The sequence below is a fragment of the Halorubrum hochsteinianum genome, assembly GCF_023702125.1.
Classification (GTDB): Archaea; Halobacteriota; Halobacteria; order Halobacteriales; family Haloferacaceae; genus Halorubrum; species Halorubrum hochsteinianum.
In genome coordinates, this window is record NZ_CP098415.1 from 1,338,149 (window position 1) to 1,392,455 (window position 54,307).

Below are 54,307 nucleotides of genomic sequence, written 5' to 3' on the forward strand. Positions count from 1 at the left end.
TCAGCCGGCAGAGCTTCCGGAAGGAGACCACGTCGCGGGTGACCCGAGCCATCGGCCCGTCGGCGTCGGGCGCGTCTTCGTCGTCCTCGTCGACGGGGTCCAGGATGACGAGCGCGTAGGAGGGACTGTCGCCGCGGACGTCGCCGCTGTGGACGTCGACGCCGAACACCGGCCGGTCGCGGGCGCGGATGGTCCGGGTTGTCACGTACCGAGGTAGGTCGTTGCCGCGTATATACCCCACGCCGGGCCGCGGTCCCCCGGGCCGGGCGGACGAGAGCTCAGAGGACGCCGGGCTCGTCGCCGACCTGCTGCCGCCGACCGCCGATGACCCGCGGCGTCCCGCCGGTCTGGATGATGTTGAACGCGGTCATCAGGTCGGACCGCGAGATGAGGCCGACGAGTTCGCCGTCGGCGTCGACGACGGGCAGTCGCCCGACGCCGTGTTCCTGCATGGTCTGGAGCGCGGTCAGGGCGTCGGCGTTCGGATCGGCGGCGACCAGGTCGGTCGCCATCACGTCGTCGACGCGGTAGGCGTCGCGCTCCACCTCGCGGACCGACCGCGCGTCTTCGAGGGTGACCATCCCGACGAGCTCGTCGCCGTCGAGGACGGGGTAGCCCGTGTGGCGCTCCTTGAACATCCGGCTCATCAGCTCCGCGACCGACGCGTCTCCGCTCACCGTGTGGAGGTCCTCGCGGGGGGTCATCACGTCGCCGACAGTCACGTCCTCGAAGGCGGCCTTCAGCGTCGTCTGCTGGGCCTCGCCGGAGGCGGCGATGTAGACGAAGAAGGCGAGGACGATGAGCAGCAACTGGAAGGTGAACAGGCCGATGACCCCCATCAGGAACGCGAACACCTTCCCGACGGAGGCGGCCCGCTGGGTCGCCTGCGCATGCGGCTGGTTCCGCGCGAGGAGCGCCCGGAGCACGCGCCCGCCGTCCATCGGGAACGCGGGGAGCATGTTGAAGACGGCGAGGACGACGTTCAGCAGCGCGAGGTAGCCGAAGACGAAGAGGGCGGCGTTCACCCCGACGGAGGCCCCCGTCCCGGTGGGCAGGGCGAAGACGACCCCGTAGCAGACGACCCCGACCGCGACGCTGACCAGCGGCCCGGCGATCGCGATCCAGAACTCGTGTTTCCAGTCCTCGGGGAACTCCTCGAAGCTGGCGAGGCCGCCGAGCAGCCACAGGGTGATCGACTCGATCTGGTAGCCGTAGCGCATCGCGACCAGCGAGTGGCCGAACTCGTGGAGCAACACCCCGACGAACAGCCCGATGGCGGCCGCCAGCCCGAGGAACCACGGCGCGGGTCCCGACGCGAGCACGGCCGCGTCGACCCCGAGCCCCGCGGTCTCGTTCATCACCTCGACGATCGTTCCGACCTGCTGCCCGATGAGGTACGCGAACAGCGGTAAGACGAACAGAAACGTCCAGTTGAGCCTGATCGGAATGCCGAACGCGCTCCCGATCTTGATTCCACGCATGCCAGCGAGTTCGGTCGGTGCCCGGTTAAGTAACGGGGTTCACCCGGCGATCAGTCACCTCGCGGACCCCTGCCGGTCGGTAAGCGATTAAGTGCGTACCATCCATCACGGACGCCATGAGCGACGCAACCGAACCCGATCCGGTCGTGAAACGCGGCGGCGACGTCGCGTCCGAACCCGTCGACGCCGCCGACGGCCTCTCGAAGGCGGTCCTCCTCGACGAGTCGGACGGGGCCCCGAACTTCGCCATGCGGCGGTTCGAACTCGCGCCGGGCGCGGCCGTCCCGCGCCACACCAACGCGGTCGAACACGAGCAGTACGTCCTCGCCGGCGAGTACGTCGTCGGCGTCGGCGACGAAGAGCGGACGGTCTCGCCCGGCGACGCCCTGCTGATCCCCGCCGGCGTCGAACACTGGTACCGCAACGAGGGCGACGAGCCCGGCGCGTTCATCTGCGTCGTTCCCGACGGCGACGACACGATCGAACTCGTCGAGTAGGCGCTCGGGAGCCGCCGTGACCCCGTCTGACCGGGGTTACTCCAGCGTGCCGACCCGGTCGGCGACGTAGCCGAACTGGTCGCGGTAGCCGTTCGGCGACAGCAGCACGGGGTAGAACGGCTCGTCGGCGAGGAGGGGTTCGCCGTCGGCGGCCGCGAACCGCTCGCCGGACTCGACGCGCTCGAAGTTGCGCGCGAACACCTCGTAGCTGTCGGCGGCGGGCTTCGGGATCCGGTCGCGGAGCCGGAACACCGAGACGTCCTCGCGGCCGCCGGCGTCTAACACGTCGTCGGCACCGGGCGCGGAGATGGCCCCGGTCGCGGCGAGGAACGCGCGGGCGAGCCAGTAGGCGTTGTCGGCGGCGCGCTCGGAGCCCTGGAGGCCGGCCTCCACTTCGAGGGTGTGCGGGTGTTCGATGAGTCGCCCCTCGGTGAACGCGTCGGTCTGGATCACGGCGTCGACCGGCAGGTGCGGCGCGACGGCGCGGGTCACCTCGTCCATCGAGTCGATGACGGCGAACGGCTCCGCGTACGACTGCGTCGAGTGGATCGCGAGGGTCGTACACCCCTCCAGCGCGTCGAGGAGGGCGGCCGCGAGCCGCACCTCGTGGGCCTCGGCGTCGGGGTTCCCGGGGAACGCACGGTTGAGGTCGGCGTCGAGGTAGCGCTCGCCGGCCGCGAGCGCCGCCTCGTTGGCGACGATCAGTCGGACCGGGCGCTCGGGGTCGATGTCGGCGTCGAGCAGGCGCTCGACGGCGCGAGCGCCGCAGGGCTCGTCGCCGTGGATCGCGCCGACGACGGCGACCTCCGGCTCCCCGTCGCCCAGATCGTGGACTTCCATACGGTCCACAGGCGCGCGGCGGGTAAGTGGCGTTCGGATCGCCGGCGGACCGACGCACACCCGCCGCTCGCCCCTTCAGTGCGTCTCGTCGACCCGCTCCGCGTACTCGTAGTCGGCGGGGTACGCCGGCGGCCGCGCGTCGTCGAGGCGGATCCGCCACCCGTCGACCGCGGCGGGGTCGTCGAGCGCGGCCCGGAGCGTCTCGCGCACGTCGTCGACGTCGACCCCGTAGAAGTCGCTCGGGACCCCGTCGAGGTACTGGAGCGCGGTCTCGAACAGCGACCGCATCCCGGCGTCGCTCTCGAAGTCGACGCGCTTGTGCGCGCCGGCGGCGACCTGAACCATCCCGTGGAGGAACGCGCTCTCCGCGGTGCCGCGCCCGTAGTTGTACCACTCGTCCTCGAAGCAGTCGTGGCTCTCGTGGTACGCGCCGTCGTTGAACAGCCGGACGCCGTGTTCCGTCGCGCGGCGGAGCGTCGCGTGCTCCCAGTAGCCGCCGACCACCCGCGCGTCGGGCGGACCGCCGGAAGACTCCCCCGTATCGTCCGACGGCGCGGCCGACGAGTCGCCCGCGTGCCACCCGGTCGGGTCCCCGAGCGGCGGGGCGACGCCCGGGTCGCGGGTGTGCTCGTCCATGTGCGCGGCGTTCGCGCGGGAGGGACCTAACCGTTTCGCGGCGGCGGTCGTCGGTTCGTCCCGCGGGGGCGGCGGTCGGTTGCCGCTATCCGAGGAACACTTGAGCGCTCGGCCCGTGGCGGTCGTATGAAGTCCGCCCCGGGATCGACGCCGATCGACCACGCCGAGTCGATCGTGAACGCGCTCGGCGACGGGGCGTACGTCCTCGACGCCGAGCGGAACCGGGTGTTCATCAACGACCGCCTCCGCGAGGTGACCGAGTTCGACGAGGCGGTCCTCCACGGCGAGCACCCGGAGCGGCTCGTCGAGGAGGGGTACTGGAGCGCCGAGATGGGCGACCGCTACCGGGTCGCGGCCGACCGCGTCCTCTCCGGCGAGGCCGACGACGAGCGGGTCCAGCTCGCGACGACGCTCGGCGACGGCAGCGAGGTGACTACCGAGACGCGGCTGACGCCCATCGAGCGTGGCGGGGAGGTCGTCGGCGCGGTCGGCGTCATCCGCGACGTCACGGACCGGGTCGAACGCGAACGGGAGTTAGAGCGGCTCAACGAGCGGCTCGAACGCCTCGCCGGATCCCTCTCGCACGACCTGCGGAACCCGCTGTCGGTCGCCCGCGGCTACGTCGACCTCGCTCGGGAGACGGGCAGCACGGAGCGGCTGGCGGCCGCCGAGGAAGCGCTCGACCGGATCGAGTCGATGCTCGGCGAGGCGCTCGTGATGGCCCGCGACCCGGACGCCGTCGAGACCGAGGACGCCGCCGTCGACCTCGACGACATCGCGGCCGACTGCCTGGAGTCGGGCGACTTCGGTGATCGCCCCGCGGACGCCGAGATCGTCGTCGAGGACTCGGGGCCGGTCACGGGGGACCCGACGCTGCTCCGGCGGGCGGTCGGGAACCTGATCGGCAACGCCTTCGACCACGCTGACGACGCCCCGACCGTCCGGGTCGGGGTCGACGACCGCGGCCTGTACGTCGCCGACGACGGGCCGGGGCTCCCGGACGACGAGCGCGAGGCGCTGACCGAGTTCGGCGTCTCCCGCGGCGGCGGCACCGGGATCGGACTCGCCATCGTCGAGCGCGTCGCGGCCGCGCACGGCTGGACCCTGGAGGTCGACGAGTCGGCGACCGGCGGTTTCCGCGCCACGCTGGTCGGCGCGGAACCGACGAAATAAAGAACGACGCCGTCGAACGACCGACCGCGTGCGAGGGTAGCCAAGCCCGGAAACGGCGGCGGATTCAAGCTCCGCTCCTGTAGAGGTCCGTGGGTTCAAATCCCTCCCCTCGCATCGCCGGGGTCAACCCCCCGTGATGCGGAAGGCGCTCTCGGAGCGTTCTTCCCTCGCAAAACTTCACTCGAAGCCCGCGAGCGACCGCTCTCTCCTCATTTACGCGGCGGCGCGTGCCTGTGAGCGGTCGCCCTCGGCGACCGCGAGACAGCACGCGCGAGGGAGTCGGCGGCGACCATCGGGAGCCGCCGACGAGGCTGGGGAGGCGTGAGGTGCTGTGCTGGGCGGTTCGGGGGCGTCGATCACAACGGTTGTTTCGTAGTACCGAGCGACTGGGGCTTTGGAGGCGTTCGGGCCGACTCCCGTTCACCGATTCGCAGATCCCCCCGACTCGACGAGCATCTCTCACGCCGCCACAGCCGCGTTTTGATAGCGGATCGACACGTCCAAAACGACACGAACGTTCAGCAAAATACGGCGTCCGAAACGGTTTTGCCGCCCCCTGACGGACGGTCGATATGCCAGCAGATCCCGACACGGGGTACGACCCCTCGCTGGGTCGGAAGTTCGTGTTCGTCACGGGCGGAGTGATGTCCGGGCTGGGCAAGGGCATCACCGCCGCCAGCACCGGGCGACTCCTCGCCAACGCGGGCTTCGACGTGACCGCCGTCAAGGTGGACCCGTACCTCAACGTCGACGCCGGGACGATGAACCCGTACGAACACGGCGAGGTGTACGTCCTCAAGGACGGCGGCGAGGTCGACCTCGATCTGGGCAACTACGAGCGCTTCCTCGGGACCGACATGACGTTCGACCACAACGTCACCACGGGGAAGACGTACGAGCACGTCATCGAGCGCGAGCGCGCCGGCGACTACCTCGGCAAGACAGTCCAGATCATCCCGCACGTCACCGACGACATCAAGCGCCGGATCCGCGAGGCGGCCGAGGGCTCCGACGTCTGTCTCGTCGAGATCGGCGGGACGGTCGGCGACATCGAGTCGATGCCGTTCTTAGAGGCGCTGCGCCAGTTCGCCCACGAGGAGGACGACGAGGACATCCTCTTCACCCACGTCACCCTCGTCCCGTACTCGAAGAACGGCGAGCAGAAGACCAAGCCCACCCAGCACTCCGTGAAAGAGCTGCGCTCGATCGGCCTCCAGCCCGACATCCTCGTCGGGCGCTCCGAGGACCGGCTGGACCCGGAGACGAAAGAGAAGATCGCCCTGTTCTGCGACGTGCCCACCGACGCCGTCTTCTCGAACCCCGACGTCGAGGACATCTACCACGTCCCGCTGATGGTCGAAGACGAGGGGTTAGACGAGCACGTGATGCAGCGGCTCGGCCTCGAAGAGGAGGCGCTCCCGAAGGAGGACCGGTCGACCGAGTGGCGCGATCTGGTCACCCGCGACCGGGACGAGGAGATCGACGTGGCGCTCGTCGGCAAGTACGCCCTCGAAGACGCGTACATGTCGATCCACGAGGCGCTGAAACATGCCGGGATCCAGACGGAGACCGAGGTGAACGTGCTGTGGGTCGACGCCGACGAGACCACCGACCGCCACGAGGAGCGCCTCGCCGCGGCCGACGCCGTCGTCGTCCCCGGCGGGTTCGGCTCCCGCGGCACGGACGGGAAGATCGAGGCGGTCCGGTACGCCCGCGAGAACGGCGTGCCCTTCCTCGGGCTCTGCTTGGGCTTCCAGATGGCCGTCGTCGACCACGCGCGCAACGTCCTCGGGCTGGCGGGCGCGCACTCCGCCGAGATCGACCCCGACACGCCCCACCCCGTCATCGACCTCCTCCCCGACCAGTACGAGACGGAGGACATGGGCGGGACGATGCGGCTCGGCGCGCACGAGACCGACATCGAACCGGACACGCTCGCGGCGCGGGTGTACGACGCCGACTCCTGTACCGAGCGCCACCGCCACCGCTACGAGGTGAACCCCGAGTACATCGACGCGCTGGAGGCGGACGGACTCGTCTTCTCCGGGCGCGCGGACAACCGGATGGAGATCTTAGAGCGCCCCGACCACCCGTTCTTCTTCGGGACGCAGGCCCACCCCGAGTTCCGGTCGCGCCCGGACCGCGCGAGTCCCCCGTTCGTCGCGCTCGTCGAGGCGGCGCTGGAATCGACGGACACAACCGAGCGGAACGCGGACGTGAGGCTATAGATGGTCGAGACGGAGGAATTCATCGCGGAGGCGAAAGCGGAGATCCGGGAGGCGATCGGCGACGCGAACGCCGTGATCGCCCTCTCCGGCGGAGTCGACTCCTCGGTCGCCGCGACGCTCGCGTACGAGGCGGTCGGCGACCAGCTCACCCCCGTCTACGTCGACACGGGGCTGATGCGGAAAGGGGAGACCGAAGAGATCCGCGACACCTTCTCGTTCATGGAATCGCTGCGGGTGATCGATGCGCAGGACCGGTTCTTCGACCGCCTCGCCGGCGTCACCGACCCGGAGGAGAAGCGCCACGTCATCGGCGAGGGGTTCATCGACGAGTTCGAGACGGTCGCCCGCGACGTCGACGCCGACTACCTCGTTCAGGGGACGATCTACCCCGACCGGATCGAGTCCGAGGGGAACATCAAGTCGCACCACAACGTCGGCGGGCTCCCGGAGGTCGTCGACTTCGAGGGGATCGTCGAGCCGGTGCGCGACCTCTACAAGGACGAGGTCCGCGAGGTCGCTCGCGCGCTCGGCCTCGAAGAGATCATCTCCGAGCGGATGCCGTTCCCCGGCCCCGGGCTCGCCGTCCGGATCGTCGGCGAGGTGACGCCCGAGAAGGCCGCGGTCGCCCGCGAGGCGACCCACGTCGTCGAGGAGGAGCTGGAGGAGTACGACCCGTGGCAGGCGTTCGCCGCGGTCCTCGGGAAGGCGACCGGCGTCAAGGGGGACAACCGCGTCCACGGCTGGGTGGTCGCCGTCCGCTCCGTCGAGAGCCGCGACGGGATGACCGCCCGCGCGCAGGAGCTGGACTGGAGCACGCTCCAGCGGATCCAGAGCCGGATCACGGGCGAAAACGAGAACGTGGCGCGCGTCGTCTACGACGTGACTCACAAGCCGCCCGCGACGATCGAGTACGAGTGATGGCGGACCGGATAACCGCCGTCGTCGCCGGCCCGGACGAGCGCGGTCTCGGGGAAGAGTTGGCGGCGCTCGGCGTCGAGATAACCCGCATCGACGGGCTCGTCACGAGGGCGAAGCTCGACGCCGCCGGAATCGCCGACGCCGACCTGTTCGTCCTCACGGACGTCGAGGAGGCGACGGGGATCCCGGTCGCGAAGGAGCTGAACCCCGACGTCCGGATCGTGACGTACGCGAGCCGGTCGCTGCCGGAGTTCGTCGCGACCGTCGCCGACATCGCGGTCGACCCCGACCTGCTGGGCCCCGAGACGGTGGCCGAGGAGCTGCTCGCGGACGACGACGCGGCCGACGCGGAGTCGGACGACGCGGAGTCGGACGACGAGTCGGAGCCGTGACCGGGGACGACGGAGGCGACGGCGCGGGAACCACAGGCGACGCGGAACCGGACGACGCCGAGGCGACCGTTTCGGTCACGCTCTACACCCGCGAGGACTGCTCGCTCTGCGTCGTCGCCCGCGAGACGATCGAGTCGGTCGCCGCCGACCTCGACGGCGTCGCGGTCGACCTCGACGAGGTCGACGTCGACACCGATCCCGAACTGGCCGACGAGTACGGCGAGCGCGTCCCGTACGTGCTGGTCGACGGCCACCCGGCGTTCAAGTACGAGGTCGACGAGCGCGACCTGCGCTTGAAGCTGCTGTCGGCGACCTGATTGCGGAAAGAGAAAGTCGAACCGCGACCGACCGCTCCGCTACTTCTCGACCGTCTCCGCGCCGGGTGAGTTCGCCTTCACCCGCGTCACGGCCTCGACCGCGTTCGACCGGGAGGCGTACCCCTCGCCGGAGTCGGCGAGGACGTTGCCGTTGCGGTGGCGGAGCCGCCAGCGCGGCTTCCCGCTCGCGTCCTCGAACAGCTCGAACCGGGCCTTGCTCCCGCGGAGGGCCGCCGCCTCGGCGCGCGCGGATTCGAGTTCGGACTCGGTCTCCGACAGCTCCGCCCGGGTCGTCTCCAGCTCCGCGCCCGTCTCCTCGGCGGTCGCCGTCGCCGCGGCCGCCTCGCCCCGCATCCGGTCGTAGTCCTCGCGGACCGGGTCGGAGAGCAGCGGGACGACCGTCCCCGCCAGCCCGATGAGGAGGAGTCCGACGCCGTACAGCCCGATCACGGTCGCGTCGCCGGACGCGGTGAACCACCTGTCCGGGAAGATGTTCACGAACCACACGACGCCGACGACGCTCACCGCCGTGCCGAGGTAGCCGAGGTAGGTCCCGGCCCGCCGGAGCGGGAACCGGATCACGGCCCCGAGCATCACGAACACCGGTGCCAGCGCCGCCAGCGCGTACCCGATCCCGCGCGTCGTCGTCGCCGACTCGGTGAGGAGGAACACCGCGACCCCGGCCAGCCCGAGCAACACCCCGAACCCGAACAGCCAGTAGCCGTTCACCTCGTCGTTCGTGGTCGGCGTCCCGATCCGTCGCTCGTACAGTCCGCCGCCGTTCGATTCGCTATCAGTTGCCATACCCGGGGAGACTCCGGCTATCTGTTTATAAGTGGGGGTAGATGCGCGCCGGCCCACCGGCCCCGCTCGACTACCGCGACCCGAGCGTTTACCCGTCGAACGGTCCCTGTTGGGACGTATGTACGTGCTTCGAGGCGGACGCGTCGCGGACGTAGACGGGACTCGCAAAGCGGACGTCGCGGTCGCGGACGGCGAGATCGTCGCGGTCGGCGACCCGGAGACGGTCGACGCCGCGGTCGACGAGGCGGACGGCGAGGCGGCGACGGTCGAGGCCGACGGAAAGGTCGTCGCGCCCGGGCTGATCGACGCGCACGTCCACGTGATGATGGACGGACGCCCGGACGTCTCGACCGCGGTCTCCGACAGCGACTACACGGCGAGCTACCGGACCGCGGGCAACCTCGAAGCGGCGGTCGAGGCCGGCGTCACGACCGTCCGCGACCTCGGGAGCCGGGGGACGCTCGCGCTCGACGCCGGCGAGGCGGTCGCCGCCGGCGACCTCACCGGGCCGCGGGTGCTCGCGTGCGGCCGCAACGTGATCATGACCGGCGGGCACGGCAACTGGTTCGGACGCGAGGCCGACGGCCCAGCTGAGGTGCGGAAGGCGGCCCGCGAACAGCTGAAGGCGGGCGCTGACGTGCTCAAGTGTATGGCCACCGGCGGCGTCCTCACCGAGGGCGCGGTGACGGGCGCGCCCGAGCTGACGCCGGAAGAGCTGGAGGCGTTCACCGACGCGGCCGCCCCCACGAACACCCCGACGGCGGCCCACGCCCACGGCGAGGAGGGGATCAAGAACGCGGTCGAGGCCGGCATCTCCAGCGTCGAACACGGGACGTTCATGGACCGGGAGGCGGCCGAGATGATGGCCGCGCGCGGCACCTACTGGGTGCCGACCGCGAGCGCGCTCCGCGGCATCGTCGAGAACGGCGTGGAGGCCGGCATCCCCGAGGACGCGGTCGCGAAGGCCGAGGACGCCGCCGACCGCTTTGACGACGCGTGGGACCACGCGCTCGACGCGGACGTCCTCATCGCGATGGGGACCGACGCGGGCACCCCGTTCAATTTCTTCCGGGATATTCCGCGGGAGCTCGAGTACATGGTCGAGTACGGGCTCTCGCCGGAGCGGGCGCTGGAGGCCGCCACCGCCAACGCCGCGGACCTGCTCGGCCTCGACGACGTGGGTCGGGTCGCCGAGGGGTGCCGAGCCGACCTCGTCGTCCTCGACGGCGACCCGACCGAGGACGTGACCGCGTGGCGGGAGCCGGACGCGGTGTTCGCTCGCGGCGAGCGGGTCGTCTGAGCGGGACGGCCACGACCGTCAGTCCGGTGACTCCGCGGCCGTCGAGCGGTTCCTTTTACCCGGTGCCGGCCCCAGTTTCCGCCGATGACCACCTCGTCGACGCGGCACGCGGACCCGGACGAGAACCCGTACGTCGAGGAGCCGCCGACCGACTTCGACCCGGTCGACGACCTCTCGCCCGAGGCGGCCGCCGAGCAGGCCGAACTGCTCCGGGCGGCGGTCCGCGAACACGACCACCGGTACTACGTCGAGGCCGACCCGCTCGTCTCGGACGAGACGTACGACGCCCTGTTCGCCCGGCTGCGGGACCTCGAAGACGCGTTCGACCTCCCGACGGAGAACTCCCCGACCCGGCGGGTCGGCGGCGAGCCGCTCGACGAACTGGAGACCGTCGAACACGTCGCGCCGATGCTCTCGATCGACAACGACACCGACGCGGCGGCGGTCCGCGAGTTCGACGAGCGCGTCCGGGAGGGGCTGGCGGCCGCGGCCGAGTCGGGCGAGCTCCCCGGGTTCGACCCCGACGACCTCGCGTACGTCTGCGAGCCGAAGTTCGACGGCCTCTCGATCGAGGTGATCTACGAGGACGGCGAGTACGTCCGCGCGGCGACCCGCGGCGACGGCCGCGAGGGCGACGACGTCACCGAGCAGGTCCGCACGATCCCCTCCGTCCCCGGCCGCCTGCGCGGCGACGACCACCCCGACCGACTCGCGGTCCGCGGGGAGGTGTACATGCCCCGCGACGCCTTCGAGGCGTACAACGAGGAACTGATCGAGCGCGGCGAGGAGCCGTTCGCGAACCCCCGGAACGCGGCCGCCGGCACGCTCCGACAGCTCGACCCCGGGGTCGTCGCCGAGCGCCCCCTCGACGTCTTCTTCTTCGACGTGCTGGCGTGGGAGACGGACGGCGACGGCTCGAACGCATCGGAGCGTCCCGAGCGCCACCGCGACGCGCTGGACCTGTTCGAGTCGCTCGGGCTCCGCCGGAACGACCGCGTCGCCGTCGTCGACGGGATCGGGGCCGCGATCGACTACCGCGACGAGATCCTCGCCGCCCGCGAGGAGCTGAACTACGCGGTCGACGGCGTCGTGATAAAGGTCGACGCGCTCGCGCACCGCGAGGCGCTCGGGACCACGTCGCGCGCGCCCCGCTGGGCGTTCGCGCACAAGTTCCCCCCGCGGACCGCGACGACGACCGTCGAGGGCGTGACGGTCCAGGTGGGTCGCACCGGGCGGCTCACGCCCGTCGCCGAGCTCGACCCCGTCGACGTCGGCGGCGTCACCGTCTCGCGCGCGACGCTCCACAACCCTGCGGAGATCGAGGCGCTCGGCGTGAACGTCGGCGACCGCGTCCGGATCTACCGCGCCGGCGACGTGATCCCCTACGTCCCCGAGGTCGTCGAGAAGCGCAGCGAAGGGACCTACGAGTTCCCCGACGCCTGTCCCGTCTGCGGGGCCCCGGTCGAGCGCGACGGCCCGCTCGCGTTCTGTACCGGCGGGCTCGGCTGCCCGGCGCAACTCGAACGGGCGGTCGAACACTGGGCGCGCCGCGACGCGCTCGACGTGGAGGGGCTCGGCCCCGAACGGGTCGAACAGCTCCGCGAGGCCGGCCTCGTGGCGTCGCTGCCGGACCTCTACGACCTGACCGTCGACGACCTCGCCGCGCTGGAGGGGTGGGGCGAGACGAGCGCCGAGAACCTGATCGCCGAACTCGAAGCGACCCGGAACCCGCCACTTGACGACTTCCTCGCGGGGCTCGGGATCCCGGACGTCGGCGCGACGACCGCCCGGGCGCTCGCGGCGCACTTCGGGACGCTCGATTCCCTCCTCGACGCGGACGAGGCGGCCCTCCGCGAGGTCGACGACGTGGGGCCCGAGGTGGCCGAATCGATCCGGACCTTCCTCGACAACGAGGAGAACCGCGCCGCGATCGAGGGGCTCCGCGAGCGCGGCGTCGACCCCGAGCCGTTCGAGACGGACGCGGGCGACGGCCCGGCCGACGCGCTCGATGGACTCACCTTCGTGTTCACCGGGTCGCTGTCGGTCCCCCGGAGCGACGCGCAGTCGCACGTCGAGGCGCGCGGCGCGAACGCCACGTCGAGCGTCTCCGGCAACACCGACTACCTCGTCGCCGGCGAGAGCCCCGGCCGGTCGAAGCGCGACGACGCCAAGACGGAGGACGTCCCCGTCATCGACGAGGGGGAGTTCGCCGCCCTGCTCGCCGACCGCGGCGTCGCGTGGCCGCCCGAGAACGACGCGTAGCGTCGAGCGCCGTCAGCGCCGGTCGAAAAACGGGCTCTCGCGCGCCGCGACCCACAACCCTTTATCACGTACCGCCGGAACCGGAAGGCATGACCGCGATCGAACTGCGGGGCGTTCGGAAGGAGTTCGCCGGCGTCACGGCCGTCCGCGACCTCGATCTCACCGTCGAGGACGGCGAGGTGTACGGGTTCCTCGGCCCGAACGGCGCGGGCAAGTCGACGACGATCGACATGCTCTTAGACCTCGTGCGCCCGACCGCGGGGACGGTCCGCGTCCTCGACGCGGACGTCGCGACCGACGGCGTCGAGATCCGACGGCGGACCGGCGTGCTCCCGGACGGGTTCTCGGTGTACGACCGCCTCTCCGGGCGGCGACACGTCGAGTTCGCCGTCGAGTCGAAGGACGCCGACGACGACCCGGACGCGCTGCTCGACCGGGTCGGTCTCGCCGGCGACGGCGACCGCCCGGCCGGCGAGTACTCGAAGGGGATGCGCCAGCGACTCGCCCTGGCGATGGCGCTCGTCGACGACCCGGACCTGCTGATCCTCGACGAGCCTTCCTCCGGCCTCGACCCGGCCGGCGCGAAGGCGATGCGCGAGATAGTCCGCGACGAGGCCGACCGGGGGGCGACCGTCTTCTTCTCCTCGCACATCCTCGAACAGGTCGACGCTGTCTGCGACCGGGTCGGCATCCTCCGCGACGGCGAACTGGTCGCCGAGGACTCCGTCGAGGGGCTCCGCGAGGCCGTCGGCGGCGAGGAGACGCTCGAAGTCGCGGCCGCGGGTGCCGACGACGCCGCGGTCGACGCCGTCCGCGCGCTCGCGGGCGTCTCCGGCGTCACCCGCGACGGCGACGAGCTGGTGGTGAACTGCGCCAGCGACGCGAAGACCGACGTGATCGCCGCCCTCGAAGACGCGGGCGTCACGGTCGACGACTTCCACACCCGGGAGGCCTCGCTGGAGGACCTCTTCCTGGCGTACACCGAGGGCGACGCGGCCGGCTCCGAGTCGGACGGGACCGACTCGCGGTCGGAACCGGCGGACCCGGACACTCCCGACGACGACGCCGCGACCGAGGAGGTGGACTCGTGAGCCTCCCCGCAGTCGCTCGCAAGGACCTCCGCGAGACGGTCCAGTCGCGCGGGATGATCGCGCTGATCGCGCTGTTCTCGCTGCTCGTCTCGCTGCTCGCGTTCTTCGTCCGCCCCACCGCCCAGAACGAGCAGTTCGCCACGGAGGTGTTGCTGAGCGTCTTCGTCGGTCCGGTCCTCGTGACGTACCTCGTCCCGCTGGTCGGCGTCGTCGTCGGCTACAGCGCCGTCAGCGGCGAGCGCGAGTCGGGGTCGCTGAAACTGCTCCTGTCGCTGCCGCACTCCCGGGCCGACGTGGTGTTCGGGAAGGTGGTCGGCCGCGGGGCGGCGCTCTCGCTCGCGGTGTTCGCCGGCTTCCTGCTGCCGGCGGCCGTGCTGATCGTCGCGCCGGTGACGTTCAACGCCGGCGCGTTCCTCGGCTACACCGTGTTCGCGGCCGCGCTCGGCGTCGTGTTCGTCGCCATCTCGGTTGGCTGTTCGGCCGCCTCGTCGACCCAGTTGCGCGCGCTCATCGCGAGCATCGGCGTCTACGTGCTGTTCGTCCTCCTGTGGAGCCTCGTCACCGGCCGCCTGCTCGACGCCGCCGGCCCGGTCGTCGACGCGCTGCCGGCGTCGGCGGCACAGATCCAGGTGTTCCTCCGGGTGTCGAACCCGACCACGGCGATCGAGGTGCTGTCGCGCGAGTTCCTCGCCGGGCGGCTGTTCGCCGGCGAGACCACGAACCGGCAGCTCTCGGCGGCCGCGATGCTGGTGTTCTGGACGGTCGCGCCGCCGCTCGCCGGACTGCTGAAGTTCGACGCGGACGACCTCTGAGCGGCCGCGGTTCGCCCCGCCGCCGCTCGCGGATTGCTCGCCGCAGGATATGGGCTCGGGCGGGTTCGAACCGGAGAAAGACGGTCGTCTCGCTCCGCTCGACGCTGCGTCTTTCAGGGTTCGAACCACGCTCCGCCGTACCTGCGGCTCGCGGATTGCTCGCCGCAGGACATGGGCTCGGGCGGGTTCGAACCGCCGATCTCAGCCTTGTAAAGGCCGCGTCATAACCAGCTAGACCACGAGCCCTCACCCGTCTGAACCCGCCGAGAGCGGAAAACGATTTCCTTCCGCGCCGCGAACTCCGACCGTGAACCGCCGTTACGCCGTCGCGCTCGCGGGCGCGCTCCTCGCCGCCCTCGCCGTCGGTGCCGCCCTGAGTTCCCCCGCCCTCCTCATCACCGGCTACGACACGACCACGGTCGAGGCCGTCGACGGCGACACCGGCGACTCGCTGGCGACCGTCGACGCCCGCGTCGCCGACGGCGTCGTGAAACAGTACGTCGGGCTCTCCGCCACCGAGGACCTCCCCGAGGGCGAGGGGATGCTGTTCGTCCACGACGAGGAGGCGGAGCGCGCCTACGTGATGCGCGACATGGCCTTCCCGCTCGACATCGTCTTCGCGGACGCGAACGGGACCGTCACCCGGATCCACGGGGCCGAACCCGAGTCGCGGCCGCTCACGCGCTACGAGGGCACCGGGCGGTACGTCCTCGAAGTGCCGCGCGGGTGGAGCGACCGCCACGGCGTCGACCCGGGCGATCGGCTGGTGATCGACGGGGCGTGAGACCGCCGCCGACCGGGCGCGGTCACCCGACGAAACCGCTTTCCGCCTCGCAGGCGTCGCCTCGGCCATGACCGGACTCGCTCGCCGGGTCGCGTGGAACCTCCGCCACCGCTGGCGGCGGATGTTCGCCCTCTGCGTCGTCGGTGCCGGCGTCGCCGCCCCGATCCTCTCCGGCCTCTGGTGGACGCTCCCGCTGGTGTGGTTCTTCGGCCTCTTCGTCGCGCTCCCGGTCCTCCACACGCTGGTGAAGCCGATCCCGGACGACGACGCCGACTCCGAGAACGCCACGGGCGACCCCGCGCTCGACGCCCTCCGCGAGCGGTACGCCAACGGCGAGATCGACGAGCGCGAGTTCGAGCGGAAACTCGACCGCCTGCTGGAGACCGAGGACGCCGAGGTCGCCGACTCGGGCGAGGGTGCCGTCGCTGACAGGGTGCGCGAGGGCGTCCGACGCGAACTGGAACGGATACGGGAGTGAAAGGCCCCGCCGGCTCCGGCCGGCGGGAGACCGAGGCGGCGCGTCGACCGTTACTCGTCGATTTCGCGGTTGTGAACCGCTTCGCCGGAGTTCCCGTCGAAGAGGTGGATCGTCTCTTCCGGGATCTCGATCGTGATCTCGTCGCCGGCCGCGACCTGCTGGAGGCCGCCGACGGTGGCGATGAACGTCTCGCCCTCCGGCGCGTCCTCGAACCGGAGGTAGACGGTGTTCTCGTCGCCCATCGGCTCGACGACCTCGACGACCGTCGAGAAGGTGTACTCGCCGGTCGCGTCGCCGGCCAGCGAGATGTCCTCGGGGCGGACCCCGAGGGTGAGGTCGGTCGCGTCGCCCACGTCGTCGAGCGTCGACGCCGAGAGCGGGTAGTCGAACACGGAGCCGACGAGGGTCTCGCCGTCCCGCCGAACGTCGAAGAAGTTCATCGACGGGTCTCCGATGAACCCGGCGACGAACCGGTTCGCCGGCTCGTGGTAACACTCCAGCGGGGTCGCGACCTGCTGGAGCTCGCCGGCGTTCAGGATGGCGATCCGGTCGCCCATCGTCATCGCCTCGGTCTGGTCGTGCGTGACGTACATCGTCGTCACGTCCAGCTCGTCTTGGAGCCGCTGGAGCTCCGTCCGCATCTCCGACCGGAGCTTCGCGTCGAGGTTGCTGAGCGGCTCGTCCATCAGGAACACCTCCGGGTCGCGGACGATCGCTCGCCCGAGCGCGACCCGCTGTCGCTGCCCGCCGGAGAGGTCCGAGGGCTTCCGGTCGAGCAGCTCGGAGATCCCCATCGTCCCCGCGGCGTCGGTGACGCGCTCCTCAATCTCGGCGTCGGAGAGGTCCGTCGACTCCTCCAACCCGAACGCCATGTTCCCCTGAACCGTCATGTGGGGGTACAGCGCGTACGACTGGAACACCATCGCGATGTCCCGGTGTTGCGGCTTCACGTCGTTGATGGTCTCGCCCGCGAGTCGGATCTCGCCGCTGGAGATCGTCTCTAACCCCGCCACCATCCGCAGCGTCGTCGACTTGCCGCACCCGGAGGGGCCGACGACGACGAGGAACTCGCCGTCGCGCATCTCGATGTCGACGTCGTCGACGGCGACGATCTCGCCGTCGCCGTCGGGGAACACCTTGGTCACGCCGTCGAGTTCGAGCGTTCCCATGCTATCGCCCCCGTTCGACGGCGCGGCGGTTCGAGAGCGATACGTCAGGTCGGGTACGTGGTTGCTGTCGGATCATAGATTGCTGCTGGCGAACGGTCGCGATCACGTCGCCACCCCCTCGGCGAACTCCTCGCCGAACGCAATGTACACCGCGAGCGTCGGCAGGGCGGCGATGAACGCGCCCGCCATTCGGAGCGCGAAGTCCTGGCCTTCGAGCGACGTGCCCAGCCCGGCGAGGATCAGGACGATCGGCGCGGCCGCGCTGGACTCCGTCTGGACCAACACGAGCGTGAACAGGAGGTCGTTCCAGATCTGGGTGAACTGATAGATCAGGACCACCGCGAACATCGGTCCCGAGAGCGGGAGGACGATCCGGCGGTAGATGCGGCGAATGGACGCGCCGTCCAGCCGCGCCGCCTCGATCATCTCCCCGCTCATGTTCTTGTAGTACGACCTGAACAGGACGGTACAGATCGGCAGGCCGTAGGCCACGTGGGTGACGATGAGCTCGACGATGCCCACGTAATCGTCGTTGATCCCCAGACTCCACAGGAACCCCAGCGACTCCTCGATGGGAACCATCGACCAGAACTGCGAGAGGGGCACGAGCACGGCCTGATACGGGATGAATATCCCCGCGACGAACAGCGCGAGGATCGGCGCTTTGTACTTCGGCTTCCAGTCCGACTGCGTGATCCCGTAGGCAGCGAAGCTCCCGAGCAGCGCCGAGATGACGGTCGCGGGGATCGCGTACAGCGCGCTGTTCACGAGTCCGCGTCCGAGCGCGTCGAACGCGGCCTGCCACTTTCCGAGGGTGAATGTGCCCCCGGTCGGCGGCGCGAACGGAAGCGATCCGGTGACGCCGCTGGAGGTCTTAAACGAGGTGACGAGTCCGGACTCGATCGGGATCAGGAAGAACGCCAGCATCCCGAGCAGCCCGAGATACAGGAGGACTCGGTACCCGTCGACCCCCGAGAGCGCCCCGTCGGACGCCCCGGCGCTCGTCTCCGATACCGTTCCGCCGTCGGTTCGTGCGTCGTCGCTCATAGGTTGCCTCTGTTGTACTGGTAGTAGAGGTACGGACCGACGATGCCGAGCGTCATCAGGAACAGCGCGATGGCTATCGCCGACGCGTACGCCCAGTTCAGGTTCGCGTACGCCTCACGAACCATCTTGGTCGCGAGGATGTCCGCCCCGTTCGGTGGCCGGTAGCCGCCCACCAGCGAGTACAGGAAGTCGAACGCCTTCAGCGCGAACACCATCAGGACGACGGACGCGCTGATCGTCGACCCCTTCAGCTGGGGGATGATCACGCGCCAGTACATCCGGACCGTCGACGCGCCGTCGACCTTCGCCGCCTCGTAGTGCTCGCTCGGAATGGCGCGCAGGCCCGCGAGGTACACGACCATCGCGTACCCGGCGAACTGCCACATCAGCGCGAACATCACCGCCCAGAGGACGATGTCCGGGTTCCCGAGCCAGTCGACCCGGCCGAGCCCGAGCGAAGAGATGACGATGTTGATGACCCCGTTGTTGAAGTTGAACATCCACGCCCAGAACTGGGCGGTGACGACGAACGAGAGGCTCATCGGCAGCAGATAGATCGTTCGGAACGTGTTCTCGAATCGGATGTTCCGGTCGACCAGAATCGCCAGCCCGAGCCCGAGCCCGAGCGTCACCAGGGTGAACCCGACGAGCAGGATGAAGGTGTTGACCGCGGCGTCGACGAAGCCACTCTCCGCCAGCGCCCGGGTGTACATTTCGAGGTCCAGATCGCCGTAGTTAGGGTTTCCGAAGCCGCTGAAGTCCGTCAGCGATATCAGGAAGTTCCAGATGATCGCCCCGTAGACGAACAGGCCCACCAGCAGGAACGGCGGGAGCCAGAACTGCGACGACTCGACGAAGTCGCTGCCGAAGCGGTCGTTCAATGCGGCGATCGGACTGAATCCGGACTCGCTCGCGTCCTCGGTGACGCCGCCGTCCGTGACTGCGTCGCCACTGTCGTCACCGGTGTCAGTGTTCCGTGTCATATGGTTCGTCGTGTGCCGAAACCGCCGAAATCCGGTCGCATCGTGGACCGGAGTTAGTTGGAGACCGCGTCGACGAAGCCTTCGGTGGCGGCGTCGACGTTGTACGGTCCGGAGAACTCGCTGGAGATCACGTCGTTCAGCGCCGTCATCGTCTCCGAGGGGACGCCCAGCCCGTGCTGGAGGTTCGGGGGACGCTCCTCGGCGCTGGCGAAGTCTTCCTGCGTCTCCTGGAGGTACGGGCCGAACTCGCTCATGTCGATGTCGGTCCGCGTCGGGATCGAGCCCTTATACTGGTTGAACGCGACCTGTGCCGCCTCGCTCCCGACGAACGCCATGAACTGGTCCGTCACGCCCGGCGACGGGTTGTCGGACGGGTAGAGGAACGAGTCGAAGTGGAGCATGTACATGCCCTCCGAGCCGGGGTACGTCTTGAAGCCCCAGTCCTCGTCGTAATTGAAGTCCTCGGCGTTCCGGTAGGCACCGGCCGCCCAGTTCCCCTGATGGATGAACGCCGCGTTCCCCTCGATGATGTTCTGGTTGGACTCCGTGAGCCCGATCGAGGAGGCGTCCTCGTTGATGTAGTTCCCGAGGATCTCGGCAAGCGACTCGAAGGTCGCGCGGACGGCCTCCTCGTCGGGGCTCCCGTCGAGGAAGTTCATGTACGCCTCGTACCCCTCCTGGCCGAGCATCGTCGAGGAGAACAGCTGGGTCGTCGTCCAGGTGCCGCTCGCGCCGTGGGTCATCGGAATCGCGTCCGTCTCGCTCTGGACCGTTTCCAGCGCGTCGATGAGCGCGGACACGCTCGTCAGGGAGTCGGGGTCGACGCCCGCATCCTCGACGACCGAGGTGTTGTAGAACAGACAGTTCAGCCGGTGGGAACCGAGCGGAACCGCGCGGTACGCGCCGTTCTGCTGGTGGAGATCGACGGCCTCCTGGACCATCACGTCCTCGAAGCCCTCCTCCTCCCAGACGCTCCCGACGTCGCCCAGAACGCCCTCGTAGCGCTGGAGGTTCGGGCCGGGCCAGCCGGCGAACGCGCTCGGCGGCTCGTTGTTCTGGAGCCGGTTCGCCACGACCGCGTCGAGGTTCTGGTTCCCGCCGCCCCCGATCGGGTTGAACTCGTGTTCGATGTCGGGATACTCCTCTTCGAAGGCCTCGACGAGCGCTTCCGCGGCCGTCGCGCCGTCGCCGCCGGTCCACGCGTGAAGGACCTCGAGCGTGCCTCCGCTTCCCCCGTCGCCGCCGTCGCCGCCGTCGCCGCCGTCACCGCCGCCCGAACAGCCGGCGAGACCCGCGAGGGTCGCCGCCCCCGTCGCTCCGACGAAGTGTCGCCGCGATAACCGCTTGTCTTGGTCTGTCATGGTACTTCACGGTAGACAATGGACGATTGCCATATATACTTACTCATTACTCTAGAACAATTTCTGAAACGCCGCCGAGCCCCATCACTCGGTTGTATTCCCCCGATTTCCGTTTTCGGACCCGGCGGGACCGTGCCGATACCGGCGCGAGATTGAGGAGCTCCGGGGCCGGACCGGAAGCGATCGACGCCGGACTCGGACTGGTTCCGACACCGGACCGACGGGCATACTACGGTCCGGCGGATGGGCACACGCATGCGCCCCTCGATCGCCGCGGTCTCGTATCCCGTCGCCGGCGAGGCTGGGGAGCGGCCGCTCCTCGCCGTCTGGCTGCTGCTCGCGCTCTCGGTCGTCGTGCCGGTCCTCCCGGCGATCCCCGTCGTCGGCTACCTCGTCCGCGCGCTGGCCGCCAGCGAGCGCGGCGACTCCCTACCGCCGTTCCTCGCCGACGGGCGGACGCTCCTCCGCCGGTCGCTCGGCGGACTGGTCGTCTGTCTGGCCCTCCTCGGCGTTCCGTTCGCCGCGCTCCTCGTGACCGTCTACGGCATCGTCACGCTGGAACCCGGCGCGAACGCGCCCGTCGGTCGCATCCTCGCCGGGTCGACCGCCGTCCTCTTCGTCGGACTCCTCGGGACGTACCTCGCGCCGGTGGCCCTGACGGCGTACGGCCGCGGCGGCTCCCTCAGACGGGCGTTCTCCTCCGAGACGCTCCGGCCGGTGGCCGGTCACGCCGCCTACTTCTTCGGGTGGACGCTCGGGTTCACCGCGCTCGTCGTCACGGTCGGCGTCGGCGGCGCGCTGTTCACGCTCTCGCGGATCGGGCCGCTCGCCGGCACCTTCGTCCTCGCTTACGGCCTCCTCGTGACCGTGTACCTCTGGGGTCGCGCGGTCGAGCGCGCGAGACGAAGGTGAGCCGACGCCGCGAACCGAGCCGACGCTGCGAACTGCGGCGACGCCGTGACCGACCGATTCTTGACCGCGCGGTCCCGACGTGCCGGTAATGCAGGGACCGCTCTGGACGGACACGCACGCGCCGGACCTCGACGAGATCCGGCAGGACGAGGCCCGCGACCGCCTCCGTCGGGCCGTCGACGAGCCGATGAACCTCGTCGTTCAGGGGCCGCCGGGCGTCGGGAAGACGGCGGCGGCCCGGGCGCTCGCCGACGCCTCTCACGCGGACCCGGAGGCCGACCTGATCGAGATCAACGTCGCCGACTTCTTCGGCCGGACGAAAAAGGAGATCCGGACCGACCCGCGGTTCGAGGGGTTCCTCGAGGGGCGGAGCCGGATGGCGAAACGCGACATGATAAACCGCGTGCTGAAGGAGTCCGCGTCGTACGCGCCGATGTCCGGCGAGTACAAGACGGTCCTGCTGGACAACGCCGAGGCGATCCGCGAGGACTTCCAGCAGGCGCTGCGCCGCGTGATGGAGAAGCACCACCGGACCACGCAGTTCGTGATCGCCACCCGCCAGCCCTCGAAGCTGATCGCGCCGATCCGGTCGCGCTGTTTCCCGGTCCGCGTGCGCTCGCCGACGACCGACGAGACGATCGACGTCCTCGAAGCGATCTGCGACCGCGAGGGCGTCGACTACGACGGCGACGGGCTGGAGTTCGTCGCCAGCGCGGCGGGCGGCGACCTCCGCGAGGCGATCCTCTCCGCGCAGGCGACCGCGGTCGAGAGCGACGAGATCACCATGTCGACCGCCTACGAGACGCTCGGCGAGGTCGGCGACGACGACGCGCTCCGCGGGGCGCTCGCCGACGCCCGGAACGGCGACCTGAAGGACGCCCGCTCGACGCTCGACGACCTGCTCGACGAGGGGTACGACGGGCAGGAACTGCTCCGCGAGACGCTCCGGGTCGCCCGCGCCGGCTCCGAGTACGGCGGCGACGACCTCGCGCGGCTCCACGCGCTCGCTGGCGAGGCCGACCTCGACCTCTCCGACGGGCTCGACGACACGACCCACCTCGTCCACCTGCTGGCGGCGTGGGCGGCCGGGCGGACCGAGCTCTCGCCCGCGCTGCGGGACGCGGAGGTCGCGCCGTGAGTCGGACCCCGCCGCTCGCCCGGCTCCTCCCGTTCCCGGTGGTCGACGCCGCGTGGGACCTGGCGCTCGTCCCGGCGCTCGCGGGCGCGGTGGCGCTCCCGCTCGTCCCGCCGGTCGGGGTCGCGCTCGTCGCGCTCGCGGTCGGGGTCCTCTGGTTCCACCGCGACCCGGAACGGCACCCGCCGACGGGCGACGACGCCGTCGTCTCCCCGGCCGACGGCACCGTCTCCGTGGTGCGCGAGGAGGGGTCGCGGCTCCGCGTCGGCGTGTTCATGAACGTCACCGACGTCCACGTCAACCGCGCGCCGCTCGCGGGCGAGGTCCGCGAGGTGCGCCACCGCCCTGGCGCGAACCGCCCGGCGTTCGACAAGGAGTCGGACCGCAACGAGCAGGTCGCGGTCGACTTCGGCGAGTACGAACTGCTCGTCATCGCGGGCTGGTTCGCCCGCCGGATCCACCCGTCGGTCGAGGCGGGCGACCGCGTCGAGCGCGGCGACCGCGTCGGCCACGTCTCGTTCGGCTCCCGCGCGGACGTGGTGCTGCCCGCGGACGTGACACGCGACGACCTGCTCGTCACCGAGGGCGACAGCGTGCGCGCGGGCGAGACCATCGTCGCGGAGCGACCGGGCGACGACCGCTGACCCGGTCCCTCCGGACCGCCTCCGTCGGGTCCGGGCATACGCTTTTGTTTCGCGGCGGTGACTGGTTCCGTGTATGTCGGACGAGACCATCCACGAGTCGAGGCGGTCGCGGACGCGACAGGGACTGGCCACGTACCTCCGCCGGATCGCCCGGGCGCTGGGTCGCGGCGACCCGGTCCCGGTCGACGAGGACGGCACGGTGACGGTCGACGCGGCCGCGACCGGCGACGTCGAGGTCGAACTCGAACGCGAGGACGGCACGGTCCACTTCGAGGTCGAGATGGAGTGGCCGGAGGAGGAGGCCGTCGTCGACGAGGACGCGGCCGCGAGCAAGGCGACGTTCGAGCTGTACGCCGACAGCGCCGGCGACTTCCGCTGGCGGCTCCGCCACGACAACGGGAACATCATCGCCGACGGCGGCGAGGGGTACTCGGACAAGCGCGACGCCCGGTCGGGGATCGAGAGCGTCCAGCGCAACGCGCCCGGCGCGCACGTCGTCGACGTCTCCCGCGACGAGGAAGCACCGGACGAGGGCGGCAGCGACGCGACCTTCGAGCTGTTCCGCGACAGCGCCGACGAGTACCGCTGGCGGCTCCGCCACGACAACGGCAACGTCGTCGCCGACGGCGGGCAGGGGTACTCTTCCAAGCAGAAGGCGAAGCAGGGCCTCCGCAGCGTCAAGTCGAACGCCCCCGGCGCGGCCGTCGAGGAGTCCGACGAGTAGCTCTCGCGGTCGGACCTCCCTCCGTCGACGCCCGCACCGACCGCGGACCGCACCGCTTATTCGCCGGCCCTCACTACCTCTCGCCGACATGGACGCGCTCGACGCCAAGTACCCGTTCTTCGCGAGCGCCCGCGAGGCGGTCGCGGCGGCCGCGGTGTCTCTGCCGGAGCTCGTCGCGGCCGACGCCCCCGCCGTCGAGCGCGCCCGCGAGCGGGTCGAACGCGCCCTCCTCGAAGGGACCGTCGCCTCCGAGAGCGGCGCGTTCCCGGGCGAGTCGGCGTACGACGCCCAGGCGGAGCTGCTCTCGTACCCCATTGCGCGGATCCTCGTCTCCCTGCTCGACTCCGACCCGGCCATCGAGAAGTACGCGGCGGCGGAGGCGGCGACCGCGATGGAGCGGGTCCGCCGCGACCTCGACGCCGATGACGAACTGCGGTCCGTCTCGTCCGCGACGGTCACGCTCGACGACCTGCTCGCCGAGTTCGACCTCGCGGACGCCGTCCGCCCCGACGCGACCACCCCGGTCGGCGTCGGTCGGGGGGTCGCGGGCGGCGGCGCGGCGGGAACCGGGAGCGCCGGCCGCGACCCGAGCCACTACCGGATCGACGTCGGGCCGTACCTCCGGCTCACCTCGCCCGACTGGGGCGACTCGTGGCGGCTCGTCAACCGCGCGCTCGCCGACGGCGCGGTGCGCGTCTCGCGCGACGAGCTGCTCGTCGCGCTGGAGGCCGCCGTCGAGGAGCGCGTCGCCGAGGGGCTCCCCTTCGAGCTGGCGGCCGACGAGGGGATTGGCGAGGCGCTGGAGTCGCGGGTCGCCGACCTCAGGCGGCTGCTCTCCGAGCGCACCTACGCCGAGCCGCCCGACGTCGTCGCGCCCGACCTGTTCCCGCCGTGTATGACCAACCTCATCGAGAAGGCCGAGCGCGACGCCGCGCTCTCCGCTCCGGAGTCGTTCGCGCTGATGGCGTTCCTCGTCGGCATCGGCATGACGCCGGACGAGGTGGTCGCCTTCTGTACGGACACCAGCCTCGACGCCGAGGGGATCCGCTACCAGACCGAGTACCTGACCGACGACCGGGGCACCCAGTACCCGCCGCCGACCTGCGAGACGCTCGCGAACTACGGGATCTGTCACAACGAGGACGACCACATGCAGGTCGCGGCCGACCCGCTCTCGTATTACGAGAAGCGGGTGGCCGCCGCCGACGACGTGACCGACTGGCGGGCCGGGCGGGAGGCGGACGACCCGAGCGAGGCGTGACGCCGACGCGCCGCGACGACCGCTGACGGAGCGAGAAAACGGAGCGGACCGCCTATGACTCGTCGTTCGCGCGCATCAGGTACGTACCGACGCCGGCCATCAGGAGGACGAACCCGGCCAACAGCGCGACGAGCGCGAGCGCGCCCGCCTCCGGGAGGACGGTCGATCCGCCGAAGGTGACCCCGATGCCGACCAGCGCGACGATGAACACCGCGGCCGCCGCCAGCGAGACGGTGATCTGCCGACGGAGCTCCGCGTCGATTTCCATGGCTGCGGCTTCCCGTCGCCACTAAAAAAGGACTTCGATGGCCGCGCCGCCCGCCTCACTTCGCCAAGTGCGTGATGTCCCGTCGCAGGGTGTAGCCGCGCGGGACCCCGACGACCCCCAGACACTCGCCGCACAGCACTCGCTCGTAGTCGCGGTTGGTCTCCTTCTCCAACAGTGAGACGTCCGCGAGCGGGAACACCGACTCGCAGCGATCGCACTCCGCCTTGTCGCCGTCGACGATCTTCATCGACTTCCCGTTCCGGCGATCGGCACATAAATTCGCGGACGGCGTTATCACTCGGGATAGCGAGGGCCGATAAAAAATCGAGTCGCGGGTCGGCGCGGTCGGGGTCCGAGCGGTTCCGGCGTTAACCGAAGAGCTCGCCGAGACCCTCGCCGCCGTCGCCGTCTTCCTCGTCGTCCTCGTCGGCCGCTTCCTCGGCGGCGTCTGCCTCGTCGTCCTCGTCGTCGTCGCCGTCGTCGGCGGACGCGTCGGCGTCGGCGGAACCGCCCGCGGCCGCGCCGGCGGCGGGTGCCGCGGCGGCCGTCTCGATGGCCTCCTCGATGTCGACGTCCTCCAGCGCGGCGACGAGCGCCTTGACGCGGGACTCCTCGACGTCGACGCCGGCGGCTTCCAGCACGCCGGTGACGTTGTCTTCGTTGATCTCTGCTCCAGTCTCGTTCAGGATGAGCGCAGCGTAAACGTATTCCATTGGTGTGTACCTCGTGTTATCCGAACATCGCGCCGAGTCCGTCGCCGCCGTCGCCGCCGTCGTCCTCGTCGTCGGCGTCGTCGGTGGCCTCCTCGGCGTCTTCCGTCTCTTCGTCCGCCTGTTCCTCCTCGTCGGCGTCGTCGGCCGCCGGCTCGGTCGCCGGCGCGGCCTCGACGCCCTGAAGCTCCTCGGGGAGCGCCTCCTCGTCGTCGATCTGCGCCGCGAGCGCGCGGAGCTGGGCGTCGGCCTTCCCGATCAGGTCGGGCACGACGTCCGGGCTCTCGATCTCCGCGAACAGGCCGACGGACTTCGCCTCGCCGGACGCCTTCGCGAGAAGGGTGCCGGCGGTGGCGGCCGTCGGGTACGCGGCGTTGACCGAGAGGTTGCGCGCGCCGGCCGCGGCGGACTGGATGTCCGCGCGGTACTCGTCGACGTCGATTTCGAGCTCGTCCGGCTCGAACAGGACGCCCTCGGAGTAGACGGCGCGCAGGTCCAGCCCGACCTCCTTCGGCTCGATGCCGAGTTCGACGAGGACGTTCGCGAGGTCGGCGTCGACGACCTCGCCCTCCGTCAGCACCGTCGAGTCCTCGGTGACCTTGATCGAGCCGTCCTGGATGCGGGCGGCCGCGCCCACGGTCTGGAGCTCGCCGACGAACGGCCCCGGGTCGACGCCGGTGTCGCCCTCGGGGATCACGATGTCGTTGGGAGCCACCTCGCCCTCGTTGATCGGGGCGGGGGTCTTCGAGGCTTCGAGCTGCTTGAAGAGGCCGAACGGGTTGTCGTTGGTGCCGACGAGCGCCACCTGACCGCTGACGTACTCCGTCAGCGCCTCGACCCCGTCGTCGACCTCCTCCAGCGCTCGGTTCGTGAGCGTGTTGCGGCTCATGCGGACGGCGGCCGAGCCGTGAAGCTCCCGGCGCATGGCCTGGAGCTGGCGGCTCGGAATGCCGGCCACGCCGACGATCCCGACCGAGTTGTACGAGTCGATGAAGTCGACGAGCTCGTCGACCTCCTCGCGTTTCCACTCGGGGATCGTCTCGGTCTTGCGGACCGAGCTCATACGGGCACCTCCTTCGCGGGACCCATCGTGGTCTTCACGTAGATCCCGTCGATGTTGAGCGGCCCCTTCTCGAGGTCTGCTTCGAGTCGCCGGATGATGACGTCGATGTTGTCCGAGATCGCGTCAGCGCCCATGTCCTCGGCACCGACGCGGGTGTGGAACGTGCGCCGGTCGCGCGACCGGAGCTGCACCGTGTTCTTCATCCGGTTGACTGTGTCGACGACGTCGTCGTCCGGCTGTAGTGGGGTAGGCATCTTCCCGCGCGGACCGAGGACGGTACCGAGGTACCGACCGATGTCCTGCATCAGGTTGGCCTCCGCGACGAAGAAGTCGGTATCGTCGGCCAGGTCCTTTGCGCGGTCGTCGTCGTCTCCTAAGTCTTCGAGGTCGTCGCTGTCGAGCACTTCGTCAGCGACCTCCTCTGCGCGGACGGCGGTTTCGCCCTCCGCGAAGACGACGATCTGTGTCTCCTGCCCCGTTCCAGCCGGCAGCACGACGGACTCGTCGATACGGTTCGACGGATCGTTGAGGTCGAGGTCTCGCAGGTTGATCGCGATGTCCACGGTCTCGCGGAAGTTCCGCTCGGGCGCATCGTCGAGTGCGAGGGTTACGGCCTCTTGTATTGTGTCTGCCATTTTCACCTCCGTAGTACGCAGGTCGCTCCTACGGGTCAGTGAAACAGGCGAAGCCTGTCTCAACGGAGAGTGGTTCATCGGAGGGTTAAAACCGTCGAACCGCCCGCGGCCGTGTGAACCGGAGACAGGGCCTGTGCGGGCGGTCGCGGTCGAGGCCGGGCGGCGCGACGGCGGAACCGACCGGCTGCGCCGGTGGTTCGGCGGGACCGACCGCCCGTCCACGCCGGCAGTTCGACGCGCGTCGAAGCCGAAAACGTCGGATAGGGGAACCCTTTTGACGGCGCTCGCCGACCCACGAGGTAATGACGCAGGGTGGTCCGCCGTGACGATGGACGACCGCATCGAAGACCTCCGCGAGCGCCGCGAGCGGGCGGCGAAGGGCGGGGGCGAAGACCGGATCCAGTCGCAACACGACAAGGGGAAGATGACCGCCCGCGAGCGGATCGACTACTTCCTCGACGACGGCACCTTCCACGAGTTCGACCGGTTCCGCACCCACCGCAACCACACCTTCGGGATGGAGGAGAAACAGATCCCGGGCGACGGCGTGGTGACCGGCTACGGCGAGGTGAACGGCCGGAAGACGTTCGTGTTCGCGCACGACTTCACCGTCTTCGGCGGGTCGCTCGGCGAGGTGTTCGCCGAGAAGGTGTGCAAGGTGATGGACAAGGCGATGGACGTGGGCGCGCCCGTCGTCGGGCTCAACGACTCCGCCGGCGCGCGGATCCAGGAGGGGGTCGCCTCGCTCGGCGGCTTCGCGGAGATATTCCGGCGCAACACGGAGGCGTCGGGCGTCATCCCCCAGATATCGGCGATCATGGGCCCGTGCGCCGGCGGCGCGGTGTACTCGCCCGCCATCACGGACTTCACGTTCATGGTGAAAGACACCTCGCACATGTTCATCACCGGGCCGGACGTCATCGAGACGGTCACCGGCGAGGAGGTGAGCTTCGAGGAGCTGGGCGGCGCGGTCACCCACTCGTCGACCTCCGGCGTCGCGCACTTCGCCGAGGAGAGCGAGGAGGACGCCCTCGACAACATCGCGCGGCTCCTGTCGTACCTCCCCGCGAACAACGTCGAGGACCCGCCGCGCGTCGAGCCGTGGGACGACCCCGAGCGCGCCGACGACGAGCTGGCCGAGATCGTCCCCGACGCGCCGCGCAAGCCGTACGACATGAAAGACGTGATCGGCAGCGTCGCCGACGAGGGCTCGTTCTTCGAGGTGCAGGAGAACTTCGCGAAGAACATCGTCGTCGGCTTCGCCCGCCTCGACGGCCACTCCGTCGGGGTCGTCGCGAACAACCCCCGCGTGAACGCCGGCACCCTCGACATCGAGGCGAGCCAGAAGGGCGCGCGGTTCGTCCGCTTCTGTGACGCGTTCAACATCCCCATCGTCACCTTCGAGGACGTGCCCGGATTCATGCCCGGCACCGACCAGGAACACAACGGGATCATCCGCCACGGCGCGAAGCTGCTGTACGCCTTCTCGGAGGCGACCGTCCCGCTGCTCACCGTCATCACCCGGAAGGCGTACGGCGGGGCCTACTGCGTGATGTCGTCGAAGCACATCGGCGGCGACGTGAACTACGCGTGGCCGACCGCCGAGATCGCGGTGATGGGGCCGAAGGGGGCCGTCAACGTCCTCTACCGGGAGGAGCTGGCCGAGGCGGACGATCCGGACGCGCGCAGACAGGAGCTCATCGACGAGTACCGCGAGGAGTTCGCGAACCCCTACACCGCCGCCGACCGCGGCTTCGTCGACGACGTGATCGAGCCGACCGAGACCCGTGCGCGCCTCGTCGAGGACCTGAAGATGCTGAAGGGGAAGAGCACGGACCAGCCCGCCAAGAAGCACGGCAACATCCCGATCTGATGGCGGTCGACGACGACCCGGTCGACGGGGAGACCGCCGGCGGTGAAGAGGCGGCCGTCGACGGGGAAGCGGCCGGCGGCGAGGGGACTGACCCCGCGGCGGCCGCGCTCGCCGGCCTGTCGATTCCCGACGACGCCGGCGACGACGAGGCGGCCGCCATCGCGGCGGCGGTGGCCGCCCACCTGCGCGACGGCGAACTCGCCGCCGCGGCCGCCGCGGGGGACGGGGACGACGGCCGCGAGGAGGACCGGTGGGGGCTCGCCGGCCGGATCGACCGGCTCCACCGACGCCGGGTTCGCGTGCCCGCCGACGCGCCGAAAGATCCGTGGACCGCGGCGGGGCGGAGCGACCGGTTCTGAGCGTCCGTCGCGCCGAACGCTCCCTCGCGAGACCCGACCGATCGCCGGACCGACCGGTATCGGGATCCGGACACGTCGAACGGAACTCCCGGACGCGGAGGCGTCCGGCCGCGCGCATTCCCCCGACGACGCGGCGTCGGACCGTCGCGCCGTCGACTCGGCCCTGACTCAGGGCGCGTTCGTAGGTACGCCCGCTGACATATATACCTGTGGTAACGCGTCTCTCGGTCGCGCGCTCAGCGCGCTCCCTCGTCGCCGGTCGGGTCGTCGTCCCCGCCCAGCCCCTCCGACGGCTCCCGGCCGCCGAGGAGTCGGTTGAGGACGGTCGGCACGACGACGACGAACGCGAGGAGCGCGCCGATCCGGATCGGCAGCGACGCGTCGGTGACGACCGTGAGGCCGAGGTAGACGGCGGCACCGGCCAGCGTCGACGGCAGCACGTACGGGTTTCCCGCGTCGAGCATACCTCGTCGTGTCGCCCGGTGTCCCCTTAACCGTCTCGACACGTTCCGCCGGTCGGCGTCGAGCGCCCCCGCGCCCCGGCGCGGACCGACAGAGTTTGGTAGCAGTTCGTGGAAGAACCGACAGGAATGTTCGATAAGGTTCTCGTGGCGAACCGCGGCGAGATCGCGGTCCGAGTGATGCGCGCCTGTGCGGAGCTCGGCGTCGACACCGTCGCCGTCTACAGCGACGCCGACAAACACGGCGGCCACGTCCGGTACGCGGACGAGGCGTACAACGTCGGGCCGGCGCGCGCGGCCGACTCGTACCTCGACGGCGAGGCGGTCGTCGAGGCGGCGCGCGCGGCCGACGCCGACGCGATCCACCCAGGCTACGGCTTCCTCGCGGAGAACGCCGACTTCGCGGCCCGCGTCGAAGCGGCCGACGGGATCACGTGGATCGGCCCCGAGAGCGACGCGATGGAGCGCCTCGGAGAGAAGACCCACGCCCGCCGCGTGATGGACGACGCGGGCGTCCCGATCGTCCCCGGGACGACGGAGCCGGTCACCGACGTCGAGGCGGTGACCGAGTTCGGCGACGAGTACGGCTACCCGGTCGCGATCAAAGCCGAGGGCGGCGGCGGCGGGCGCGGCATGAAGGTCGTCGAGAGCGCCGACGAGGCCGCGGACGCGCTCGAATCGGCGAAACGCGAGGGGGAGGCGTACTTCTCGAACGACTCGGTGTACCTCGAACGCTACCTCAAGACCCCCCGCCACGTCGAGGTCCAGATCGTGGCGGACGACCCGGACGGGTCGGTGAGCGAGAGCGACGTGGTCCACCTCGGCGAGCGGGACTGCTCGCTCCAGCGCCGCCACCAGAAGGTGATCGAGGAGGGGCCCTCCCCCGCGCTCTCCGACGAACTGCGCGAGCGGATCGGCGAGGCCGCGCGTCGGGGCGTCGCCGCCGCCGACTACACCAACGCCGGGACGGTCGAGTTCCTCGTCGAGGAGGACCCCGACCGCGACCCGTCGGAGCCGCTCGGCCCGGAGACGAACTTCTACTTCCTCGAAGTCAACACCCGGATCCAGGTCGAACACACCGTCACGGAGGAGCTGACGGGGATCGACATCGTCAAAGAGCAGCTCAGGGTCGCCAGCGGCGAGGGCCTCTCCGTCTCGCAGGACGACGTGGAGCTTGAGGGGCACGCGATCGAGTTCCGGATCAACGCCGAGAACGCGGCGAACGACTTCCAGCCCGCCAACGAGGGGTCGCTGGAGACGTACGACCCGCCGGGCGGGATCGGGGTTCGCGTCGACGACGCGCTCCGGCAGGGCGACGAGCTGGTCACCGACTACGACTCGATGATCGCGAAGCTAATCGTGTGGGCCCCGGACCGCGAGGAGTGTCTCGCGCGGTCGAAGCGCGCGCTCGCCGAGTACGACATCGACGGCGTCGTCACCATCGTCCCCTTCCACCGGCTCATGCTCGACGATCAGCGCTTCGTCGACGGCACGCACACGACGAAGTACCTCGACGAGGAGTTGGACGCCGACCTCGTCGCCGACGCGCAGGAGCGGTGGGGCTCCGAGACGGCGTCCGCGGGCGACGACGACGAGGAGGTGACGGAACGCGAGTTCACCGTCGAGGTGAACGGCAAGCGCTTCGAGGTCGAACTGGAGGAGCGCGGCGCGCCCGCCGTCCCGGTCCCGGAGAGTGGCGGCGGCGCGGGCGGCACCCAGCGCCCGCCGCAGGCGAAATCTGACGACGGCGGCGACGACGGGGTCGACGTCGCCGAGGGCGGCGAGTCGATCGACGCGGAGATGCAGGGGACGATCCTCTCGGTCGACGTGAGCGAGGGCGACGAGGTCGCCGCCGGCGACGTGGTCTGCGTCCTCGAAGCGATGAAGATGGAGAACGACGTGGTCGCCGAGCGCGGCGGCACCGTCGCGAGCGTCCACGTCGGCGAAGGCGACAGCGTCGACATGGGCGATGTCCTGATCGTGCTGGAGTAATCCGCCACACGCCGCGAGAACCCGTCTTTTCCACTCCGTCGGCGCGTGCCTGCGAGGCCGCCTCGCGGCCGAGCAGCACGCGCGAGGGAGTCGCTGGCGGCCGGAGCGGAGCGACGGCCGTCAGCGACGAGGCTGGGGAGGTGTGAGGTGCTGCCGCGGTGCGGAACGGGGCGGGAATCGAAGGGGCAGTCGCGAGGATGAAGCACGACGAAGCAAGCACCGCAGGAGCGAACGAAGTGAGCGACGAGGAGCGCAGGGAGTCGCGCGAGTCCTCGCGACTGGGGCTTCGGTGGTCTCGGTCAGAAAATAGATTTCGTCGCAGCGAGCGGCCGGGGCTTCGGCGGTCATGCCGGCCAGTGATCGATAATCGGCAACGTATTATCGAGGAGTTTCATCCGGAAAAGAATTTCATCGAGGGCGATCAACGGCCGGTATGCCCTCCCCGCGTCGCGTCGTCGAGGCGTGGATCGCCCTCTGTCTCACCGTCGGGCAGCTCACGTCGTTTGCCGTCCGAACCGCGTCGTCCGTCTCGCCGACCCTCGAAGGAATAGCCGGACTCGCCGCTTCCCTCGCCGCCGCGCTCGGCCTGCTCCGACTGCGTCCCGAACTGGACATCGGACGGCTCTAGCGGTTCGCGTTCACCGCCTGGGGCCTTCTCATCCTGATGATGGTCGCCTCGCTCGGCGGCCGACTGATCGGCGTCTCCTTCGACGCGTACGAGTCGTACTCGTTCCCGCTCGCGGTCGTGGTCGCACTCCTCATGGAACCCGTCTACGAGTCCGGGGCGCTGCCGTGGACGTGACCGCCGGATCCGACGTTCGCGTCCCACCGAGCCGCCCCCGTTTCGAGCCGACCGACGGGATTTAACCGACCGCCCGAAAAGGAGGGTACATGGAGCCGGTCGACGACTGGCGCGCCGCGATCGAGGCGGCCGGAGAGCTGACCGGCCCGATCGCCGCGGGCATCGTCGACGAACACGGCGACCGCGGGCAGCGCGCGATCGAGGCCGTCGGCGAGGGGCGGGTGAAACAGTACCGCGACTTCACCGTCGTCGTCGGCCACGAGGACGAGTACGTGGTCGAGGACGGCGAGTGCGACTGCGCCGACGCGACGTACAACCTCGACCCCGATGACCCCTCCGAGCGCTGCTGGCACGCCATCGCGGTCGACGTCGCGGACGCGCTCGACGCCGTCGACCACCACGACATGTGGTACTCCGAGGTCCGCGAGTTCCTCTGAGCCCCGCCCGGCGCGCGCTCCCCGTCGGTCTCATCCTCTCGGCCGCTCTCGTCCGCGTTCCCACCCGTTCTCATCAGTCGCCGCTCATCCGTGTGAATCGGCCGTTTTCGCAAATTTCGGTCTGGGAGTCGAAAACGTTTACAACGGCGGCCGGTCTCCCCTACGGTATGGCGGACTGTCCACTCGCCGACGAATGCCCCAGTTTCGACGAACGGATCGAGGGAATGGGGTGTCAACACTACGGCAACAAAGGCGGCGCGGAGTGGTGTAACCACTACGACATGCCGATCTACGAGCTGAAACAGCAGCCGGTCCAGCCCGGCGAGGTCGTCACCGTCGAGGTCGACGACATCCACGAGAGCGGTGCCGGCGTCGGCCGCACCGACGACGGGTTCATCGTCCTCGTCGACGGCCTGCTCCCCCCGGCGCGCGCCGAGGTGAAGATCCACCGGGTGAAGTCCAGCCACGCGACGGCACAGGACGTGGTCGAGCGCCTCCCCGACGACCCGGAAGACGAGGAGGCCGACGACGCGACCGACGCGGACGACGGCGAGATCGACGCGGACGACGACGAGAACCACCGCCGCGACCGCCCGGACCGCGAGCGACTCGGCAGCCGCGAGAACTTCTGGGGCAAGTGACCGGCGTCTCGGGGTGACCCCCGCCCCACGGACAGTCCGGACGCCGCCGATTGCGACGCGAACTTCTGACGCTACGTTGCTGTGGTGGTCTGAAACCACCGGACCGGATCGACGCGAACTCGAGTGAACTCATGCCCGTCCACTGCGACGCAGTCGCTTCTACGGACACGACCGCCGAAGCCCCAGCCGCGAGGACTCGCGCGGCTCGCTGTGGTCCTCAGTCGCTCACTCCGTTCGCTCCTTGCGGTCCTTGCTTCGCCGGGCTTCGTCCTCGCGGCTGCCCCTTCGAGTCCCGCCCCACACAGCACCGCAGCCTCACACCTCCCCAGCCTCGTCAGTCGGCCTCCGCTTCGCTCCGGCCGACTGACTCCCTCGCGCGTGCTCCTCACGCCCTGACGGGCGTTCGGAGGCACGCGCCGGATCGATGGGGATCGGTCCGTCCGCCGCCCGCCGAAACCGCCGTTTTTTGACCGCCCGGCCCGTCGGTGATCACATGGTGGCAGACGACGGGCACCCCGACCCCGCGGACGTCGACGCCGACTCGGTCCTCGACCGGGCGGGGTTCGACGCCGACGAGAGCGTGCTCACCCGCCGACAGGCGGAGGTGCTGGCGCTCCGCGAGCGCGGGCTCCGGCAGTCGGACATCGCGGACCGGCTCGGCACCTCGCGTGCGAACGTCTCCAGCGTCGAGGCGAGCGCCCGCGACAACGTCGAGAGCGCCCGCGAGACGGTCGCGTTCGCTGAGGCGCTGTCAGCGCCGGTCCGCGTCGAGATCGAGGCGGGGACCGACCTCTACGACGCCCCCAAGCGCGTGTACGACGCCTGCGACGAGGCCGGCGTGAAGGTGAACCAGACCGCGCCGGAGCTGATGCGAGCGATCGGCGACCGCGCGGGCGACGCGGTCCACGGCCGCGAGGTCCGCCGCCGGCTGTTCGTCACGGTCGCGGCGGACGGACAGATCCGGGTCCGACGACCGTAACCGGCGCTCGAACGCGTTCGCCCCGATTCTCACTCCTCGACGCTCCGCTTCTCACTCGCCGTCGATCCGCTCGGCGACGCCGACGAGCGTCGCGCCCGCGGTGACGGTCGACTCCCGGGCGACCGAGTACGCGATCCCGTCGCGGTCGGCGCGCGCGACCTGAAGCGTCTCGAACGTCGTCGGGTCGAACACCTCGCCGACGCGCTCCCCGTCCTCGACCCGATCCCCGACGGCGAGGTTCGGTTCGGGGACGAACAGCCCGGAGTCGTCGGCGATCACCCGACCGAGGTGGTTGCGCGCGACGGTCCCGTCCCACGGGTCGGGGTCGCCGCCGAGCAGCCCCTCGCGCCGCAACACGCCGAGCATCCCCGTCACGCCGGTCGCGACCGCCTCCGGAACGACCTCCCGGCTGTGGGCGAGTTCGGGCGTGATCGTCGGGATCCCCTCGCGGGTGGCGGCGACGCGGAACTTCCCGGCGAACCCGCGTTCGTCCCACTCCGTGTCCGCGTCGTCCCCGGCCGCCTCCGCGAGCAGGAGGTCGGTGCCGAACGCCTCCGCCAGCCCGCGGCAGTCCTCGTCGCCGCGCATGTACACCGTGTGCGTCGCCATCGCCGGCGACCCGGTGTGGAGGTCGACGACCGCGTCGGCCTCGCTCGCGAACGCCCAGAGCCGGGCCGCCATCCGCTCGTGGAGCGATCCCTCGGGGTCGCCGGGCCAACACCGGTTCATGTTCGGCTGCCGCGAATCGAGCGACTCCGGCGTCGTGTACGACACGCGGTCGAACGTGAGCGGGTCGGCGACGGGGACCGTCACGAGCGTCCCGTCGAGGTCGGCGGCCGACGGTTCCTCCCCGCCGCCGGGCTCGGGGGCGTCCGCGGCTTCGGACGCCGCCCCGACGAGCCGGTCGTGGAGTCGCCGGAGGACCGCGGCCCCGTTCACCTCGCGGCCGTGCTGTGCCGCCTGCGCGTACACGACCGGCGAGTCCGCCGGTGCGTCGAGTTCGGGGCCGTCGTCGCCGTCGACGAGTTCGCCCTCGCCGTACGCGTGGACGGTCGTCCGGATCGGCACGCCCGAGGGGAGCCGAGCGAGGGTGAGGCTGCGACTGGTGTGCATGCGTCCCGGTCGGTCCGGCTCCGGGTTATACGTCCGGGATGCGGTCCGGGCGAGCGCGCGGCGGTTCCGCCGCCGCGGCCGCCTCCACCACCCGATTGCCTCCACCACCTGACCGTCTCCGCCACCGCGGCCGCTTCCACCACCCGATTGGCTCCACCACGTGACCGTCTCCGCCACCGCGGCCGCCGCGACCGCGGACGCTAAGGCCGTGGCCCGTCCATCACGTCCCATGCGCGTCACCCTGCTCGGGACGGGCGACACGACCGGGACCCCGACGGTCGGCTGCGACTGCGACACCTGTCGGACGGCCCGCGAGCGCGGGGTGTCGCGGTCGCGCTTCTCTGTCCACGTCGCCAACGAGCGCACCGGAGAGTCGCTGCTCGTCGACTTCAGCCCGGACTTCAGACAGCAGTTCCTCGCGGCCGACGTCCCCCTCCCGGACGCCGGGCTCGTGACGCACATCCACTTCGATCACCTCGACGGGCTCGGGAACGTCTACCGCCTCGTCGACGGGCTCCCGGTCCACGCCCCGTCTGAGACCGACCCTGCGACCGACGAGAGCGTCGCGGAGACGATCCGCCGCAAGTACGACTATCTCGAAGACCGGATCGGCGTCCACGCCCGCGACCCGTTCGAGCCGTTCGAGACCTGCGGGTTCGAGGTTCGGTTCGTCCCTGTCGATCACCCCCCGCTCGTCTGTTACGGCGTCGTGATCGAAGAGCCCGAGACGGGCGCGAAGCTCTCTCTCACGGGCGACACGAGCTACGACGTCCCCGAGCGCTCCCGCGAGGCGCTCGCCGACCCGGACCTCCTGCTCGCCGACGCCATCGTCCCGGCCTCGCTCTGTGACCACCACCCGATCGGCGGGCGGCACGAGGGCCCTGACGGCGTCCCGCGCACCTTCGGCACGAAGCACATGACTCGCGAGGGCGCGCTCGCGCTCGCCGACGACCTCGACGCCCACCGGACCCGGCTCGTCCACCTCGCGCACTACTACCCGGCCGACGAGGCGTTCGAGGAACCGCTGGCGGTCGACGGCGAGACCTACGAGTTGTAGTCCGGCGGAAGCGGTCCCGCTCGACTGTACCCTTTTGTCTCGGTAGCACTTATCACGCGTAGATGGCTGCGACGGACCGACTCCGCGCCGCGCTCGACCGGCTGGAGCCGCCGCCGCGGGCGGTCGACTGGTCGCTGTTCGCGTTCGTCGTCGCCGAGGCGCTCACGGGGCTGGTCTCGTTCACGGTCGGCGTTCCCGAGGGCTGGCCGCTGTTCTGGCTCCACCGCGCGCTCGGGGTCGGTATCGTCGCGCTGCTCGCGTGGAAGCTCGCCCGGGTCCGCCGCCGCCTCACGGACCCCGGCCTCTGGAGACGCTCGACCGCGCTCTCCGTCCTCACGCTCGTCGCCGCCGTCGGCGCGATCGGGACCGGCGTCGCGTGGGTGTTCGGCGTCGACGTACGGCTCTCGTACTGGACGCTGCTCTCAGTTCACGTCGGCTTCGGGCTCGCTCTGGTCCCGCTCGTGGCCGCGCACGCGGCGACCCGGTTCCGGCTCCCGCGCCGCGTCGATTTCGAGCGGCGACGGACCGCAGTTAGCTACTTCGCGCTGCTCGCGGCCGGCGGCGCGGCCTACCGGCTTCAGCAGGCCGCGAACGACGCGCTCGACACCGCGGGGGCCGACCGCCGGTTCACCGGCTCACAGCCCCGCGAGGGGGCGGGCAACGCCGCCTTCCCGATCACCTCGTGGGTCGCTGACGACCCCGCCCCGATCGACCGCGACGACTACCGGCTGACGGTCGGGGGGCTCGTCTCCGACCCCGCCGAACTGACGGTCGACGACCTCGCCGCCGGCCACGAGACGGAGGCGCTGCTCGACTGTACGAGCGGCTGGTACACGGTCCAGAAATGGGGCGGGATCCGCGTCGGCGACCTGCTGGACGCGGCCGGCGAACTCGGTGACGACGCGGCCTACGTCCGGTTCACCTCGGTCACGGGCTACCGCTGGAGCCTCCCGATCGACGAAGCCGAGGACGCCCTGCTCGCCACGCGCGTCGGGGGCGAACCGCTCTCGCACGGCCACGGCGCGCCCGCCCGTCTCGTCGCTCCCGACCGGCGCGGCTTCCAGTGGGTGAAGTGGGTGACGCGCGTCGAGGTGCGGGCGGAGTACGACCTCGGCCAGTGGGTCGTGACGCTGGTGAGCGGGTTCGACTGATCGATTCAGACAAAGTCGACGATGAGTCGATCCGTGATCCCGTCCACGTCGAAGTCGGCGTCGGCCACTGCGAGTCGTTCGCCCCGAAGCGCGGCGACGCCGGCGATGTACGCGTCACGGGCGGCGAGCGGCTCGCCCGTCGCTCGCAGTTCGTCTTGAAGGGTCGCCGCCGCCCGAGCGCTCGCCGCCGACATCTCGATCACGTCGATCCAGGTCAACGCCTCGTCGATTGCGTCGAGATCCGTCTCGCCCGTCTTGAAAACTTCTCCTTGATACACCTCGAACAGTACCAGCGGCGGGGCGACCGCCCGCTCGTCGGCGTGTAACTCGACGTATTCGACCGCAGCGTCACGTCCCGCGAGGTAGTCAATGAGGACGCTACTGTCGTACAGCGTCACCGCGAGTCGACCCCGCGTTTCATCTCTCGACGCTTAGCTCGCGCACGTTCCGCCGCGTCGGTCCCTTCCCACAGGCCAGCACCCGAGCGGACGTTTTCACGACGTTCGCGGAGCAGCCGCGTCAACAGCTCGTCGAACGTCTCGTCGTCTCCCTTGAGCGACGCGAGCGCGGCGTGTGTCTCCTCGTCGACGCGGATACTCTTGCTCATACAGTTCCGTATACACATCTGTATACAATATTGTTTCGCCGGTCGACGCGCTCGTCGTCCGATGTTACTCGTACTCGCTCCCGACGACTTCGCGGATGCGCTCCGCGGTCACCGGGCCGACGCCGTCGACCTCCAGCAGGTCGTCCTCGGGCGCGGTCATCACGGCCTCGACCGTGCCGAAGTGTTCGAGCAGGGTGCGCGCGGTGACCGGGCCGATGTCGGCGATGGAGGAGACGACGTACTCCTGCTGTTCGGCGCGGGTCTTCGTCGTCTTCTCGCCGTGGACGCTCACCTCGCGGTCGCGCGTCTCCTGTTCCCGTTTCGCGACCGTCGCGAGCAGTTCGGTGGTGTCCTCCTCGCCCTCAGTCCGGAGGACGCTCACGTCGAAGTCGACCGCGAGCGACGCGAGCGCGCCGCGGATCGCGTTGGGGTCGATGTCGCGCTGCCCGTAGAGGTTCGTCCCCTCGACGACCATCACGGGGCGGGCGTACGCCCGCGAGAGCTCGCCGACCTGCTCGAACATCGAGCGGTCGGAATCGAGCATGGAGTCGACGAAGTCGGCCGCGGACTTCCGCTCGACGGCGACCCGGTCGGAGAGCACGTAGTCGCCGACCGCGAGCGTCTCCAGCCGCGTGACGAGCCCGTCGCGCGTCGAGAGGTCCTTCGCGATCGAGGAGTCGAGCTCGCGCTGGTCGACGACGACCTCGACCCCGTCGTCGACGCCCGCGGTCGCGACGACGCCGTCGTCGTCATTATCGTCGTCTTCGCCGGTCTCCTCCTCGGCGGTCTCCTCGCCGTCGCCTTCCGCTCCGTCCCGGGCTTCGGCCGCGAAGTCCGTGAGTCCGGCGTCGGTCTCCCCGTCGCCGCCGGACTCCTCGCCCGCGTCGTCCGCCCCCTCGTCGACTTCGGCGTCCGCGTCGTCGCCCTCGCCGTCGGATCCCCCGGAGAACGCGTCGAGGCCGGCCTGCCCGTCGTCGCCGACGGTCTCCTCGATGTCGTCGGTCGCCTCCTTCAGCTCGGCGAGCTGGCTCGCCATCTCCTTCTCGCGGCGGCGCGAGATCCAGAAGAACGCCTCGTCGCGGGTGTCCTCGGCCATCAGGACGACCACCTTCCCCTCGGCCTGCCGGCCGGTCCGCCCCTTGCGCTGGATCGAGCGGATCGCGGTCGGGACCGGTTCGTAGAAGCAGACCAGATCGACCTCGGGCACGTCCAGCCCCTCCTCGGCGACGCTCGTGGAGACGAGCACCTCGAACTCGCCGGCCTTGAACTCGTCGAGCGTCTCCTGCTGCTGTTTCTGGCTCATCCCGTCGGAGCCGTCCTTGTCGCCCTGCCCGACGAACTTCCGCACGTCGAAGCTCGCGGAGAGGAACTCCACGAGCGCCTCCGCGGTGTCGCGGGACTCGGTGAACAGGATGGCGCGCTCGCCCTCGTTGATCCCGAGCGTCTCCGCGAGCAGGATCCGGGCCTTCGAGAACTTCGGGTGGAGGCCGTCGAACGACTCCGCCTTCCGCATCGCCTCGCGCACCTTCGGGTCCGCGACCATCCGCTGGCTCGCCTTCGACGCGCCCGACGACCTGGCGGCCTCGCGCTGGCGCTCGAAGTAGCGCCGGACGGACTCGACCGACTGCGTCTCGACCAGTTCGGTCGCGCGCCGGAGCTTCATCACCTCGGCGTGGGTGGACATCCCCTTGTACCCGTCCGACTGGTCGTTGTCCATCATCTTCTTCAGCTTCCCCCGCATCGCGTTGAGGTCCTTCTGTGACAGGTCGGGGTTCGTCGTGTTCGTCACGCCGAGCGACTTGAGCTTCTCCAGCCGGTCGGTGATCACCTCGTTGAGCGCGTCGCGGATCGCGAGCACCTCGTCCGGGAGGGTGACCTGCTCCCACTGGACGTCGGTGTCGTGGGTGTACTCGTCGACGTCGGCGTCCTCCTCGGTCATCACCTCGACGTTGACCAGCCCGAGGTTCTCACAGACCGTCTCGATCTCCTCGGTGTCGCCGCCGGGCGAGGCCGACATCCCGGTGACGAGCGGGTCGGCCGCGTCGGCGTGGTAGCGCTCCGCGATGTACACGTACGCGTAGTCGCCGGTCGCGCGGTGGCACTCGTCGAACGTGAGGTGGGTCACGTCCCGCAGCGAGATCCGGTTGCCGACGAGGTCGTTCTCGACCACCTGCGGGGTCGCGATCACGATCCGGGCGTCGTCCCACAGCGCCGCGCGGTCGTCGGGCTTCACGTCGCCCGTGAACACGACGACCTCGTCGTCGGGGATCGAGAGCGCCTCGCGGTAGAAGTCCGCGTGCTGCTGGACGAGGGGTTTCGTGGGGGCCAAAAAGAGCGCCTTCCCGCCCGCCTCGTGGAGCCGTTCCGCGGTGACGAGCAGGCTGACCGTCGTCTTGCCGAGGCCGGTCGGGAGACAGACGAGGGTGTGTTCGTCGGCGGCGGCGTCAGCCAGCTGGAGCTGGTAACGGCGTCGCTGTAGGAACCCGTCGACGAGCAGGTCTCGGTCGATCCCGGCGGCTTCGGTCGCCATCGCCGGTGCTTCGCCGCCTTCGGCCTAAAGCCTTCGCGAAGCGGGGTGAAAGTTATCTGTCCCCGGAGCGCTCCTCTCGGAATTCCTCCGGGACGTCCTCGTCGACCAGCTGCGCCCACTCCGCGAGCCGGTCGCCGGATCGTGTCTGCGCGCTCATCACGCGACGGATCTCCGTGGTACGTATTAACGCTTACCCCTATTCTACACGATTTAGCATCGGTCGGCGCGGAACGACCTCCCTTCGCCGCGCCGCGACCCGCGCCCTCGGCCGCGACTCGCACGCCTTTTACCGCTCACGCGCCTCCGGCCGGCATGAGCAACCTCGACGAGTTCCTCGCGGGCGAGCGGCTCGACGACGTGGTCTTCTACGTGAGCGACGCGTACCTCGACGACGACTCCCGGCTCCGGAGCGTCGGCACCGAGGTCGACGGCGGCGTCCGGCTGATCCTCGACGGCGAGACCGGCCGGTCCGCGTTCCAGGCCGGTACGGGCATGGGCGCGATGGAGTTCGCGAAGACGGCGATGGGGGCCGAAGGCGAGATCGCGCGCTCGCTCGACGACGGGGCGTGTCCCTTCGCCGCGGAGAACCCCGACGACGACCACGGGATCCGGTTCGTCTTCGCGTTCGCGGAGGCGCAAAACGAGGAGGTCGGCGGGCTCTACGCCGAGGGCGACGTGGTCCACGCGTACGCCCACTGTACCTGCGGCGAGAGCTACTCGCACAAGTGGGTCGTCGGCGACCGCGACGACTGAAAAGCGGCTGCGACGACTGAAAAGCGGCTGCGACGACTGAAAAGCGGCTGCGACGACTGAAAAGCGGCTGCGACGACTGAAAAGCGGCTGCGACGACTGAAAAGCGGCTGCGACGACCGGGCCCGCAGAATCCGGGCTACGACGCCGTCACTCGGCGTCGGGCGCGTCGTCCTCGGGGACCGCGCCCTCGACGAGCGACTGGTCGCCGTACTGCTCGCGGAGGTCCTTCTTCGAGAACTTCCCGGTGGCGGTCTTCGGCACCTCGTCGATGAACTCCACCGCGTCCGGCAGCCACCACTTGGGGTACTCCTCGCGGAGGCCGGACTCGATCCGGTCGACGAGCTCCTCGCGGTCGACGCCCTCGGCCACGACGACGAACGCCACGGGGCGCTCCTGCCAGCGCTCGTGGGGTACGCCCACCACGGCCGCCTCGCTGACGCCGTCGTACGCCATGATCGCGTTCTCCAACTCGACGCTGGAGATCCACTCCCCGCCCGACTTGATCACGTCTTTCGTCCGGTCGACGAGCTGCATGTAGCCGTCCTCGTCGACGGTGACAACGTCGCCGGTCTTCAGCCAGCCGTCGACGAACTCCTCCTCGTTGGCCTCGGGGCGCTTGAAGTACTCCTTCGTGACCCACGGCCCGCGGATGCGCAGTTCGCCGAACGCCTCGCCGTCCCACGGGATCTCCTCGCCGTCCTCGTCGATGACCTCGAACTCCAGCCCCGGCGCGACGAGCCCCTGCTTCGAGCGCTTGTTCACCTGCGTCTCGTAGTCGGCGTCGCGGAGGTCGTCCTTGAGGTGCGAGACGGTGCCGATCGGCGACAGCTCCGTCATGCCCCACGCGTGGAGCACCTCGACGTCGCGCTCGTCGTACCACTCGACCAGCGCCTTCGGCGCGGCCGCGCCGCCGATGATCACGGTGTCGAGCGTCGAGAGGTCCACCTCGTTACCCTCCTCGATGTACTCGCGGAGCCCGAGCCACACCGTCGGGACGCCCGCGGAGACGGTGACGCCCTCCTCCTCGATCAGCGCCGCGAGGTCGGCCGGATCCGGCGAGGGACCGGGATAGACGTGCTTCGCGCCCGCGGCGGTCGCCGTGAACGGCATCCCCCACGCGTTGACGTGGAACATGGGGACGACGGGCATGACCACGTCGGAGTCCTCCATCGGGATCCCCTGCGGCGTCTGGGAGGCCATCGTGTGGCTCCACAGCATCGACTGGGTGTACTCGACCCCCTTCGGCTTCCCCGTCGTGCCGGAGGTGTAACAGAGGCCGGCGGGCTGGTCGCCGTCGAGGTCGGGCCAGTCGTACTCGGTCGAGTGGTCCGCGATGAACTCCTCGTAGGCGGGCGCGTCGAGCGCGTCGATCCCCTCCGATCCCATCGCGACGAAGTCGACCCCCTCGAACTCCTCCGCGCCCTCCGCCGCGCCCGCGATCTTCTCCGCCAGCGACGGGTCGACGAAGATGATCTCGTCGTCCGCGTCGTCGACGATGTACTGGATGTGTTCGTCGGGCAGCAGCGGGTTGATCGTGTGGAGCTGCGCGCCGGTGTTCGGGACGCCGAAGTACGTCTCGAAGTGCCGCGTGTTGTTCCAGCAGAACGTCGCTACCCGGTCGCCGCGCTCGATCCCGTGAGCGTCCAAGGCGTTCGCGAGCCGCGCGGTTCGGTCGGCGTACTCGGCGTACGTGTGCCGCGTGCGCCCCTCGTGGGTGCGCGAGACGATCTCGGTGTCCGGGTACAGTCGTTCTGCGCGCCACATGAACGGTCGCAGGGTCTGAGCGTGTCCGCCTGGCATACCTCTCACACCACGTGGTCGGGAACTATGAACGTTGTCATGATTGATCGGGATGGTCCTTCGGGGCCGCGGCTTCCAGCGATTCACTCGGAATATTCGGTTCCTGCGGCCTGAGCGATGTTAATCGACACTCGCCGCCGAAGATCCAATCGCCCGGCTATCCGCGACTGGCCTCGTTGAGGTCGACTCGTGAGCGAACCCGTCGAAGCCCCGCACAGCCTCACGCCTCCCCAGCCTCGTCGGCGGTCCTCCGCTTCGCTTCGGACCGCCGACTCCAGCGAGAATCGGAGATTCTCTGGCAGCGAGGGACACGGTCCCTCTGGCAACCGGGCTTCGCCCGACTGCCCGTGGCACGTCGCGCCACGCTGTCGCCCGTGCTGACTCGCGGCGCTCCGCGCAGCTCGCAGGCACGCGCCACCGCTATACTCCCGTTCCCTCGAACGACGCTTCGCTATCCCTTGAACAGGCTCGCGTGGACGGGGGCGTGGTCGGCGTCGCCGCGGTCCGGGCGGTCGTCGCCGTCGTCGCTCCCCTCGTCGGAGACCGCCCGCCCGTCGACGCCGTCCGCGAGAAAGTCCCGGACCGGCGGGCCGACGCGTTCGGGTTCGACGAGGAACGCGTCGTGGCCGTGGTCGGAGTCGATCACGTGGTGTGCGGCCGGGGCCTCGGCCTCGTCGAAGGCGTCGGCGAGGGAGGCCGACTGCTCGACGGTGAAGTGCCAGTCGGCGGTGAAGCTCACGAGCAGCGCCTCGCCCTCGAACGCGGCGAGCGCGTCGGCGTCGGTGCCGTGGCCCGCGGCGAGGTCGTACTCGTCCATCGCGCGCGTCAGGTAGAGGTAGCTGTTCGCGTCGAAGCGGTCGCCGAACCCCTCGGCCTGGTAGTCGAGGTACGACTCGACCTCGCGGTACGGGAAGAAGCCGGCCGTCGGCTCCGGCGGGAGCCCGAGGTCGCCGTCCTCGCGCGTGAGCGAGTCGCGGCCCGCCGAGCGCCGCCCGAACTTCCGCTCCATCGACGCCTTCGAGAGGTACATGACGTGACCGATCTGGCGCGCGATGGCGAGCCCCTCCGTCGGGTCCGGCCGGTCGTCGCCGTAGTAGTCGCCGCCGTTCCAGTACTCGTCCGCGCGGATCGCCCGCCGCGCGACCGCGTCGAGCGCGAGACACTGCGCGTCGAGCCGTCCGGCGGTCGCGATGGCCACCACGCGGTCGACGTCGTCGGGGTACCGCTTCGCCCACTCCAGGGCGTTCATCCCGCCGACGCTGCCGCCGACGACCGCCCGGAGCCGCCCGACGCCGAGGTGGTCGAGCAGCCGCCGCTGCGCCCGCGCCCAGTCCTCGACCTGGACCGGCGGGAACGCGGTCCCCCACCGGTCGTGGTCGGGCTCCTCCCGGAGGTCGAGGTCCGCGGGCCGCTCGCTGGCCGGGCCGGTCGTCCCGTAACAGGAGCCGGGGACGTTCGCGCAGACGACGTAGTACTCCGTCGTGTCGATGGCCTTCCCCGGTCCGACCACGTCGTCCCACCACGCGCGGGCCTGTCCGGCCTGCCCGGCCCCGGCGGTGTCCGCGTCGCGTTCCGGTGCGGGCGACCGCGCGACGTTCTGGCTGCCGGTGAGCGCGTGACAGACCAGCACGACGTTGTCGCCGTCGAACTCGCCGTGGGTCTCGTAGGCGACCTCGAAGTCGGGCACCGACTGCCCGCACTCGAAGGTGAACTCGCCGAGCGAGGCGACGCCGTGGTCGGTCGGGACGGCGCTCATCGATTCCCCCCTCCCTCCCCGGCCTCTCCCGTCGCGGCGCGCTCGCCCGCGGCCAGTCCCGCGTCGAGGTCGTGGATTACGTCCTCGGCGTCCTCGATGCCGACCGAGAGCCGGAGCATCTCGGGGTAGACGCCCGCGAGCCGCTGTTGATCCGCGTCCATCTGCGCGTGCGTCGTGGAGGCCGGGTGGATGACGAGGGTCTTCGCGTCGCCGATGTTCGCGAGGAAACTCGTCAGGTCGACCGACTCGCAGAACGTCTTCGCGGCCTCGTAGCCGCCGTCGACGCCGAAGGTGACCATCCCGCCGAAGCCGTCGAGGTACTCGGCGGCGTTGCCGTGGCTCTCGTGGTCCTCGAACCCCGGGTACGACACCCAGTCGACGCGGTCGTCGTCGCGGAGGAACTCGGCCACCCGCCGCGCGTTCTCGCAGTGCCGCTCCATCCGCAGCGGGAGGGTGTTGAGGCCCTGGATCGTCTGCCACGCGTCGAAGGGCGACTGCTGGCCGCCGGTCGGCCGCACCCCGCGCTGGCGGGCGACGTTGGCGAACGCGGCGTCGCCGAACTGCTCGACGAAGTCGATCGGGTACGCGGGCGACTCGCCGTCGAGTTCGTCGTAGTCGGCGTCCGGGTGGTCCCACGGGAACCGCCCGCCGTCGACGACGACCCCGCCGACGGTGGTGCCGTTGCCCGTGATCCACTTCGTCGTCGACTCCCACGTGATGTCAGCGCCGTGCTCGAACGGCCGGCAGAGGTACGGGGTCGCGAACGTGTTGTCGACGACGAGCGGGACCGCGCGGTCGTGGGCGATGTCGGCGAGCCGCTCGAAGTCGGGCGTGACGAGCGAGGGGTTCGCGATCGTCTCCACGTGGACGAACGCGGTGTCGTCGTCGATCGCGTCCGCGTACGCCTCGTAGTCGAGCATGTCGACCAGCCGCGCCTCGATCCCCCGGCGGTCCGCGATGCTGGTGAGGTACGCGGCGGTGCCGCCGTACATCTCCGAGCTGGCGACGACGTTGTCGCCCGCGCTCGCGAGGACCGTCGTGATCGCGTCGAACGCGGCCATCCCCGAGCCGGTCGCGACCGCGTCCGCCCCGCCCGAGAGGTCCGCCAGCCGGTCCTCTAAGACGTTCACCGTCGGGTTCGACAGCCGGGAGTAGATGTGGCCCTCCGCCCGGAGCGCGTACAGCTCCGCCGCCGTGTCCGCGTCGTCGAAGACGTACGAGGTCGTCTGGTGGATCGGCGTGGCGCGGGCACCGGTGGCCGAGTCGGGCTCGGCTCCGGCGTGGAGACTCCGGGTGGAAAACCCACGTGTCATGTTTGTTGCTCATACGTCTACGTACTTCTATAACCGTCAGTTACGGCAATTGATGCCCCTTCGACGGGGTCCGCGGCCCCGCTCCGCCGCCCGCGGCGCTCCCGTCCCGCCGAAGCGTGCGTTTATGACCGATCGGGCACCAACCGGTCGTAATGGCAGTCGCCGCCCCAGTCCCCGACCTCGCCGACCGCGCGACCGACTGCGCCGACCGACTGCGCGAGGCCGGTCGGGTCCTCCTGGCCTCCCACATCGACGCCGACGGGATCACGAGCGCCGCGATCGCGTCCACCGCGCTCGCTCGGGCCGGCATCGACCACGAGGTCGTCTTCGAGAAGCAGCTGGACGAGGAGTCGATCGCGGGGATCGCGGCCCGCGAGTACGACGTGGTGCTGTTCACCGACTTCGGCTCCGGCCAGTTGGACATCATCGCCGACCACGAGGCGGCCGGGGACTTCGTCCCCGTCATCGCCGACCACCACCAGCCCGCCGACCGCGACACGCGGTACCACCTCAACCCGCTGCTGGAGGGGATCGACGGCGCGAGCGAGCTCTCCGGGGCCGGCGCGAGCTACCTGCTCGCCCGCGCGCTGGAGGGGCCCGACGGCGACAACCGCGACCTCGCCGGCCTCGCGGTCGTCGGCGCGGTCGGCGACATGCAGGACTCGACCGACGGCCTCGTCGGTGCCAACGAGGCGGTCGTCGCCGACGGCGTCGACGCGGGCGTCCTTGACGCGCGGACCGACCTCGACCTGTACGGCAGACAGACCCGACCGCTCCCGAAGTTCCTGGAGTACGCCTCCGACGTGAAGATCCCCGGGATCACCAACGACGAGTCGGGGGCGATCTCCTTCCTCACCGACCTCGACGTCGACGTGAAACGCGACGGGGAGTGGCGGCGCTGGGTCGACCTCGACGCCGACGAGCGCCGGGCGGTCGCCTCCGCGCTGATGCGCCGGGCGGTCGCCTCTGGCGTCCCCTCGGACCGCATCGAGGCGCTCGTCGGCACGGCGTACACGCTCGTCGACGAGGAGGTCGGCACCGAACTCCGCGACGTGAGCGAGTTCTCCACGCTGCTCAACGCGACCGCCCGCTACGAGCGCGGCGACGTCGGCCTCGCGGTGTGTCTCGGCGACCGCGGCGACGCGCTCGCGGAGGCCCGGCGGCTCCTCCGGACCCACCGCCGGAACCTCTCGGAGGGGCTCCAGTGGGTCAAAAACGAGGGCGTCACCCACGAGGAGCACCTCCAGTGGTTCGACGCCGGGTCGCGCATCCGCGAGACCATCGTCGGCATCGTCGCCGGGATGGCGGTCGGCTCGCCTGCCGTCGACCGCTCGAAGCCCGTGATCGCCTTCGCCGAGAAGAGCGCCGGGGAGCTGAAGGTGTCCTCGCGCGGGTCGCACGCGCTCGTCCGGCGGGGCCTCGACCTCTCGACGGTGATGCGCGAGGCGAGCCAGTCGGTCGGCGGCGACGGCGGCGGCCACGACGTCGCCGCGGGCGCGACGATCCCGACCGGCGAGCGCGACGCGTTCCTCGCCGAGGCGGACCGGATCGTCGGCGAACAGCTCTCGTGAGCCGTTTCGTCCGCGCTCGGGGTCGGTGGCGGCCGGACCGGGACGGCCACGTCAGCCGACCGTCCGGCGCACCCACCCCGCCGCGCCGTCCGGAACCGACCCCGTGGGATCTTCGGTCTGGAGCGTCCCCTCGCCGTCGACCGCGCGGACGACGACCTCGCGTTCCCCGTCGGGCTCGAAGACGTGTCGCCACTGCCGCCAGACGTCGGCGTCGGGGAGCGCCTCGGAGAGGTCGGCGTCGGTCCACGTGTCGCCGCCGTCGGTCGACACCTCGACGCGGTCGATCCCGCGGGTCCCCGCGTAGGCGTGGCCGGCGAGTTCGATCCGCCCGTCGCCGAGCTCCGTGATCCCCTCGTCCCAGAGCTTGGCGACCGTCTTCACCTCGCCGGTCCCCTCCCAGCCGCGCTCCTCCCAGTAGCCGTCGTCCTCGACGCTTAACAGCTCGATCTCGGAGAGCCACTTCACGTTCGTTTCGCCCCAGTGACCCGGGATCAGCACCCGGACCGGGTGGCCGTGGCCGGACGGCAGCTCCTTCCCGTTCATCCCCCACGCGAGGAAGCCGTCGGCGAGCACGTCGACCGGGAACTGGACGTAGTACCCGTCCTCGCCCCGCAGCATCGCGCAGTCGCACTCGCCCTGCGGGTCGATGGACTCCAGCAGCGGCCGGATCGGGGTCCCCGTCCAGACGGCGTTGTCCAGCTTCGGCCCGTTCAGGTCCTCCCCGACGCAGCGGAGCGTTATCGCCCGGTGTTCGACCGGGCGGTCGATCAGTTCGTCGAAGTCGACCGTCCGGTCGGACCCCGTCTCGCCGGTGAACGTCAGCGACCACTCCCCGGCGGTGACCTCCGGGTCGAACTCCGCGATGTCGACGTTGTAGAACTCGCCGATCGGACTCACCATCCCGTGGAGGTCGTCGCTCTCGACCGACAGCGCCGCCGTCTCCAGTTCCCCGAGCCGCGCGGCCGCGCCCTCGGACCGCGGCGCGTCGGGGAGCGGGTCGTCGCCCGACGCGAGCGCCCGTCGCGCCGCCGCGGCCGCGCCGACGAACCCGAGCGCCCCGGCGACGACCCCGAGAGTCCGACGGCGCACCGCGTCGACGACCGCCGACGAGTTCCTCGCGGCGGCGGGATCGTCTCCGGACGGCGTCGCGGACGAGGGGAGCCACCCGACTCCGACGACCGTCGCCGCGGGGAGCGCCGCGCCCAGCGCCCCGGTCGAGACGCCGGTCAGCCCCGCGGCGAGCAGCCACGACCCGACGCCGGCGACGGCGACGCCCGCGGCCCGCCGCTCGGTGCGCGCGGCGACCCGGAGGCCCGCGAACGCGACCGCGGCGAACAGCCCGGCCGCGACCGCGACCGCCATCGCGATGTGGATCAGGTGTCCCGCGTCGCCGAGGGTCTCGATCGCGGTCGTCACGATCGGGCCGGGGGTCAGGTTGACGAGCGCCTGGTCGATCGGCCGGACGACGAACGACGGCGTCCACCCCGTGACGAGGTACGACCCGGCGACCGCGGCCGCGCCGGCCGCCGCCGCGAGGAACGCGTCTCGATGCTCGGAAACGCTGATCACGATCTACGTAGGGGTCACGGTCACTTGAACCACGTCCTCGACCGTCGGGTACTCGTGGCCGTCCCCCGTCCCCCCGCCGAGACATCCGGCGAGTGCCGGCGTCGCGAGTCCGCCGCTCGTCGTCGGGAACCGCCGCCGCGCGCCTCGTCTCGTCATGGTCTCCACGAGGGCGATGGCGGGGATATAGATTTTTCAACTACCGGACGAATTCGGGGCGGAATCGGGGCGAAGTCCGCTCAAACTTCGTTCCGGATCGCGTCGCTGTCGGCGGATTCTCTGACGGTACGGGAGCACAGTATCGGCGGACGAACGAACGAGACGCGCCGCGTCAGGCCTCGCCGAGGTCGCGGAACATCGCGCGGTAGTCGTCGGTCGACAGCGACTCGCCGAGGTCGTCGATGTCGGCGTCCAAGTCCTCAAGGCGCTCGACGAGCTCGGCGTACGCCTCGTTCCCCTCGCGCTGTGCGGCCGGCTTCTGTGAACTCAACACGGCGCGCTTGCTGGCGAGCGCGGCGGCCTCTCGGACGAGGTCGTCGTACTCGCTGCGCGTCAGGAGGGTGTCGATGGCCGCGAGCAGCTTCGAGCGGCTCACCGGCTTGGTGAGGTACAGGTCGAACCCCATGTCGATGATGTCGAAGTCGGGCTCGACCGCGGTGACCATCGCCACGCGGCAGTCGTACCCCTCCTCGCGGATGTGCGCTAAGACGTCGTCGCCGCTCCCGTCCGGGAGCCGCCGGTCGAGCAGCACCACGTCGACGGCGGCGTCGACCCGATCGATCGCCTCGGCGGCGGTCTCGGCGACGTCGACCGCGTACTGCTCCTCGAGGAAGCCGGCGTACAGCGCCGCGATGTCGGGCTCGTCCTCCACGACGAGTATCGACGGCTCGCTCACCGTCGATCACCGTCGCGCGTGACGGGGCGCGCTTCACCGGGCATACACGAAGGAGCGGTATGTCGAGAGATAAAACTGTCGCCGTTTGTTCGCCCGATGTACTGAACCGTCTTTTATATACACCGCCCGCCAAAGGGGAGACGAATGTCAGAACTCGTCTCCACCGGGGTCGAGGGGCTCGACTCCATTCTCACCGGCGGCATCACCGAGCGATCGACGGTCCTCGTCTCGGGGAACCCGGGCACGGGCAAGAGTATCTTCGGAATCCAGTACCTCCACCACGGCGTCTCCGAACACGGCGAGCGCGGCGTCTACGTCTCCTTCGAGGAGGACGAGGCCGACATCCGCGGCGCGGCCGAGTCCGTCGGCTTCGAAGGGTTCGACGAGATGGTCGACGACGGCGACGTCGTCATCTTAGACAAACGCGAGATGCTCCGCGAGACCGACTTCTCGACGGCGGTCGACCGCCTGCTGGACACCGTCGAGGACGGCGACTTCGACCGGCTCGTCCTCGACTCGCTGTCGATGTTCCAGCTCTTCTTCGACGCCGAACAGGAGAAGCGCACGTACCTGCTGAAGTTCTCGGACATCCTCAAGGCGAACGGACTCACCTCGCTGCTCATCAACGAGCAGGGCGCTGTCTTCCCAGACACCGAGGTCGGCTTGGAGAACTTCCTCACCGACGGGAACATCTACTTCATCCAGACGCCGACCGACTCCGGCGTCAACCGCTACGTTTGGGTTGCGAAGATGCGGAAACAGGACATCGACACGGACATCTTCCCGATGGAGATCGGACAGGGAGGGATCACGGTCCACGAGCGCGCGGGCGGCTTCTCGATGATGGGTCGCTCCGACGACCAGCCGTCGTTCTGACGGCGGGGGCCGGTCCGGCCGACTACTCCCGCGAGGAGAGGTCGCGCCAGACGTCGTCGAGCCGGTTCTTCACCGCCGAGCGCTCCTCCACTTCGACGGTGAGGCCGTCGCGGAAGTCGACCTCGACCCCGTCGACCTTCCGGCGGTACACCTTCACGCGCCGGTGTTCGTCCGAGAGCGGCCGGTCGTGTAATTCCAGCAGGTCCGCCTCCTCCAACTCGTTTATCCGTCGGTAACACGTCGCTATCGGGACGTCCAACTGGTCGCTGAGGTCCTGCGCCGACTTCGCGTCGCCCGTCGCCGTCAGGATGTCCGTGTTGTATTTGTTACCGAGTACGGTGATCAGATCGTCCCCCACCATTCACGTTATCGATATTGATTTTTATGGCTTATAAGGGTACCGGTCGTTGCCTCGATCGGCGAACGCTCCGGCTTCGGCGGACGGGAAGGAACCACGCCCGCTTCGACCCGACGCTCGGCTCGACCGTGTTATCGCCGCTGATACCCGCCACCGTGGGTTTATTATCGGCGTTCGAGCAGGAGCAGTATGGAGCTCATCGAGGGGTTGTACCTGATGACCACCACCGTGTTGGCCGGCGCGAGCGCGACGCTCGTCGCCTTTGCGGTCGCGGCCTATCGGTCGTCCGGTCGCACGGCGATGGCGTACCTGGCGGTCGGCTTCGGGCTCGTCGTCCTCGCGGCGGTCGGCACGCCCGCGGTCGCGTTTCGGACGGGGTTCGCGAACCCGGAGGCGCTGTTTCTGGTGAACACCGGGCTGCTCGCGGCGTCGATGGCGCTCGTCGCCGGGAGCCTCGCCGTCTACGAGCCCGGGACACAGGAGTTCGTCATTCCCGAGTCGGAGCTGTCGCGTCTGCGCGACCGGTAGAGAGCGCGGCTACGCTCCCCTCGTAGCTGTCGGACTATGTTTGCGGTCGACCCCGCGCCCGCATAAACGAGACATCGATCCTCGGAAATCGGGGACCTTGGTGTTCCACTTTTCCTACCAATCTCGGCCGTCCCTGACTGCCTGTCCGGTTTCCGGCCAGTCTTCAGGCTTCGGGAGCGCTGCCGCCGATCCGAGACGGATCCAGTCCTGATACTGCCGTGACGAAATCGTTGATAAATTCTGTAACTATTAAGGTGAAAATAGTCCAAAAATCGCAAGACAGCAGTCGTTTATCAATCTGAATAACCGGGCAAGTGATCTTAAGTAGGAACTTCCCATCGCTATCGATAACGCCCACCGGGCAGGCCGGGGGCCGACGCAACACAACCAATGTTCGAAACCATACTGGACGAGGAAGAGCGCGGTCAAGTGGGGATCGGCACTCTCATCGTGTTCATCGCGATGGTGCTGGTGGCGGCGATCGCCGCCGGCGTGCTGATCAACACGGCCGGGTTCCTCCAGACGCAGGCGGAAGCAACGGGCGAAGAGAGTACAAGTCAGGTCTCTGATCGGCTTCAGGTCGTGAGTACCTCCGGGAACGTGACTGAAGATCCGGATGACGCTGGCACTTACGTTGTCGACAACGTCACCTTCGTCGTCGCGAAGGCTCCTGGCGCTGGACTGGTCGATCTGAAAGAAACGACTGTTCAGGTTATCGGAGAACAGGGACAGAACAGCACACAGCTTGATAGCCTTGACGCTAACATCGAGAGCGTCCTTGACGTCAACAATGGCGTTCTCACAGACAATAGCGACCGTGCTGCGCTCCACGTGAATTTCTCTGACCCTGGTGACTTCGCCAACTACAACGAGCTCAGCTCTGGTGAGCAATTAACAGTTACGTTCACGACGGCATCTGGCGCATCGACGACGAAAGAAATCCGCGTCCCGACGACGCTCACGC

57 protein-coding genes, 2 tRNA genes and 1 pseudogene (2 of these 60 cut by a window edge) are annotated in these 54,307 nt (G+C 70.0%); 33 read left to right on the plus strand and 27 right to left on the minus strand.

Annotation, left to right across the window (positions count from 1 at the left end; all coding sequences use genetic code 11):
* Both NAF06_RS06575 and NAF06_RS06580 read right to left on the minus strand, forming a co-directional pair.
* On the minus strand, positions 1–205 hold the 5' end (the start) of the coding sequence (locus tag NAF06_RS06575) for a DUF460 domain-containing protein (RefSeq protein WP_008585172.1). It extends 1,847 nt beyond the left edge of the window; only the first 205 of its 2,052 coding nucleotides appear in the window; its start codon is at positions 203–205; the stop codon falls past the left edge of the window.
* A 73-nt stretch (positions 206–278) separates the two neighbouring features.
* Entirely contained in the window at positions 279–1,481 is a 1,203-nt protein-coding gene (locus tag NAF06_RS06580; protein ID WP_008585170.1) for a CBS domain-containing protein, read from the minus strand.
* A 116-nt stretch (positions 1,482–1,597) separates the two neighbouring features.
* Here NAF06_RS06580 and NAF06_RS06585 point away from each other — a divergent pair, with 116 nt between their 5' ends.
* Positions 1,598–1,978 carry a cupin domain-containing protein gene (locus NAF06_RS06585; protein WP_008585168.1) on the plus strand — a complete coding sequence of 127 codons (381 nt, stop codon included), beginning with the start codon at positions 1,598–1,600 and terminating at the stop codon, positions 1,976–1,978.
* 36 nt (positions 1,979–2,014) lie between these two features.
* On the opposite strand, the gene NAF06_RS06590 is transcribed toward NAF06_RS06585, so the two are convergent.
* Together NAF06_RS06590 and NAF06_RS06595 are read right to left on the minus strand one after the other, a co-directional pair.
* Positions 2,015–2,818, minus strand: coding sequence for a M14 family metallopeptidase (locus NAF06_RS06590; protein WP_251106195.1), 804 nt, complete (start codon positions 2,816–2,818; stop codon positions 2,015–2,017).
* 75 nt (positions 2,819–2,893) lie between these two features.
* Positions 2,894–3,454 carry a DUF309 domain-containing protein gene (locus NAF06_RS06595; RefSeq protein WP_251106196.1) on the minus strand — a complete coding sequence of 187 codons (561 nt, stop codon included), beginning with the start codon at positions 3,452–3,454 and terminating at the stop codon, positions 2,894–2,896.
* A gap of 126 nt (positions 3,455–3,580) precedes the next feature.
* On the opposite strand from NAF06_RS06595, the gene NAF06_RS06600 reads away from it, so the two are divergent.
* The 6 genes from NAF06_RS06600 (at position 3,581) to NAF06_RS06625 (ending at position 8,482) form a co-directional block, all read left to right on the plus strand.
* Positions 3,581–4,627: a PAS domain-containing sensor histidine kinase gene (locus NAF06_RS06600; protein ID WP_251106197.1), complete on the plus strand. Its 1,047-nt coding sequence runs from the start codon at positions 3,581–3,583 to the stop codon at positions 4,625–4,627.
* Positions 4,628–4,657: 30 nt separating this feature from the next.
* Positions 4,658–4,741: transfer RNA gene (locus NAF06_RS06605), tRNA-Leu, on the plus strand.
* A 458-nt stretch (positions 4,742–5,199) separates the two neighbouring features.
* Complete coding sequence (gene pyrG / locus NAF06_RS06610) at positions 5,200–6,855, plus strand: CTP synthase (RefSeq protein ID WP_008585147.1); 1,656 nt, start codon at positions 5,200–5,202, stop codon at positions 6,853–6,855.
* On the plus strand, positions 6,856–7,773 hold the full coding sequence (gene guaA / locus NAF06_RS06615; protein ID WP_008585145.1) for a glutamine-hydrolyzing GMP synthase: 918 nt from the start codon (positions 6,856–6,858) through the stop codon (positions 7,771–7,773). It begins immediately after the preceding gene.
* On the plus strand, positions 7,773–8,165 hold the full coding sequence (locus NAF06_RS06620; RefSeq protein ID WP_008585142.1) for a DUF7126 family protein: 393 nt from the start codon (positions 7,773–7,775) through the stop codon (positions 8,163–8,165). Before guaA ends, NAF06_RS06620 begins: the two co-directional genes overlap by 1 nt.
* Positions 8,162–8,482 carry a glutaredoxin family protein gene (locus NAF06_RS06625; protein ID WP_008585141.1) on the plus strand — a complete coding sequence of 107 codons (321 nt, stop codon included), beginning with the start codon at positions 8,162–8,164 and terminating at the stop codon, positions 8,480–8,482. The genes NAF06_RS06620 and NAF06_RS06625 overlap by 4 nt, the downstream gene beginning before the upstream one ends.
* A 57-nt stretch (positions 8,483–8,539) precedes the next feature.
* On the opposite strand, the pseudogene NAF06_RS06630 reads toward NAF06_RS06625, so the two are convergent.
* A pseudogene (locus tag NAF06_RS06630) lies at positions 8,540–9,286 on the minus strand (YegP family protein); the annotation flags it as partial.
* A gap of 118 nt (positions 9,287–9,404) precedes the next feature.
* Between NAF06_RS06630 and NAF06_RS06635 the strand changes: the two are divergent.
* The 4 genes from NAF06_RS06635 to NAF06_RS06650 all read left to right on the plus strand — a co-directional run bounded on the left by NAF06_RS06635 (position 9,405) and on the right by NAF06_RS06650 (position 14,751).
* Positions 9,405–10,586, plus strand: a complete 1,182-nt coding sequence (locus tag NAF06_RS06635) for a metal-dependent hydrolase family protein (protein ID WP_008585136.1) — start codon at positions 9,405–9,407, stop codon at positions 10,584–10,586.
* Between the two features lie 84 nt (positions 10,587–10,670).
* Positions 10,671–12,848, plus strand: a complete 2,178-nt coding sequence (ligA, locus tag NAF06_RS06640) for an NAD-dependent DNA ligase LigA (RefSeq protein WP_008585134.1) — start codon at positions 10,671–10,673, stop codon at positions 12,846–12,848.
* 89 nt (positions 12,849–12,937) lie between these two features.
* Positions 12,938–13,939, plus strand: coding sequence for an ABC transporter ATP-binding protein (locus NAF06_RS06645; protein ID WP_008585131.1), 1,002 nt, complete (start codon positions 12,938–12,940; stop codon positions 13,937–13,939).
* The gene (locus tag NAF06_RS06650; protein ID WP_008585129.1) at positions 13,936–14,751 is read left to right on the plus strand and encodes an ABC transporter permease; all 816 of its coding nucleotides are present in this window, start codon (positions 13,936–13,938) and stop codon (positions 14,749–14,751) included. Before NAF06_RS06645 ends, NAF06_RS06650 begins: the two co-directional genes overlap by 4 nt.
* Positions 14,752–14,923: 172 nt before the next feature.
* Here NAF06_RS06650 and NAF06_RS06655 read toward each other — a convergent pair.
* Positions 14,924–14,997: transfer RNA gene (locus NAF06_RS06655), tRNA-Val, on the minus strand.
* A 61-nt stretch (positions 14,998–15,058) separates the two neighbouring features.
* Here NAF06_RS06655 and NAF06_RS06660 point away from each other — a divergent pair.
* Both NAF06_RS06660 and NAF06_RS06665 read left to right on the plus strand, forming a co-directional pair.
* Positions 15,059–15,535, plus strand: coding sequence for a DUF192 domain-containing protein (locus NAF06_RS06660; protein ID WP_008585127.1), 477 nt, complete (start codon positions 15,059–15,061; stop codon positions 15,533–15,535).
* A 67-nt stretch (positions 15,536–15,602) separates the two neighbouring features.
* A complete protein-coding gene (locus tag NAF06_RS06665; RefSeq protein WP_008585126.1) occupies positions 15,603–16,013 on the plus strand; it encodes an SHOCT domain-containing protein in 411 nt (136 codons plus the stop codon).
* Between the two features lie 50 nt (positions 16,014–16,063).
* On the opposite strand, the gene NAF06_RS06670 is transcribed toward NAF06_RS06665, so the two are convergent.
* From NAF06_RS06670 to NAF06_RS06685, 4 genes are all read right to left on the minus strand, one after another.
* Positions 16,064–17,182 carry an ABC transporter ATP-binding protein gene (locus NAF06_RS06670; protein WP_008585124.1) on the minus strand — a complete coding sequence of 373 codons (1,119 nt, stop codon included), beginning with the start codon at positions 17,180–17,182 and terminating at the stop codon, positions 16,064–16,066.
* A 102-nt stretch (positions 17,183–17,284) separates the two neighbouring features.
* A complete protein-coding gene (locus NAF06_RS06675) occupies positions 17,285–18,229 on the minus strand; it encodes a carbohydrate ABC transporter permease (protein WP_008585122.1) in 945 nt (314 codons plus the stop codon).
* Positions 18,226–19,212: a carbohydrate ABC transporter permease gene (locus tag NAF06_RS06680; protein ID WP_008585120.1), complete on the minus strand. Its 987-nt coding sequence runs from the start codon at positions 19,210–19,212 to the stop codon at positions 18,226–18,228. The genes NAF06_RS06675 and NAF06_RS06680 overlap by 4 nt, the downstream gene beginning before the upstream one ends.
* Before the next feature lie 53 nt (positions 19,213–19,265).
* Complete coding sequence (locus NAF06_RS06685) at positions 19,266–20,573, minus strand: ABC transporter substrate-binding protein (RefSeq protein ID WP_008585118.1); 1,308 nt, start codon at positions 20,571–20,573, stop codon at positions 19,266–19,268.
* Positions 20,574–20,828: 255 nt separating this feature from the next.
* Here NAF06_RS06685 and NAF06_RS06690 point away from each other — a divergent pair, with 255 nt between their 5' ends.
* The 5 genes from NAF06_RS06690 (at position 20,829) to NAF06_RS06710 (ending at position 25,249) form a co-directional block, all read left to right on the plus strand.
* Complete coding sequence (locus tag NAF06_RS06690) at positions 20,829–21,485, plus strand: DUF4013 domain-containing protein (RefSeq protein ID WP_008585116.1); 657 nt, start codon at positions 20,829–20,831, stop codon at positions 21,483–21,485.
* A gap of 88 nt (positions 21,486–21,573) precedes the next feature.
* Entirely contained in the window at positions 21,574–22,623 is a 1,050-nt protein-coding gene (locus NAF06_RS06695) for an AAA family ATPase (protein ID WP_008585114.1), read from the plus strand.
* Entirely contained in the window at positions 22,620–23,264 is a 645-nt protein-coding gene (locus NAF06_RS06700) for a protein sorting system archaetidylserine decarboxylase (protein WP_008585111.1), read from the plus strand. The genes NAF06_RS06695 and NAF06_RS06700 overlap by 4 nt, the downstream gene beginning before the upstream one ends.
* A 73-nt stretch (positions 23,265–23,337) precedes the next feature.
* Complete coding sequence (locus NAF06_RS06705; protein WP_008585109.1) at positions 23,338–23,988, plus strand: HVO_2922 family protein; 651 nt, start codon at positions 23,338–23,340, stop codon at positions 23,986–23,988.
* A gap of 88 nt (positions 23,989–24,076) precedes the next feature.
* Positions 24,077–25,249 (plus strand): DNA primase large subunit, encoded by a 1,173-nt coding sequence (locus NAF06_RS06710; RefSeq protein WP_008585107.1) that lies wholly within the window; start codon positions 24,077–24,079, stop codon positions 25,247–25,249.
* A gap of 52 nt (positions 25,250–25,301) precedes the next feature.
* Here NAF06_RS06710 and NAF06_RS06715 read toward each other — a convergent pair whose 3' ends face one another.
* The 5 genes from NAF06_RS06715 to NAF06_RS06735 form a co-directional block, all read right to left on the minus strand.
* On the minus strand, positions 25,302–25,517 hold the full coding sequence (locus NAF06_RS06715; RefSeq protein ID WP_008585104.1) for a DUF7472 family protein: 216 nt from the start codon (positions 25,515–25,517) through the stop codon (positions 25,302–25,304).
* Between the two features lie 55 nt (positions 25,518–25,572).
* Positions 25,573–25,764: a hypothetical protein gene (locus tag NAF06_RS06720; RefSeq protein WP_006628976.1), complete on the minus strand. Its 192-nt coding sequence runs from the start codon at positions 25,762–25,764 to the stop codon at positions 25,573–25,575.
* A gap of 121 nt (positions 25,765–25,885) precedes the next feature.
* Positions 25,886–26,230, minus strand: a complete 345-nt coding sequence (gene rpl12p / locus NAF06_RS06725; protein WP_008585101.1) for a 50S ribosomal protein P1 — start codon at positions 26,228–26,230, stop codon at positions 25,886–25,888.
* Between the two features lie 16 nt (positions 26,231–26,246).
* On the minus strand, positions 26,247–27,290 hold the full coding sequence (locus tag NAF06_RS06730; protein ID WP_008585099.1) for a 50S ribosomal protein L10: 1,044 nt from the start codon (positions 27,288–27,290) through the stop codon (positions 26,247–26,249).
* A complete protein-coding gene (locus NAF06_RS06735; RefSeq protein ID WP_008585097.1) occupies positions 27,287–27,925 on the minus strand; it encodes a 50S ribosomal protein L1 in 639 nt (212 codons plus the stop codon). The genes NAF06_RS06730 and NAF06_RS06735 overlap by 4 nt, the downstream gene beginning before the upstream one ends.
* Before the next feature lie 328 nt (positions 27,926–28,253).
* Here NAF06_RS06735 and NAF06_RS06740 point away from each other — a divergent pair, with 328 nt between their 5' ends.
* On the plus strand, positions 28,254–29,798 hold the full coding sequence (locus NAF06_RS06740; RefSeq protein ID WP_008585095.1) for an acyl-CoA carboxylase subunit beta: 1,545 nt from the start codon (positions 28,254–28,256) through the stop codon (positions 29,796–29,798).
* Positions 29,798–30,157, plus strand: a complete 360-nt coding sequence (locus NAF06_RS06745) for a DUF8022 family protein (protein ID WP_008585094.1) — start codon at positions 29,798–29,800, stop codon at positions 30,155–30,157. Before NAF06_RS06740 ends, NAF06_RS06745 begins: the two co-directional genes overlap by 1 nt.
* 236 nt (positions 30,158–30,393) lie before the next feature.
* Here NAF06_RS06745 and NAF06_RS06750 read toward each other — a convergent pair whose 3' ends face one another.
* Positions 30,394–30,621: a DUF7987 family protein gene (locus NAF06_RS06750; RefSeq protein WP_008585092.1), complete on the minus strand. Its 228-nt coding sequence runs from the start codon at positions 30,619–30,621 to the stop codon at positions 30,394–30,396.
* Between the two features lie 126 nt (positions 30,622–30,747).
* Here NAF06_RS06750 and NAF06_RS06755 point away from each other — a divergent pair, with 126 nt between their 5' ends.
* The 6 genes from NAF06_RS06755 (at position 30,748) to NAF06_RS06780 (ending at position 35,469) form a co-directional block, all read left to right on the plus strand.
* Entirely contained in the window at positions 30,748–32,610 is a 1,863-nt protein-coding gene (locus NAF06_RS06755) for an acetyl-CoA carboxylase biotin carboxylase subunit (protein WP_008585090.1), read from the plus strand.
* Positions 32,611–33,043: 433 nt separating this feature from the next.
* Positions 33,044–33,238, plus strand: coding sequence for a hypothetical protein (locus NAF06_RS06760; protein ID WP_008585089.1), 195 nt, complete (start codon positions 33,044–33,046; stop codon positions 33,236–33,238).
* Positions 33,239–33,274: 36 nt separating this feature from the next.
* On the plus strand, positions 33,275–33,412 hold the full coding sequence (locus NAF06_RS06765; RefSeq protein WP_160162878.1) for a hypothetical protein: 138 nt from the start codon (positions 33,275–33,277) through the stop codon (positions 33,410–33,412).
* 89 nt (positions 33,413–33,501) lie between these two features.
* Positions 33,502–33,849 carry a hypothetical protein gene (locus tag NAF06_RS06770; protein ID WP_008585086.1) on the plus strand — a complete coding sequence of 116 codons (348 nt, stop codon included), beginning with the start codon at positions 33,502–33,504 and terminating at the stop codon, positions 33,847–33,849.
* Positions 33,850–34,016: 167 nt separating this feature from the next.
* A complete protein-coding gene (locus NAF06_RS06775) occupies positions 34,017–34,490 on the plus strand; it encodes a TRAM domain-containing protein (RefSeq protein ID WP_008585084.1) in 474 nt (157 codons plus the stop codon).
* A gap of 493 nt (positions 34,491–34,983) precedes the next feature.
* Positions 34,984–35,469, plus strand: coding sequence for a Tfx family DNA-binding protein (locus NAF06_RS06780; RefSeq protein WP_008585082.1), 486 nt, complete (start codon positions 34,984–34,986; stop codon positions 35,467–35,469).
* 51 nt (positions 35,470–35,520) lie between these two features.
* On the opposite strand, the gene NAF06_RS06785 is transcribed toward NAF06_RS06780, so the two are convergent.
* The gene (locus NAF06_RS06785; protein ID WP_049908822.1) at positions 35,521–36,582 is read right to left on the minus strand and encodes a succinylglutamate desuccinylase/aspartoacylase family protein; all 1,062 of its coding nucleotides are present in this window, start codon (positions 36,580–36,582) and stop codon (positions 35,521–35,523) included.
* A 229-nt stretch (positions 36,583–36,811) separates the two neighbouring features.
* On the opposite strand from NAF06_RS06785, the gene NAF06_RS06790 reads away from it, so the two are divergent.
* Together NAF06_RS06790 and NAF06_RS06795 are read left to right on the plus strand one after the other, a co-directional pair.
* A complete protein-coding gene (locus NAF06_RS06790; RefSeq protein WP_008585078.1) occupies positions 36,812–37,639 on the plus strand; it encodes an MBL fold metallo-hydrolase in 828 nt (275 codons plus the stop codon).
* Between the two features lie 62 nt (positions 37,640–37,701).
* Positions 37,702–38,790: a molybdopterin-dependent oxidoreductase gene (locus NAF06_RS06795; protein ID WP_008585076.1), complete on the plus strand. Its 1,089-nt coding sequence runs from the start codon at positions 37,702–37,704 to the stop codon at positions 38,788–38,790.
* Positions 38,791–38,795: 5 nt separating this feature from the next.
* Here NAF06_RS06795 and NAF06_RS06800 read toward each other — a convergent pair whose 3' ends face one another.
* From NAF06_RS06800 to NAF06_RS06810, 3 genes are all read right to left on the minus strand, one after another.
* Positions 38,796–39,188 (minus strand): PIN domain-containing protein, encoded by a 393-nt coding sequence (locus NAF06_RS06800; RefSeq protein WP_008585075.1) that lies wholly within the window; start codon positions 39,186–39,188, stop codon positions 38,796–38,798.
* Positions 39,185–39,397 (minus strand): DUF7557 family protein, encoded by a 213-nt coding sequence (locus NAF06_RS06805; RefSeq protein ID WP_048077898.1) that lies wholly within the window; start codon positions 39,395–39,397, stop codon positions 39,185–39,187. Before NAF06_RS06805 ends, NAF06_RS06800 begins: the two co-directional genes overlap by 4 nt.
* Before the next feature lie 64 nt (positions 39,398–39,461).
* Complete coding sequence (locus NAF06_RS06810) at positions 39,462–41,927, minus strand: DEAD/DEAH box helicase (protein ID WP_008585071.1); 2,466 nt, start codon at positions 41,925–41,927, stop codon at positions 39,462–39,464.
* Positions 41,928–42,239: 312 nt separating this feature from the next.
* On the opposite strand from NAF06_RS06810, the gene NAF06_RS06815 reads away from it, so the two are divergent.
* Positions 42,240–42,680 carry a DUF5807 family protein gene (locus NAF06_RS06815; RefSeq protein WP_008585068.1) on the plus strand — a complete coding sequence of 147 codons (441 nt, stop codon included), beginning with the start codon at positions 42,240–42,242 and terminating at the stop codon, positions 42,678–42,680.
* A gap of 147 nt (positions 42,681–42,827) precedes the next feature.
* On the opposite strand, the gene NAF06_RS06820 is transcribed toward NAF06_RS06815, so the two are convergent.
* From NAF06_RS06820 to NAF06_RS06830, 3 genes are all read right to left on the minus strand, one after another.
* Positions 42,828–44,480, minus strand: a complete 1,653-nt coding sequence (locus tag NAF06_RS06820) for a long-chain fatty acid--CoA ligase (RefSeq protein ID WP_008585066.1) — start codon at positions 44,478–44,480, stop codon at positions 42,828–42,830.
* Positions 44,481–44,931: 451 nt separating this feature from the next.
* On the minus strand, positions 44,932–46,236 hold the full coding sequence (gene metX / locus NAF06_RS06825) for a homoserine O-acetyltransferase MetX (RefSeq protein ID WP_008585064.1): 1,305 nt from the start codon (positions 46,234–46,236) through the stop codon (positions 44,932–44,934).
* The gene (locus tag NAF06_RS06830; RefSeq protein ID WP_008585062.1) at positions 46,233–47,549 is read right to left on the minus strand and encodes an O-acetylhomoserine aminocarboxypropyltransferase/cysteine synthase family protein; all 1,317 of its coding nucleotides are present in this window, start codon (positions 47,547–47,549) and stop codon (positions 46,233–46,235) included. Before NAF06_RS06830 ends, metX begins: the two co-directional genes overlap by 4 nt.
* Before the next feature lie 152 nt (positions 47,550–47,701).
* Between NAF06_RS06830 and recJ the strand changes: the two genes are divergently transcribed.
* Positions 47,702–49,120, plus strand: a complete 1,419-nt coding sequence (recJ, locus tag NAF06_RS06835) for a RecJ family nuclease (RefSeq protein ID WP_008585060.1) — start codon at positions 47,702–47,704, stop codon at positions 49,118–49,120.
* A gap of 51 nt (positions 49,121–49,171) precedes the next feature.
* Here the strand turns inward: recJ and NAF06_RS06840 are convergent, their stop codons facing one another.
* The 3 genes from NAF06_RS06840 to NAF06_RS06850 form a co-directional block, all read right to left on the minus strand.
* Entirely contained in the window at positions 49,172–50,689 is a 1,518-nt protein-coding gene (locus NAF06_RS06840; RefSeq protein ID WP_008585059.1) for a molybdopterin-dependent oxidoreductase, read from the minus strand.
* 3 nt (positions 50,690–50,692) lie between these two features.
* Positions 50,693–50,845, minus strand: coding sequence for a hypothetical protein (locus NAF06_RS06845; RefSeq protein ID WP_160162877.1), 153 nt, complete (start codon positions 50,843–50,845; stop codon positions 50,693–50,695).
* A gap of 172 nt (positions 50,846–51,017) precedes the next feature.
* A complete protein-coding gene (locus NAF06_RS06850) occupies positions 51,018–51,581 on the minus strand; it encodes a HalX domain-containing protein (protein WP_006628953.1) in 564 nt (187 codons plus the stop codon).
* Between the two features lie 144 nt (positions 51,582–51,725).
* On the opposite strand from NAF06_RS06850, the gene NAF06_RS06855 reads away from it, so the two are divergent.
* Positions 51,726–52,457, plus strand: a complete 732-nt coding sequence (locus tag NAF06_RS06855; protein WP_008585055.1) for an RAD55 family ATPase — start codon at positions 51,726–51,728, stop codon at positions 52,455–52,457.
* A gap of 22 nt (positions 52,458–52,479) precedes the next feature.
* Here the strand turns inward: NAF06_RS06855 and NAF06_RS06860 are convergent, their stop codons facing one another.
* Entirely contained in the window at positions 52,480–52,818 is a 339-nt protein-coding gene (locus NAF06_RS06860; RefSeq protein ID WP_004597591.1) for a helix-turn-helix domain-containing protein, read from the minus strand.
* A 186-nt stretch (positions 52,819–53,004) separates the two neighbouring features.
* Between NAF06_RS06860 and NAF06_RS06865 the strand changes: the two genes are divergently transcribed.
* Positions 53,005–53,343: a hypothetical protein gene (locus NAF06_RS06865; RefSeq protein ID WP_008585053.1), complete on the plus strand. Its 339-nt coding sequence runs from the start codon at positions 53,005–53,007 to the stop codon at positions 53,341–53,343.
* A 390-nt stretch (positions 53,344–53,733) separates the two neighbouring features.
* Positions 53,734–54,307, plus strand: the 5' portion of a protein-coding gene (locus NAF06_RS06870) for an archaellin/type IV pilin N-terminal domain-containing protein (protein WP_008585051.1). The gene runs 26 nt beyond the window's last position; the window shows 574 of its 600 coding nt (coding positions 1–574); the start codon lies at positions 53,734–53,736; its stop codon lies beyond the right edge, outside the window.

Coding starts and splice junctions, on each gene's coding strand:
- NAF06_RS06580 (WP_008585170.1), bottom strand. CDS start 1,481: ATGCGTGGAATCAAGATCGGGAGCGCGTTCGGCATTCCGATCAGGCTC.
- NAF06_RS06585 (WP_008585168.1), top strand. CDS start 1,598: ATGAGCGACGCAACCGAACCCGATCCGGTCGTGAAACGCGGCGGCGAC.
- NAF06_RS06590 (WP_251106195.1), bottom strand. CDS start 2,818: ATGGAAGTCCACGATCTGGGCGACGGGGAGCCGGAGGTCGCCGTCGTC.
- NAF06_RS06595 (WP_251106196.1), bottom strand. CDS start 3,454: ATGGACGAGCACACCCGCGACCCGGGCGTCGCCCCGCCGCTCGGGGAC.
- NAF06_RS06600 (WP_251106197.1), top strand. CDS start 3,581: ATGAAGTCCGCCCCGGGATCGACGCCGATCGACCACGCCGAGTCGATC.
- pyrG (WP_008585147.1), top strand. CDS start 5,200: ATGCCAGCAGATCCCGACACGGGGTACGACCCCTCGCTGGGTCGGAAG.
- guaA (WP_008585145.1), top strand. CDS start 6,856: ATGGTCGAGACGGAGGAATTCATCGCGGAGGCGAAAGCGGAGATCCGG.
- NAF06_RS06620 (WP_008585142.1), top strand. CDS start 7,773: ATGGCGGACCGGATAACCGCCGTCGTCGCCGGCCCGGACGAGCGCGGT.
- NAF06_RS06635 (WP_008585136.1), top strand. CDS start 9,405: ATGTACGTGCTTCGAGGCGGACGCGTCGCGGACGTAGACGGGACTCGC.
- ligA (WP_008585134.1), top strand. CDS start 10,671: ATGACCACCTCGTCGACGCGGCACGCGGACCCGGACGAGAACCCGTAC.
- NAF06_RS06645 (WP_008585131.1), top strand. CDS start 12,938: ATGACCGCGATCGAACTGCGGGGCGTTCGGAAGGAGTTCGCCGGCGTC.
- NAF06_RS06665 (WP_008585126.1), top strand. CDS start 15,603: ATGACCGGACTCGCTCGCCGGGTCGCGTGGAACCTCCGCCACCGCTGG.
- NAF06_RS06670 (WP_008585124.1), bottom strand. CDS start 17,182: ATGGGAACGCTCGAACTCGACGGCGTGACCAAGGTGTTCCCCGACGGC.
- NAF06_RS06675 (WP_008585122.1), bottom strand. CDS start 18,229: ATGAGCGACGACGCACGAACCGACGGCGGAACGGTATCGGAGACGAGC.
- NAF06_RS06680 (WP_008585120.1), bottom strand. CDS start 19,212: ATGACACGGAACACTGACACCGGTGACGACAGTGGCGACGCAGTCACG.
- NAF06_RS06685 (WP_008585118.1), bottom strand. CDS start 20,573: ATGACAGACCAAGACAAGCGGTTATCGCGGCGACACTTCGTCGGAGCG.
- NAF06_RS06690 (WP_008585116.1), top strand. CDS start 20,829: ATGCGCCCCTCGATCGCCGCGGTCTCGTATCCCGTCGCCGGCGAGGCT.
- NAF06_RS06695 (WP_008585114.1), top strand. CDS start 21,574: ATGCAGGGACCGCTCTGGACGGACACGCACGCGCCGGACCTCGACGAG.
- NAF06_RS06705 (WP_008585109.1), top strand. CDS start 23,338: ATGTCGGACGAGACCATCCACGAGTCGAGGCGGTCGCGGACGCGACAG.
- NAF06_RS06710 (WP_008585107.1), top strand. CDS start 24,077: ATGGACGCGCTCGACGCCAAGTACCCGTTCTTCGCGAGCGCCCGCGAG.
- NAF06_RS06715 (WP_008585104.1), bottom strand. CDS start 25,517: ATGGAAATCGACGCGGAGCTCCGTCGGCAGATCACCGTCTCGCTGGCG.
- NAF06_RS06720 (WP_006628976.1), bottom strand. CDS start 25,764: ATGAAGATCGTCGACGGCGACAAGGCGGAGTGCGATCGCTGCGAGTCG.
- rpl12p (WP_008585101.1), bottom strand. CDS start 26,230: ATGGAATACGTTTACGCTGCGCTCATCCTGAACGAGACTGGAGCAGAG.
- NAF06_RS06730 (WP_008585099.1), bottom strand. CDS start 27,290: ATGAGCTCGGTCCGCAAGACCGAGACGATCCCCGAGTGGAAACGCGAG.
- NAF06_RS06735 (WP_008585097.1), bottom strand. CDS start 27,925: ATGGCAGACACAATACAAGAGGCCGTAACCCTCGCACTCGACGATGCG.
- NAF06_RS06740 (WP_008585095.1), top strand. CDS start 28,254: ATGGACGACCGCATCGAAGACCTCCGCGAGCGCCGCGAGCGGGCGGCG.
- NAF06_RS06745 (WP_008585094.1), top strand. CDS start 29,798: ATGGCGGTCGACGACGACCCGGTCGACGGGGAGACCGCCGGCGGTGAA.
- NAF06_RS06750 (WP_008585092.1), bottom strand. CDS start 30,621: ATGCTCGACGCGGGAAACCCGTACGTGCTGCCGTCGACGCTGGCCGGT.
- NAF06_RS06755 (WP_008585090.1), top strand. CDS start 30,748: ATGTTCGATAAGGTTCTCGTGGCGAACCGCGGCGAGATCGCGGTCCGA.
- NAF06_RS06760 (WP_008585089.1), top strand. CDS start 33,044: ATGCCCTCCCCGCGTCGCGTCGTCGAGGCGTGGATCGCCCTCTGTCTC.
- NAF06_RS06765 (WP_160162878.1), top strand. CDS start 33,275: ATGATGGTCGCCTCGCTCGGCGGCCGACTGATCGGCGTCTCCTTCGAC.
- NAF06_RS06770 (WP_008585086.1), top strand. CDS start 33,502: ATGGAGCCGGTCGACGACTGGCGCGCCGCGATCGAGGCGGCCGGAGAG.
- NAF06_RS06775 (WP_008585084.1), top strand. CDS start 34,017: ATGGCGGACTGTCCACTCGCCGACGAATGCCCCAGTTTCGACGAACGG.
- NAF06_RS06780 (WP_008585082.1), top strand. CDS start 34,984: ATGGTGGCAGACGACGGGCACCCCGACCCCGCGGACGTCGACGCCGAC.
- NAF06_RS06785 (WP_049908822.1), bottom strand. CDS start 36,582: ATGCACACCAGTCGCAGCCTCACCCTCGCTCGGCTCCCCTCGGGCGTG.
- NAF06_RS06790 (WP_008585078.1), top strand. CDS start 36,812: ATGCGCGTCACCCTGCTCGGGACGGGCGACACGACCGGGACCCCGACG.
- NAF06_RS06795 (WP_008585076.1), top strand. CDS start 37,702: ATGGCTGCGACGGACCGACTCCGCGCCGCGCTCGACCGGCTGGAGCCG.
- NAF06_RS06805 (WP_048077898.1), bottom strand. CDS start 39,397: ATGAGCAAGAGTATCCGCGTCGACGAGGAGACACACGCCGCGCTCGCG.
- NAF06_RS06810 (WP_008585071.1), bottom strand. CDS start 41,927: ATGGCGACCGAAGCCGCCGGGATCGACCGAGACCTGCTCGTCGACGGG.
- NAF06_RS06815 (WP_008585068.1), top strand. CDS start 42,240: ATGAGCAACCTCGACGAGTTCCTCGCGGGCGAGCGGCTCGACGACGTG.
- NAF06_RS06820 (WP_008585066.1), bottom strand. CDS start 44,480: ATGCCAGGCGGACACGCTCAGACCCTGCGACCGTTCATGTGGCGCGCA.
- metX (WP_008585064.1), bottom strand. CDS start 46,236: ATGAGCGCCGTCCCGACCGACCACGGCGTCGCCTCGCTCGGCGAGTTC.
- NAF06_RS06830 (WP_008585062.1), bottom strand. CDS start 47,549: ATGACACGTGGGTTTTCCACCCGGAGTCTCCACGCCGGAGCCGAGCCC.
- recJ (WP_008585060.1), top strand. CDS start 47,702: ATGGCAGTCGCCGCCCCAGTCCCCGACCTCGCCGACCGCGCGACCGAC.
- NAF06_RS06845 (WP_160162877.1), bottom strand. CDS start 50,845: ATGACGAGACGAGGCGCGCGGCGGCGGTTCCCGACGACGAGCGGCGGA.
- NAF06_RS06855 (WP_008585055.1), top strand. CDS start 51,726: ATGTCAGAACTCGTCTCCACCGGGGTCGAGGGGCTCGACTCCATTCTC.
- NAF06_RS06860 (WP_004597591.1), bottom strand. CDS start 52,818: ATGGTGGGGGACGATCTGATCACCGTACTCGGTAACAAATACAACACG.
- NAF06_RS06865 (WP_008585053.1), top strand. CDS start 53,005: ATGGAGCTCATCGAGGGGTTGTACCTGATGACCACCACCGTGTTGGCC.